The 41,778-nt window shown below is 59.5% G+C and carries 44 protein-coding genes and 2 pseudogenes; 43 read left to right on the plus strand and 3 right to left on the minus strand.

All coding sequences use genetic code 11. The annotated features are described in order from the left end of the window. The 4 genes from BN1189_RS11810 to spoIVA form a co-directional block, all read left to right on the plus strand. Positions 1 to 861 (plus strand): NAD(P)H-dependent glycerol-3-phosphate dehydrogenase (locus tag BN1189_RS11810; protein ID WP_040228339.1); only part of this gene is annotated, 861 nt, incomplete at its 5' end. 30 nt (positions 862 to 891) lie between these two features. Then, positions 892 to 1,095 carry a DUF2768 domain-containing protein gene (locus BN1189_RS11815; RefSeq protein WP_040228340.1) on the plus strand — a complete coding sequence of 68 codons (204 nt, stop codon included), beginning with the start codon at positions 892 to 894 and terminating at the stop codon, positions 1,093 to 1,095. A 5-nt stretch (positions 1,096 to 1,100) separates the two neighbouring features. Then, positions 1,101 to 1,805, plus strand: coding sequence for a hypothetical protein (locus BN1189_RS11820; RefSeq protein WP_040228400.1), 705 nt, complete (start codon positions 1,101 to 1,103; stop codon positions 1,803 to 1,805). An 83-nt stretch (positions 1,806 to 1,888) separates the two neighbouring features. Next, entirely contained in the window at positions 1,889 to 3,367 is a 1,479-nt protein-coding gene (gene spoIVA, locus BN1189_RS11825; RefSeq protein ID WP_040228342.1) for a stage IV sporulation protein A, read from the plus strand. On the opposite strand, the gene BN1189_RS15885 is transcribed toward spoIVA, so the two are convergent. Beyond that, the gene (locus BN1189_RS15885; protein WP_143242304.1) at positions 3,368 to 3,721 is read right to left on the minus strand and encodes a hypothetical protein; all 354 of its coding nucleotides are present in this window, start codon (positions 3,719 to 3,721) and stop codon (positions 3,368 to 3,370) included. A gap of 132 nt (positions 3,722 to 3,853) precedes the next feature. On the opposite strand from BN1189_RS15885, the gene BN1189_RS11830 reads away from it, so the two are divergent. The 23 genes and pseudogenes from BN1189_RS11830 to BN1189_RS11940 all read left to right on the plus strand — a co-directional run bounded on the left by BN1189_RS11830 (position 3,854) and on the right by BN1189_RS11940 (position 24,134). Continuing rightward, positions 3,854 to 4,126, plus strand: a complete 273-nt coding sequence (locus BN1189_RS11830; RefSeq protein ID WP_040228344.1) for an HU family DNA-binding protein — start codon at positions 3,854 to 3,856, stop codon at positions 4,124 to 4,126. A gap of 186 nt (positions 4,127 to 4,312) precedes the next feature. Further along, the gene (gene folE / locus BN1189_RS11835; protein WP_040228346.1) at positions 4,313 to 4,882 is read left to right on the plus strand and encodes a GTP cyclohydrolase I FolE; all 570 of its coding nucleotides are present in this window, start codon (positions 4,313 to 4,315) and stop codon (positions 4,880 to 4,882) included. Between the two features lie 72 nt (positions 4,883 to 4,954). Continuing rightward, positions 4,955 to 5,176 (plus strand): trp RNA-binding attenuation protein MtrB, encoded by a 222-nt coding sequence (mtrB, locus tag BN1189_RS11840; RefSeq protein ID WP_040228348.1) that lies wholly within the window; start codon positions 4,955 to 4,957, stop codon positions 5,174 to 5,176. Between the two features lie 65 nt (positions 5,177 to 5,241). Beyond that, positions 5,242 to 6,033 (plus strand): heptaprenyl diphosphate synthase component 1, encoded by a 792-nt coding sequence (locus tag BN1189_RS11845; protein ID WP_052455835.1) that lies wholly within the window; start codon positions 5,242 to 5,244, stop codon positions 6,031 to 6,033. Positions 6,034 to 6,038: 5 nt separating this feature from the next. Beyond that, the gene (locus BN1189_RS11850) at positions 6,039 to 6,743 is read left to right on the plus strand and encodes a demethylmenaquinone methyltransferase (protein WP_040228349.1); all 705 of its coding nucleotides are present in this window, start codon (positions 6,039 to 6,041) and stop codon (positions 6,741 to 6,743) included. An 18-nt stretch (positions 6,744 to 6,761) separates the two neighbouring features. Continuing rightward, a complete protein-coding gene (locus BN1189_RS11855) occupies positions 6,762 to 7,736 on the plus strand; it encodes a polyprenyl synthetase family protein (protein ID WP_040228351.1) in 975 nt (324 codons plus the stop codon). A gap of 100 nt (positions 7,737 to 7,836) precedes the next feature. Beyond that, positions 7,837 to 8,283, plus strand: a complete 447-nt coding sequence (gene ndk, locus BN1189_RS11860; RefSeq protein WP_040228353.1) for a nucleoside-diphosphate kinase — start codon at positions 7,837 to 7,839, stop codon at positions 8,281 to 8,283. Between the two features lie 1,041 nt (positions 8,284 to 9,324). Beyond that, complete coding sequence (gene aroC / locus BN1189_RS11865; RefSeq protein WP_040228355.1) at positions 9,325 to 10,506, plus strand: chorismate synthase; 1,182 nt, start codon at positions 9,325 to 9,327, stop codon at positions 10,504 to 10,506. A gap of 2 nt (positions 10,507 to 10,508) precedes the next feature. After that, positions 10,509 to 11,600, plus strand: a complete 1,092-nt coding sequence (gene aroB / locus BN1189_RS11870) for a 3-dehydroquinate synthase (protein ID WP_040228358.1) — start codon at positions 10,509 to 10,511, stop codon at positions 11,598 to 11,600. After that, positions 11,600 to 11,989, plus strand: coding sequence for a chorismate mutase (gene aroH, locus BN1189_RS11875; RefSeq protein ID WP_040228404.1), 390 nt, complete (start codon positions 11,600 to 11,602; stop codon positions 11,987 to 11,989). Before aroB ends, aroH begins: the two co-directional genes overlap by 1 nt. After that, positions 11,986 to 13,086: a histidinol-phosphate transaminase gene (hisC, locus tag BN1189_RS11880; protein WP_040228359.1), complete on the plus strand. Its 1,101-nt coding sequence runs from the start codon at positions 11,986 to 11,988 to the stop codon at positions 13,084 to 13,086. The genes aroH and hisC overlap by 4 nt, the downstream gene beginning before the upstream one ends. Before the next feature lie 16 nt (positions 13,087 to 13,102). Beyond that, positions 13,103 to 14,224, plus strand: a complete 1,122-nt coding sequence (locus BN1189_RS11885) for a prephenate dehydrogenase (RefSeq protein WP_257125418.1) — start codon at positions 13,103 to 13,105, stop codon at positions 14,222 to 14,224. Positions 14,225 to 14,245: 21 nt separating this feature from the next. Further along, complete coding sequence (aroA, locus tag BN1189_RS11890) at positions 14,246 to 15,535, plus strand: 3-phosphoshikimate 1-carboxyvinyltransferase (protein WP_040228362.1); 1,290 nt, start codon at positions 14,246 to 14,248, stop codon at positions 15,533 to 15,535. 32 nt (positions 15,536 to 15,567) lie between these two features. After that, positions 15,568 to 16,737, plus strand: a pseudogene (gene aroA / locus BN1189_RS11895) (3-phosphoshikimate 1-carboxyvinyltransferase); the annotation flags it as partial. A 483-nt stretch (positions 16,738 to 17,220) separates the two neighbouring features. Then, on the plus strand, positions 17,221 to 18,234 hold the full coding sequence (locus tag BN1189_RS11900) for a tetratricopeptide repeat protein (protein WP_441296273.1): 1,014 nt from the start codon (positions 17,221 to 17,223) through the stop codon (positions 18,232 to 18,234). A gap of 32 nt (positions 18,235 to 18,266) precedes the next feature. Then, positions 18,267 to 19,520 (plus strand): tetratricopeptide repeat protein, encoded by a 1,254-nt coding sequence (locus BN1189_RS11905; protein WP_040228363.1) that lies wholly within the window; start codon positions 18,267 to 18,269, stop codon positions 19,518 to 19,520. Positions 19,521 to 19,534: 14 nt separating this feature from the next. Continuing rightward, positions 19,535 to 20,089: a ReoY family proteolytic degradation factor gene (locus BN1189_RS11910; RefSeq protein WP_040228365.1), complete on the plus strand. Its 555-nt coding sequence runs from the start codon at positions 19,535 to 19,537 to the stop codon at positions 20,087 to 20,089. Between the two features lie 48 nt (positions 20,090 to 20,137). Continuing rightward, positions 20,138 to 20,587 carry a YpiF family protein gene (locus BN1189_RS11915; protein ID WP_040228366.1) on the plus strand — a complete coding sequence of 150 codons (450 nt, stop codon included), beginning with the start codon at positions 20,138 to 20,140 and terminating at the stop codon, positions 20,585 to 20,587. Positions 20,588 to 20,736: 149 nt separating this feature from the next. Continuing rightward, complete coding sequence (locus BN1189_RS11920) at positions 20,737 to 21,240, plus strand: ubiquinol-cytochrome c reductase iron-sulfur subunit (protein ID WP_040228409.1); 504 nt, start codon at positions 20,737 to 20,739, stop codon at positions 21,238 to 21,240. A gap of 22 nt (positions 21,241 to 21,262) precedes the next feature. After that, positions 21,263 to 21,937 carry a menaquinol-cytochrome c reductase cytochrome b subunit gene (gene qcrB, locus BN1189_RS11925; RefSeq protein ID WP_040228367.1) on the plus strand — a complete coding sequence of 225 codons (675 nt, stop codon included), beginning with the start codon at positions 21,263 to 21,265 and terminating at the stop codon, positions 21,935 to 21,937. A gap of 41 nt (positions 21,938 to 21,978) precedes the next feature. Then, positions 21,979 to 22,764, plus strand: a complete 786-nt coding sequence (locus tag BN1189_RS11930) for a menaquinol-cytochrome c reductase cytochrome b/c subunit (RefSeq protein WP_040228369.1) — start codon at positions 21,979 to 21,981, stop codon at positions 22,762 to 22,764. A 53-nt stretch (positions 22,765 to 22,817) separates the two neighbouring features. Beyond that, a complete protein-coding gene (locus tag BN1189_RS11935) occupies positions 22,818 to 23,432 on the plus strand; it encodes a DUF1405 domain-containing protein (RefSeq protein ID WP_040228370.1) in 615 nt (204 codons plus the stop codon). 33 nt (positions 23,433 to 23,465) lie between these two features. Next, complete coding sequence (locus BN1189_RS11940; protein ID WP_040228371.1) at positions 23,466 to 24,134, plus strand: zinc metallopeptidase; 669 nt, start codon at positions 23,466 to 23,468, stop codon at positions 24,132 to 24,134. A gap of 603 nt (positions 24,135 to 24,737) precedes the next feature. Here the strand turns inward: BN1189_RS11940 and BN1189_RS11945 are convergent. Next, positions 24,738 to 25,607: a YitT family protein gene (locus BN1189_RS11945; protein ID WP_040228373.1), complete on the minus strand. Its 870-nt coding sequence runs from the start codon at positions 25,605 to 25,607 to the stop codon at positions 24,738 to 24,740. Between the two features lie 321 nt (positions 25,608 to 25,928). Between BN1189_RS11945 and BN1189_RS11950 the strand changes: the two genes are divergently transcribed. The 16 genes from BN1189_RS11950 (at position 25,929) to nth (ending at position 41,092) form a co-directional block, all read left to right on the plus strand. Next, positions 25,929 to 26,264 (plus strand): nucleotide pyrophosphohydrolase, encoded by a 336-nt coding sequence (locus BN1189_RS11950; protein ID WP_040228374.1) that lies wholly within the window; start codon positions 25,929 to 25,931, stop codon positions 26,262 to 26,264. A gap of 2 nt (positions 26,265 to 26,266) precedes the next feature. Beyond that, positions 26,267 to 27,043, plus strand: coding sequence for a 4-hydroxy-tetrahydrodipicolinate reductase (gene dapB, locus BN1189_RS11955; RefSeq protein WP_040228377.1), 777 nt, complete (start codon positions 26,267 to 26,269; stop codon positions 27,041 to 27,043). A 15-nt stretch (positions 27,044 to 27,058) separates the two neighbouring features. Beyond that, a complete protein-coding gene (gene mgsA / locus BN1189_RS11960) occupies positions 27,059 to 27,475 on the plus strand; it encodes a methylglyoxal synthase (RefSeq protein WP_040228380.1) in 417 nt (138 codons plus the stop codon). Next, complete coding sequence (gene bshA, locus BN1189_RS11965; protein ID WP_040228381.1) at positions 27,472 to 28,611, plus strand: N-acetyl-alpha-D-glucosaminyl L-malate synthase BshA; 1,140 nt, start codon at positions 27,472 to 27,474, stop codon at positions 28,609 to 28,611. Before mgsA ends, bshA begins: the two co-directional genes overlap by 4 nt. Then, positions 28,608 to 29,798 (plus strand): CCA tRNA nucleotidyltransferase, encoded by a 1,191-nt coding sequence (locus tag BN1189_RS11970; RefSeq protein ID WP_040228384.1) that lies wholly within the window; start codon positions 28,608 to 28,610, stop codon positions 29,796 to 29,798. Before bshA ends, BN1189_RS11970 begins: the two co-directional genes overlap by 4 nt. After that, positions 29,776 to 30,765, plus strand: coding sequence for a biotin--[acetyl-CoA-carboxylase] ligase (locus BN1189_RS11975; protein WP_040228385.1), 990 nt, complete (start codon positions 29,776 to 29,778; stop codon positions 30,763 to 30,765). The genes BN1189_RS11970 and BN1189_RS11975 overlap by 23 nt, the downstream gene beginning before the upstream one ends. A gap of 223 nt (positions 30,766 to 30,988) precedes the next feature. Next, positions 30,989 to 31,837, plus strand: a complete 849-nt coding sequence (gene panB, locus BN1189_RS11980) for a 3-methyl-2-oxobutanoate hydroxymethyltransferase (protein ID WP_040228410.1) — start codon at positions 30,989 to 30,991, stop codon at positions 31,835 to 31,837. Next, entirely contained in the window at positions 31,824 to 32,690 is an 867-nt protein-coding gene (gene panC / locus BN1189_RS11985; RefSeq protein ID WP_040228388.1) for a pantoate--beta-alanine ligase, read from the plus strand. Before panB ends, panC begins: the two co-directional genes overlap by 14 nt. Next, on the plus strand, positions 32,678 to 33,061 hold the full coding sequence (gene panD / locus BN1189_RS11990; RefSeq protein WP_040228390.1) for an aspartate 1-decarboxylase: 384 nt from the start codon (positions 32,678 to 32,680) through the stop codon (positions 33,059 to 33,061). Before panC ends, panD begins: the two co-directional genes overlap by 13 nt. Positions 33,062 to 33,513: 452 nt before the next feature. Beyond that, complete coding sequence (dinG, locus tag BN1189_RS11995) at positions 33,514 to 36,291, plus strand: ATP-dependent DNA helicase DinG (RefSeq protein ID WP_040228411.1); 2,778 nt, start codon at positions 33,514 to 33,516, stop codon at positions 36,289 to 36,291. Between the two features lie 22 nt (positions 36,292 to 36,313). Continuing rightward, entirely contained in the window at positions 36,314 to 36,484 is a 171-nt protein-coding gene (locus BN1189_RS12000; RefSeq protein WP_069201973.1) for a YpmA family protein, read from the plus strand. Positions 36,485 to 36,488: 4 nt separating this feature from the next. Further along, positions 36,489 to 36,968, plus strand: coding sequence for a cell wall elongation regulator TseB-like domain-containing protein (locus BN1189_RS12005; RefSeq protein WP_040228394.1), 480 nt, complete (start codon positions 36,489 to 36,491; stop codon positions 36,966 to 36,968). A 12-nt stretch (positions 36,969 to 36,980) separates the two neighbouring features. Continuing rightward, the gene (locus BN1189_RS12010; protein WP_040228396.1) at positions 36,981 to 38,174 is read left to right on the plus strand and encodes a pyridoxal phosphate-dependent aminotransferase; all 1,194 of its coding nucleotides are present in this window, start codon (positions 36,981 to 36,983) and stop codon (positions 38,172 to 38,174) included. 26 nt (positions 38,175 to 38,200) lie between these two features. Next, entirely contained in the window at positions 38,201 to 39,496 is a 1,296-nt protein-coding gene (asnS, locus tag BN1189_RS12015) for an asparagine--tRNA ligase (RefSeq protein WP_040228397.1), read from the plus strand. A gap of 23 nt (positions 39,497 to 39,519) precedes the next feature. Next, a complete protein-coding gene (locus BN1189_RS12020; protein ID WP_082194257.1) occupies positions 39,520 to 40,239 on the plus strand; it encodes a DnaD domain-containing protein in 720 nt (239 codons plus the stop codon). 166 nt (positions 40,240 to 40,405) lie between these two features. Continuing rightward, a complete protein-coding gene (gene nth / locus BN1189_RS12025; protein WP_040228399.1) occupies positions 40,406 to 41,092 on the plus strand; it encodes an endonuclease III in 687 nt (228 codons plus the stop codon). Between the two features lie 198 nt (positions 41,093 to 41,290). Here nth and BN1189_RS15890 read toward each other — a convergent pair. Continuing rightward, positions 41,291 to 41,778, minus strand: a pseudogene (locus tag BN1189_RS15890) (hypothetical protein); the annotation flags it as partial.

Genomic DNA, 41,778 nt, shown 5'->3' on the forward strand with positions numbered 1-41,778 from the left:
CTCCCGCCGGCGCTCAAGGCGGAGAGCGGCCTGCCGGAGGCGGTGGCCGGATCGGAAATCATCGTCGTGGCGGTTCCGACCGCCGGCATCCGGGAAGTTTGCCGCGAACTGAACGGCATCCTTGATCGGCCGGTCCTGTTCGTCCATGTGTCGAAGGGGATCGAGCCGGATTCGCTGAAGCGGATCAGCGAGATGATGGAAGAGGAGCTCGATGAAAGCGTCCGGGAAGGAATCGTCGTCTTGTCCGGACCGAGCCATGCCGAGGAAGTCATCCTGCGCCACCCGACGACGGTGACGGCGGCGGCCCGCAATCCGGACCAGGCCGCGCGCATCCAGGACCTGTTCATGAACTCCGTGTTCCGCGTCTATACGAATGATGACATCATCGGCGTGGAAATCGGCGGTGCGCTCAAGAATATCATCGCCCTCGCCGCCGGTGTCTCGGACGGCCTCGGCTACGGAGACAATGCAAAAGCGGCGCTCATCACGCGAGGGCTGGCAGAAATCACCCGGCTCGGCGTCGCGATGGGGGCCAATCCGATGACCTTCTCCGGTCTGTCGGGGCTCGGTGATCTCATCGTCACGTGCACGAGCGTCCATTCCAGGAACTGGCGCGCGGGGAACATGCTCGGCCAGGGACTGGATCTTGAAGAAGTCCTCGGCCGGATGGGCATGGTCGTCGAAGGCGTCCGCACGACGAAAGCGGCACATCAGCTTGCCGATAGGTGCGCGGTGCCGATGCCGATCACGCAGGCGCTTTATTCCGTCCTGTTCGAAGGCGCCGAACCGCGCGCTGCGGTCGACAGCCTCATGAGCCGGCTGAAAAAACATGAAATCGAAGATCTGTTCGGAATGTCTTGACGGCATCCGTTCTTGAAAGGTGGACCCGCATTGTCATCGCTGGATAAAATGTGGCTGTCATTCTACGCGATTGGGGCCATGTTCCTATGCATGTTCCTCATCAATTTCAGCCGAAATAAACTGCAGAACAAATTGCTTAAATTCGTCTTTTCGCTTGTGGCATGGCTGCTGCTCATCTTCTCCTTCCTCTCGATCATTTACCTGGTCTTCAACGGACCGACGGGAGGGGCTTGAACATCATGAAAAAGTTCCTGTTCATCCTGCTCGCTTCCGTCGTTCTCCTGTCCGGCTGCATGATGCCCGACAAAGAGAAAGCCTCGGGGACGATCCCTTATGAAGACCAGCTGCAGGCGGTCCAGAGCGCCGTTGGCCAGTTCCAGGAGAAGAGCGGGGGCCTGCTGCCGATCAAAACACGCGACCAGGACGTGGACCCGTTCATCAAGTACCCGATCGACTTTTCGAAGATCGTTCCGGCTTATATGGAAAAAGTGCCGTCCAACGCCTATGAAAACGGCGGCATCTATCAATACGTACTGATCGACGTGGAAGACAATCCGACCGTCAAGCTCGTGGACCTGAACGGGCCGGAGCGCATCCGCGAGCTGAATCTCCGGAAAGGCGTCAGAGGCCATCTTCCGATTGAGGAAATGATCACGAAAGACGTGTTCAAACCGAACTTTTCGGCAATCGGGCTGAAGGAAGCCCCGACTGTGAAAAGCCCTTATTCGTCGAATGAACTGCCGCTCGTCCTGTCGTCGGACGGCGAATTCTACATCGATTACACGGCCGATCTCCATAAAAAGCTGCTTGAAGGGGAAGTGGACGTAAAGCCGGGCGAGGATATCCGGCATATCCTCTATGACGATCAGCCGATCCTGCCCGCCTACAGTCTCCCTTACACGGTGGATGAAGACGGCAATCCCGTATTCCTTGAACAGAAATGAAGAAACGAAGCGCTTCGTGCCTCCCGCATGAAGCGCTTCTGTCGTGCATACAATGAATTGCGCAGAAAAGGAGGGCGAAATGGTTGAGCGAAGCATTGTATGAAGAATTGGCAAAACGCACCGACGGGGATATCTATATCGGCGTCGTCGGACCCGTGCGCGTCGGTAAATCGACTTTCGTCAAACGGGTTATGGAAGAAGTCGTCATTCCGAATATGGTCGAAGAAGCGGACAGGACGAGAGCACAGGATGAACTGCCGCAAAGCTCGCCGGGTCCCGTCATCATGACGGCGGAGCCGAAATTCGTTCCGGCAAGGGGGACAGGCATTTCGGTCGGCGACGGGGACCTGACTTTCCAGATCCGGCTCGCCGACTGTGTCGGCTACGTCATCGATGGAGTGAAGGGCCATATGGACGACGACGGCCCGAAGTATGTCCACACGCCATGGCACAATGAACCGGTCCCGTTCGAGGAGGCCGCCCGGATCGGCACCGACAAAGTCATCCGCGACCATTCGACGATCGGCATCGTCATGACGACGGACGGGTCGGTGAACAACATCCCGCGCGCGGCAGCTTTGAATGCCGAAGAGGAGATCGTCGGGAAGCTGAAGGAGATCGGGAAGCCGTTCGTCATCGTCCTGAACAGCCGGATGCCCGCCCATGCGGATACGGTTGCGCTCAAGGAAGAGCTGTGCGGCAAGTACGGCGTTCCGGTGATCGCGATCAGCGCAGACCAGCTGAATGCCGCGGAGATCCAGCTGATCCTGAAAGAAGCGCTGTTCGAATTCCCGATTTCCGAGATCGAGCTGCTGAAGCCGGAATGGATGGACGTGCTGGACGACGACCATGCCCTCAATACGGCCATCCGGGAACGTCTGGATGAGGGATTGTCCTCCATCTCCAAAATCCGGGATGTCCAGGCACTCGCCGCCTCCCTCCAGGAAGAAGACTTTGTCAGGCGGGCGGAAGTCACGGACGTCGATGCCGGTCAGGGGAAGGCCAGCATCAAAGTGGAGACCGGGGATGGTGTGTATCACTCGGTATGCGATGAAATGATGGGCGAGCCGATCCGGACGAAAAAAGACTGGCTGCTCTTCATCAAGGATTCGGTCAAGTCCAAAGAGGCTTACAGCCGCTACGAGGAAGCGATCGAATCCGCCAAGCGGACCGGCTACGGCGTCACGCTTCCGGGAATCCACGACTTTGAGCCGACCCCGCCGGAACTCATCAAGCAGAACAACTTTTTCGGCGTCCGCATGAAGGCGAAGGCCCCGTCGCTCCATATCATGAGGATCGACATGGAGGCCGAGTTCTCGCCGCTCATCGGATCGGAGTTCCACAGCCTGCAGCTTCTGAAAGACTTGAAGGAGGCATATCTGAACGACCGGGAGGCGCTCTGGTCGACCCAGCTCTTCGGCACGCCGCTTCACGAAGTGATGAAAGAAAGCATCCGCTTCAAGACGACCGCGGTGCCGGAACGCGCCAGAAACCGCATCCGGGAAACGATGGAGCAGATGGTGAACGACGGAAACAAAGGCATGGTGACCTTCATCCTGTAATCATAAACGGGCATCCGCAACCGGCGGCATGTCCTTTTTTGTTTGGAGCGGAAAAGAGATCGTGATGTCCGGACGCAGCCGGAAAGTGCGCCTGCCGGATGGAATATGGAACTCTTCCATCTCACGGGGCAACTCTTCCATCTCGAGGCGAAACTCTTCCATCTCGCGGGGCAACTCTTCCATCTCGCGAAAAAGCCGGGAGCAGGCGGGGAACCAACGACTGATGTTGAACGTCCGCACCCCGTGCCAGGCCGGAAAACACCGGAACAGACTGGGAGAACCACTTGAAACTTGAACACAATCCGGTTGCAGGCGGCAAAAAGAGTTTTCGGGCCGAATTTGTTTAATTCGCAATCCGGGAGGGAAGTCTTGAAAACAGCGCCACAATGCGCCTGGAGCCCATGAAACAAGTTGCGATGCGGTTTTGGATGTGATACTCTTTGTACATGCTTAAGCAAACTTTCTCTTCGGGAGGAGGTGAATGGTATGAACAAGACAGATTTGGTGAATTCCGTTGCAGAAGCGACGGGCCTTTCCCGCAAAGATGCGACAAATGCAGTCGAGTCCGTTTTCAACTCGATCAGCGACGCTCTCGCAAACGGCGATAAGGTTCAACTGATCGGTTTCGGCAACTTTGAAGTCCGCGAACGTGCAGCCCGCAAAGGCCGCAACCCGCAGTCCGGTGAAGAAATCGAAATCGCGGCGAGCAAAGTTCCTGCGTTCAAACCAGGAAAGGCTCTGAAAGACGCGGTCAAGTAAAAGCTGCATACATAGGACGGTCCCGTTCGCCCGGTGAAGGGCAGGGACCGTCCTTTTGACATGCCCGGCATCCGGAATCCCGCATTGTACCCGGGGCGCCGTTTGTGCTACCATTTAGGGGTGTGGCGGCAGACGGCCGGTCCCTTTGCGGACAGGTGACCATCGCCGCCGATGGAGGGAACAGATATGGCAGACGTGGACCACGCGAAAATCCGTGAGGCAGTCACGATGATTTTGGAGGCCATCGGGGAGGATCCTTCCCGCGAAGGGCTGATCGACACTCCGAAACGGGTTGCGAAAATGTACGAAGAAGTATTCTCGGGCATCCGGCAAGATCCCAAAGAGTACTTCAAGACGGTATTCCATGAAGAACACGATGAACTGGTCATCGTTAAAGATATTCATTTTCAATCGATGTGCGAACATCACCTGCTTCCATTCTACGGCAAGGCGCATGTCGCCTACATTCCGAAAAATGGAGCCATCGCAGGACTCAGCAAGCTGGCGCGTGCTGTGGAGTCGGTGTCCCGCCGGCCTCAGCTCCAGGAGCGCATCACGGCAACCGTCGCGGACACGCTCGTCAAGATGCTGGATCCCGTCGGTGTCTATGTGATGGTCGAAGCCGAGCATATGTGCATGACGATGCGCGGCATCCGGAAGCCCGGATCCAAAACGGTCACCTCGGTCGCACGCGGGATCTTCCATGACGATGCAGCGAAGCGTTCAGAGATCATTTCACTCATTAAAATGTCTTGAACCGGGCTCTTTTGCCGGGCCTGAAAGAACTATGCTATGATAACGGAGACTAAAGGACAGGAGCCATGCCATATGGGACAGACCGACTATATCGCCATCAAGGCGTTTGAAAACGGGGTCCAGGTGATCGGACTCACGCGGGGCGCCGACACGAAGTTCGGCCACGCCGAAAAGCTCGACGAGGGAGAAGTGCTCGTGGCGCAGTTCACCGAACACATTGCAGCCGTGAAGGTACGGGGAAAGGCAGAAATCCATACCGCCCACGGAGTCCTGAAAAGCGGGCCGGCCGAGTAAGGGCCGCCCGTTCAATTATCCGCTGCCCGGCGGCGGAGTCGACGTGCAGGATGGGAGCGCGGAACATGAAGGCATCACCGATACATACTGAAATTGAACAACTGAACATCCGGATCCGCAACCGGCTCGCCAACCGGATGCTCCTTGAACATACCGGAAATCCGGTTATCGGCGGCCCTGCGATGTTTGCGCTGGTGCTGCCGGAACTCAACGGCGAGCCATGGGGCCGGGACGACCGGCATGCGGCGGAAGCGGTCGGCGCCCTGCATGCCGCCTTCCACGCCCATGATTCGATAGAAGACCGGGGACACCCGTCGAGAAGACAGCAGCTGACCGTGCTGGCCGGAGATTACTACAGCGGTGTCCATTACAGGATCCTGACCGGCATACCGGATATCCGTCTCCTGCACGGCCTGTCACTCGCCGTCATCGCGATGAGCGAGCGCAAGGCAGGGCTCTACGAGGCCAGGCCCGAATCGTCGGCAGGGGAACTGCTCGACGGGCTTGGCACGATCGAAGCGGCGGCACTGACCGTCTTCTTTGATAGCCGCGGGCTTGAACTGTACGAGTTGACAGTCCGGCATGCCCTCATCGCCGGCAGGCTTGCCGGAGAGCTTGCAAACTTGGATTCCGGCAATGAGACGCCATTCGTCTCGGCCATCCTCCGCTCTGCGGATATTCTAGGAGACCGGGAGAAGGCGGCGGATGTCATGGATGCGGCACGCCGGGAATCCGTCGCGTCGGCACTTGCTGGAGCAAGGGAGCTCGGCGCGGCCGGGCATCTGACGGAAGAGGAGATCTGTCTCCATCTCGGAATCGGGGAGCCCGCTTCCACACAAACGGGAAAGAAGGTCTGAACAGCATGGATACTCAAAAGGAACAGCGCGTCCATGAGGTGTTCGAGAACATTTCGGATAACTATGACAAGATGAACTCGGTCATCAGCTTCCAGCAGCACAAGGCTTGGCGGCGCGAGATGATGCACAAGATGGCCGTCCGCCCCGGTGCACATGCACTGGACGTGTGCTGCGGAACGGGGGACTGGACACTTGCCCTGTCCGATGCGGTTGGACCGGACGGCCAGGTCACGGGCCTCGATTTTTCTGCGAACATGCTCTCGGTCGCTGAAGACAAGACGTCCGGACGGAAGAATATCCGGCTGGTCGAAGGGAATGCGGTCGATCTCCCGTTTGACGACAATACATTCGATTACGCAACGGTCGGCTTCGGACTGCGCAACGTGCCGGATCTCGGGAAGACGCTGTCGGAGATGAACCGTGTGCTGAAGCCGGGCGGCATGATCGCCTGCCTGGAAACTTCGCAGCCGAAGCTGCCGGTCTACCGGCAGGTCTTCAAGTTTTACTTCCGGTACATCATGCCGGTGTTCGGAAGACTGTTCGCGAAGAAATTCAAGGAGTACCAGTGGCTTCAGGAATCCGCCGACACATTCCCGGATATGGAGCAGCTGGCCGGGATCTTTACGGAAGCTGGCTTCACCCGCGTGACATACAAGCCGTTCAGCGGCGGAGCTGCCGCAGGGCATATCGGGTTCAAACGAGAACAATAGCGGGGGAAGGTTTTTCCTTTGGAGAAGATGAAGCTTAAATCGATCTATTCGGAGTTCCGGACGGATCTGGACTATATAGAAAGAGAGCTTGAGCGGGCGGTCCGTTCGTCATCCCCGCTTGTCGAGGAGGCCTCCCTGGATCTGCTGAAATCCGGAGGGAAGCGGATCCGGCCTGTGTTCACGCTCCTTGCCTCGAAATTCGGGGATTATGACCCGGCCGTTACGGCCAGGGCGGCTGTGCCGCTCGAGCTCATTCACATGGCTTCTCTCGTCCACGATGATGTGATCGACGATGCGGATCTCCGGAGGGGCACCCCGACGGCCAAGTCGCAGTGGGGCAACCGGGTGGCCATGTACGTCGGCGATTTCTTGTTCGGACGGGCGCTTGCCATGATTTCCGAGCTCGATGATCCGGCGGTTCACCAGGTGCTGTCGGACACGATGATCGAGATCTGCGTCGGCGAGATCATCCAGATCGAGGACAAGTTTGCGGAAGACCAGAGCATCCGGGATTATTTGAGGAGAATCAAACGGAAAACCGCGCTCCTCATCGCTTCGAGCTGTGAACTCGGCGGTCTCGTGTCGGGCGCGGATCCGTCGATCGTCCGGCGTCTGGAACGCTTCGGCTATTACATCGGCATGGCCTTCCAGATCACCGATGATCTTCTTGATTTCACCGCGACGGAAAAAGAGCTCGGAAAACCGGCGGGCAGCGATTTGATTGATGGAAACATCACCCTACCCGTCATCCTCGCCCTCCGCGACCCGGAACTCCGGCCGGTCGCCGTGGAGGCCTTGGAAACGGGCGCGGACCGGACGGCCATCGACCGGCTGATCCGGCAAATGCGCGGATCGTTCGCCATCACGGAAAGCCGGCGGATCAGCAACCTTTACCTCGACAAGGCGCTCCGGGAAGCCGAGTCGCTGCCCGCCACGCCGGACCGGGATTCCCTCATCCGGATCGCCAAGTTTATCGGAAAGCGCAAATTTTGACCCAAGCCCGCATCTTTTGTTGAAAGAGCGGGTATTTCAGTGGTACGATTCTGAAGGCGGCGGGCTTCCGCCAACACAGTGACAAGGAGTGTTCAATGACATGGAAAAAACATTTTTGATGGTCAAGCCGGACGGCGTCCAGCGCAACCTCATCGGTGAAATCGTAAGCCGCTTCGAAAAGAAAGGCTTCCAGCTCGTCGGTGCAAAACTGATGCAAATCCCTCAGGAACTTGCAGAAGAGCATTACGGAGAACACAAAGAGCGCCCATTCTTCGGCGAGCTCACAGAGTTCATCACATCCGGCCCTGTGTTCGCAATGGTCTGGGAAGGCGAAAACGTCATCGCGACGGCACGCCTCATGATGGGCGCAACAAACCCGAAAGAATCCGCACCGGGTACAGTCCGCGGCGACTATGCAGTCACTGTCGGCAAGAACATCATCCACGGTTCCGACTCCCCTGAAAGCGCAGAGCGCGAAATCGGCCTGTTCTTCAAGGAAGAAGAGCTCGTCTCCTACGACAAGCAAATCAACAACTGGGTCAACTGATCCGAAACGCCCGGCAGCCGCCGGGCTTTTTTAATTCCGAAGAAGATGATCAAAATATTTCAGTCGAAGAAATGAGGTGAGTGTGAGCGGAGTGGGGCTGAGTGTAATCGGAGGGCGGTCGAGTGTCATCGGAGGAAGGTCGAGTGTAATCGGAAGGTGGTCGAGTGTAATCGGATAGTGTCCATAATCTTGTGTAAGCTCATCAGTCGAGGAATAAGGTTACGCAGAGAACTGGACACCACCGGGCAAGGAAGATCCAGGGTAGCGTTCGATGTATTCGGAGGCGCGTTCCGGTGTGCGGAAAATTCGTGGTAGCGAGTGCCGTTCCCGCGGTAGCGTTTGCCATGTTCGGAGGCGCGTCTCGTCGCGTGAGAAATTCGCGGTAGCGTTCACTGCATTCGAAGGCGCGATCCTGCGCACGGAAATTCCGTGGTAGCGAGTGCCGTTTCCGCGGTAGCGTCCGCCGCATTCGGAGGCGCGTTTCGCCGTGCGAGAAATTCGCGGTAGCGTTTGCTGTATTCAAAGGCGCGATCCTGCGCACGGAAATTCCGTGGTAGCGAGTGCCGTTTTCGCGGTAGCGTCCGCCGCATTTGGAGGCGCGTTTCGTCGCGCGAGAAATTCACGGTAGCGTTTGCTGCATTCGAAGGCGTGATTCTGTGCACGGAAATTCCGTGGTAGCGAGTGCCGTTTCCGCGGTAGCGTCCGCCGCATTCGGAGGCGTGTCTCGTCGCGCGAGAAATTCGCGGTAGCGTCCGCTGCTTTCGAAGGCGCGCCCCCGCCACGTGGAATTTCCGTGGCCGCGTGCGCCGTTTCCGCGGTAGCGACCGCCGCTTTCGAAGGCACGATCCGCGGCTCGGGATTTCCGCGACCGCCCCTCAAAAATTTAATAACCGCCGCCTCTCCAAGCCGCGTTCCGCATGCCCTCGCGAAGGTAAGCGCTGTCATTTTCGGCGGCTGCGCTGCGACCCGAAAATCAGAATGAATACTATGAATAGTTATGTTATAGTGTAAAGAAAATGTTTGAGCCTGGGGGAGAAGATGATGAGATATTTGACGGCGGGAGAGTCTCACGGTCCGCAGCTGACCGCGATCATAGAAGGGCTTCCATCCAATATGGAGCTGACCGAGCAGTCGGTCAACCGCGACCTGGCGAGGAGGCAGGGCGGTTACGGACGGGGCCGCCGGATGCAGATCGAGAAGGATACGGTGTCGATCACGGCCGGCGTCCGGCACGGGAAGACAATCGGGGCGCCGGTCGCCTTGACGGTCACGAACGATGACTGGAAGCACTGGACGAAGATCATGGGCATCGATCCGCTGCCGGACGATGTGGATCCCGAAGAGATCAAGCGGCGCGTGACGCGTCCGCGTCCGGGGCATGCCGATCTCGTCGGCGGGATGAAATACGGCCATCGTGATCTCCGCAATGTCCTTGAGCGTTCATCCGCCCGGGAGACGACGGTGCGCGTTGCGGCGGGCTCGGTTGCGAAAAGCCTGCTCCGCGCGCTCGGCATCGACGTGACTGCTCATGTGACGGAGATCGGCGGCGTCAAGGCAGACACGACGCTCAGAAACGGGAAGTCGGTGACGGAGATCCGCGACATCGCTTCAAATGACGAAGTGTACTGCATCGATCCGGAGGCTTCCGAAAAGATGAAGCAGGCGATCGATGATGCGAAGGCGGCGGGCAACTCGATCGGCGGCACGGTTGAGGTAATTGTTGAAGGATGCCCGCCGGGAGTGGGGAGCTACGTGCAGTATGACCGGAAGCTCGATGCCAGGATCGCCGCGGCCATCGTGTCGATCAATGCCTTCAAGGGCGTGGAGTTCGGACTCGGATTCGAGATGGCGCGGATGCCGGGCAGTGAAGTGCATGATGAGATCGAATGGGATCCGCAGGCCGGGTACCGCCGCCGGACGAATAATCTCGGCGGCTTTGAAGGCGGGATGACGACCGGCATGCCGATTGTTGTCCGCGGCGTGATGAAGCCGATTCCGACCTTGTACAAGCCGCTGGAGAGCGTGGACATCGACACGAAGGAGCCGTTCAAGGCGAGTATCGAGCGATCGGACAGCTGTGCGGTGCCGGCAGCGTCTGTCGTGGCGGAGCATGTCGTCGCCTGGGAAGTGGCGGCCGCCGTCGTCGAGACGTTCCACAGCGACACGGTAGAGGGCCTGAAGCGAAACATCGCGGAATTCATGTCGCATGCCCGGGAGTTCTGATCATGGAGACGATCCGAGTCGCCACGAAAGAAAGGGATTACGACGTGAATGTCGGGCCGGGGGCGCTCGGCCTGATCGGCCGGTATGCCGGCGGCGCCGACCGGATCGCCGTCATTGCGGATGAGAGGGTGTCCCGGCTGCACGGGGACCGGCTGAAACAAGCGCTGCGCGAAGCGGGGCGGACGGATGTTGCCTGGCTGGATGTGCCGGCGGGCGAACCGTGCAAGACAGTCGAATGGTTCGGCCGCACCCAGCAGTTCCTCCTGGAAGCGGGCTGCACGAGAAAATCGCTCGTGATCGCGTTTGGAGGGGGAGCGTGCGGGGACCTGGCGGGATTTGCCGCCGCGGCGTTCATGCGGGGCATCGATTTCATCCAGTGCCCGACGACGATCCTCGCCCACGACTCCTCGGTCGGGGGCAAGACGGGGATCAATCTGCCGGACGGCAAGAACATGACCGGCGCGTTTCACCAGCCGGCGGCCGTTCTTTATGACACGGCCCTGCTGGAGACGCTTCCCGCGGAAGAGATCCGGTCGGGCATGGCGGAAGCCGTCAAGCACCAGCTCATCTCCTCTCCGGAACGGACTGAAGACATGCTCGCCGGCCTGGACTATGGGTCGATGGACGAGCAGGCACTTCTGCGATATATCGTACTCGGCATACAAGTGAAGGCGGACATCGTCGGCCGGGACGAGCGGGAAGGCTCCGTCCGGAAATTCCTCAATTTCGGCCATACCTACGGCCACGCGGTCGAAGCCGCGGCGGGCTACGGCGGCCTGACACACGGCGAGTCGGTCATGACCGGGATGCTGTACGCACTCATCCTGAGCGAGCGGCTCGCCGGTGCGGACCGGGCGCTCACGGATCGGCTCCAGCAGTTTGCGGAGAGGAACGGATACCCGCTCAGGGCCGTCGCCGATTATTCATTCGATGAACTGTACCGATACATGAAGAAAGATAAAAAGGCATCATTCGGCGAGCTGCATTTCGTTCTTCTTCCCGAAGCGGGCCGCCCGGAAATGAGAAAAGCGGAAGAAGCGGACTGCCGGAAAGCGGACGAAGAACTGAGAAAACGACTGGGGGTGGCGTCATGATGGTACGCGGAGTGCGCGGTGCGACGAGCATCTGCGAAGACGGGCAGCAGCATGTACTGGAAGAGACGGCCGGGCTCGTAAAGGAAATGGCGGAACAAAACGGGCTTCGGCCGGAAGAGATCGTGAGCGTCCTGATTTCAACCACGACGGACATCACCTCCGCATTCCCGGCGAAAGCGGTCAGATCGATGCCCGGCTGGGAATATGTCCCTGTCATGTGCACGCATGAGATGGACGTGCCGGGTGCCATGCCGCTGTGCATCCGGGTGCTCATGCATGCGAACACCGAAAAGGCGCAGAAAGAGATCTGCCATGTTTACCGGAATGAAGCGGTCCGGCTGCGTCCGGACCTTGCCGGCAGAAGCCTGGAAGGAGATGGAGTGAAATGAGATGGAATGCGAGACTGGAAGGGATGCGGGCGTATGAACCCGGCAAGACGATCGCGGAAGTCCAGCGTGAATTCGGGCTGGACCGGATCGTGAAGCTGGCCTCCAATGAAAATCCGTTCGGCTGCCCGCCGGCCGCCGAACGCTTTCTCCGGGAGACGCCGATCGAGACGGAACTTTATCCGGACGGCTATGCGACGGAACTGCGGACAGGCCTCGCAGAAAAGCTCGGGGTCAGCCCCCGCCAGCTTCTGTTCGGCGCGGGTTCGGACGAGATCATCGTCATCATCGCGCGTGCGCTCCTTTCTCCGGACGACAACACGGTGGCTCCTTGGCCGTCGTTCCCGCAGTACCGGCATAATGCCAGGATCGAAGGGGCGGAGCTGAGGGAGATTCCGCTCAAGGACTACCGGCACGATCTGGACTCGATGCTACGCGCGATCGACGGCAACACGTCGGTCGTCTGGCTGTGCACGCCGAACAATCCGACCGGCGGGATCATCCCCGACGCTGAGCTCCGTGAGTTTATCTCCAAAGTGCCGGAAGATGTGCTCGTCGTCGTCGACAACGCCTACCATGAGTATGTGACGTCTCCCGATTACCGGGATCCGGTCGGCCTGATCGACGACCATCCGAACGTCATCGTTTTGCGGACCTTTTCGAAGGCCTACGGGCTTGCGGCTTGCCGGGTCGGCTACGCAGTCGGCTCCGAAGCGGTCATTTCAAAGCTGGAGCCGGTCCGTTCGCCGTTCAACACGAGCGTCTCCGGACAGGGAGCGGCACTCGCAGCGGTCGGAGACCAGGAGTTCATCGAGAAATGCCGGGCCGGCAATGAAAAAGGAAAAGAGCAATACGCCCGGTTTGCCGGGGAACACGGGCTGGAATGTCCCCGGTCCGAGGCCAACTTCGTCCTTATGCAGGTGAGGGGCGGGGCGGATGAAGCGGCGAACGAACTGCTGAAAAGAGGATTCATCGTCCGCAGCGGCGACAAGCTCGGCACGCCGGGGTTCATCCGGATCACGGTCGGCACCGAGGAAGACAACGAGGCACTGCTCGGCGCGCTCGCCGAAGTGCTGGCATCGCGCGTACCGGGCGCCTGAACCCGGCAGTCGGCAAATGGGAGTTGTTGGATGCATGGAAACGAAAGTGGCCGTCATCGGCCTCGGCCTGATCGGCGGATCGATGGCGCTCGCTCTCCAGCGTCATGAGAGAGTGAGGATCACCGGATTTGACGCGGATGAACGCCCCGTTCAGGAGGCGCTTCATCTCGGCGTAATCCACAGCAAGGCGGAAACGGCTCGGCAGGCTGCGGAATCCGCAGATTTCATTATATTTGCAACGCCTGTGAATGAGACCGTCAGAATGATGAAAGAAGCGGCGGAAAGCTGGAATCTGAAGCCGGGAGCCATCCTGACGGACACCGGAAGCACGAAATCCTGGATCATGGAGCATGCGGATGCGTTTTCCGGAAAAGACGCCGTGTTCATCGGGGGCCACCCGATGGCCGGCTCCCACAAAAGCGGCGTGCGTGCGGCAAAGGAACATCTGTTTGAGAATGCCTATTATCTTCTGACCCCCGCTTCCAGGAAAGACACGGCGGCGGTGCGGCGCCTGGAGGAGTTCCTCGGCGTGACGAAAGCGAAACTCGCCGTCGTCTCGGCGGCGGAGCACGATGCGATGACTGCGGTCGTCAGCCATTTTCCGCATCTCGTCGCCGCATCGCTCGTCAGGCGTCTGGAGGACGAGACGGAAGACCATCCGTTCGCAAGGGAACTGGCGGCCGGCGGCTTCCGCGACCTGACGCGGATCGCTTCATCCAATCCGGACATGTGGCGGGATATCACGCTCCAGAACCGGGATGAGCTGCTCGACCAGCTCGACCTCTGGCAACAGGAAATGGAAGCGGTGCGGGCGATTGTCGAGTCGGGCGACGCCGATGAAATCCGCAGTTTCTACGACGGGGCGCGCGCCTACCGCGATGCGCTGCCTCTCCGGTCCCAGGGAGCGCTTTTCAGCTCATTCGACCTCAATGTCGACATCCCGGACAACCCGGGAGCCATTTCGGAGATCACCGGAATTCTGGCAGACGCGGGAATTTCCATCACGAACGTGCGGATCGTCGAATCCCGTGCGGATGTGTTCGGGATCCTCGTCGTCTCGTTCCAGACAGCGGAGGACCGGGAAAAGGGCAAACGCTGCCTTGCGGAGAAGACAGGCTATGAAGTTTCGATCACTTGACGCGACAGGGGGAATGGGAAGATGGAACGGATGACATTGGATTACGGGGAAGCGGCGCTAAAAGGCAGCCTTGCCGTTCCTGGGGACAAGTCGATCTCGCACCGCTCGGTGATGTTCGGCAGCATGGCGGAAGGCCGCACGACCGTATCCGGGTTCCTGCCGGGCGAGGACTGCCTGCGGACAATCGACTGTTTCCGGTCGCTCGGCGTCCGCATTGATCGGGAAGGGACGGACCTCATCATCGACAGCCCGGGAATCGACGGGTGGAAGGAGCCGTCGGAAATCCTTTACACGGGAAATTCCGGCACGACGACCCGGCTCATCCTCGGCGTGCTCGCCGGTTCGCGCGTCCATTCCGTCGTCACCGGGGACAGCTCGATCGCGAAGCGGCCGATGAAGCGGGTCACCGGACCGCTGGCGCTCATGGGAGCGGACATCCGGGGCCGTGACGATGCGCGGTTCACGCCGCTGTCGGTGCAGGGCGGGCCGCTGCGGGCGATCGACTATGAAATGCCGGTCGCCAGCGCGCAGGTGAAGTCGGCGGTTCTGTTTGCCGCGCTCCGGGCGGAAGGGGAATCGGTCGTCCGGGAGAAGGAAGTGTCCCGCGACCATACCGAGCGGATGATGCAAAACTTCGGCATCCGGATTGAAAGCGAAGACGGGATCATCCGGCTCGCCGGCGGACAGAAGCCGTCGGCGGTCCACGTCGATGTGCCGGGAGACATTTCATCGGCGGCCTTCTTCCTCGCTGCCGCGGCCCTCGTTCCGGGAAGCCGGGTGGAGCTCGGCAACGTCGGCCTGAACCCGACCCGGACGGGGATGCTGGATGCACTGGAGGCGATGGGTGCCGACATGGAAGTGGACGAAAGCGGATCGGCGGATTCCGAACCGCGCGGCACGGTCACAGTGCGTCATTCATCGCTTCGGGGAACCGAGATTTCCGGTGCGCTCATCCCGCGCCTCATCGATGAGATCCCGGTCATCGCGCTCCTCGCCACGCAGGCCGAGGGGACGACGGTGATCCGGGATGCGGAAGAACTGCGCGTGAAGGAGACGGACCGGATCGCCGCGGTGGCGGAGGAGCTGGGCAAGCTCGGCGCCGACATCGAACCGGCGCCGGACGGCATGATCATCCGGGGGCCGGTGAAGCTCCGCGGCGGCAGCGTCGACTCCCGCGGCGACCATCGGATCGGCATGATGGCGGCGGTCGCCGCGCTCATCACGGACGGTCCGGTCACTCTGGAAGACCCGGATTGCATCGGAATTTCCTACCCCGGATTTTTTGAAGATCTGGACTCCCTCCGGGGATGAAAAACCGGACAACCGCCGGAACTCCGGCGNCGACCGTATCCGGGTTCCTGCCGGGCGAGGACTGCCTGCGGACAATCGACTGTTTCCGGTCGCTCGGCGTCCGCATTGATCGGGAAGGGACGGACCTCATCATCGACAGCCCGGGAATCGACGGGTGGAAGGAGCCGTCGGAAATCCTTTACACGGGAAATTCCGGCACGACGACCCGGCTCATCCTCGGCGTGCTCGCCGGTTCGCGCGTCCATTCCGTCGTCACCGGGGACAGCTCGATCGCGAAGCGGCCGATGAAGCGGGTCACCGGACCGCTGGCGCTCATGGGAGCGGACATCCGGGGCCGTGACGATGCGCGGTTCACGCCGCTGTCGGTGCAGGGCGGGCCGCTGCGGGCGATCGACTATGAAATGCCGGTCGCCAGCGCGCAGGTGAAGTCGGCGGTTCTGTTTGCCGCGCTCCGGGCGGAAGGGGAATCGGTCGTCCGGGAGAAGGAAGTGTCCCGCGACCATACCGAGCGGATGATGCAAAACTTCGGCATCCGGATTGAAAGCGAAGACGGGATCATCCGGCTCGCCGGCGGACAGAAGCCGTCGGCGGTCCACGTCGATGTGCCGGGAGACATTTCATCGGCGGCCTTCTTCCTCGCTGCCGCGGCCCTCGTTCCGGGAAGCCGGGTGGAGCTCGGCAACGTCGGCCTGAACCCGACCCGGACGGGGATGCTGGATGCACTGGAGGCGATGGGTGCCGACATGGAAGTGGACGAAAGCGGATCGGCGGATTCCGAACCGCGCGGCACGGTCACAGTGCGTCATTCATCGCTTCGGGGAACCGAGATTTCCGGTGCGCTCATCCCGCGCCTCATCGATGAGATCCCGGTCATCGCGCTCCTCGCCACGCAGGCCGAGGGGACGACGGTGATCCGGGATGCGGAAGAACTGCGCGTGAAGGAGACGGACCGGATCGCCGCGGTGGCGGAGGAGCTGGGCAAGCTCGGCGCCGACATCGAACCGGCGCCGGACGGCATGATCATCCGGGGGCCGGTGAAGCTCCGCGGCGGCAGCGTCGACTCCCGCGGCGACCATCGGATCGGCATGATGGCGGCGGTCGCCGCGCTCATCACGGACGGTCCGGTCACTCTGGAAGACCCGGATTGCATCGGAATTTCCTACCCCGGATTTTTTGAAGATCTGGACTCCCTCCGGGGATGAAAAACCGGACAACCGCCGGAACTCCGGCGGCGTCCGTGCGCAACCGTGTGAAAGCCTCTTGCCAAGGGGCTTTTTTTCTTGTGAAGGGCCGACTCATCTTGTAGCATGAAGTATGAAAAACGACGGGACGGGTGAATACTGATGGAGAAAATCGAACAACTGCAACAAAGCATCCTGGACGGGGACCTGGCGGGTGCCGAGTCCCTGATCCTGGACATCCAGGCGTCGCCGGATGCGGAGACCCGGTACATGGCGGCCGAGCTTTTGGGCGAATACGGTTTTCTGCAGGAGGCCGACCTGCTTTACGACGGACTGCTCAAGCTGATGCCGGATGAGGCCCAGCTGAAGATCGACCGGGCGCAGGTCCTCATGGAGCTCGGGGAAGAGGACGAGGCCCTTCTCCTGCTCTCTTCCGTCCGGCCGGATGAAGAGGAATACACGCAGGCGCTTCTCGTTCTTGCGGACTATTACCAGATGGCCGGCATGGCCGAATCGGCGCTCCGCAAAGTCGAGGAAGCGGCCGCCATCATGCCGGACGAGCCGGCCATCCTGTTCGCGAAGGCCGAACTGCTGCTTGATTCGGGCAGGTATTCGCAGGCGGCGAGGCTGTACGGGGAAATCCGGAAGTCGGCCGAGGAAATCGCTGGCGTCCGGCTGACCTCCCGGATCGCCGAAGCCTACGCAGCCGGCGCGGCTTACGAAGAAGCGCTTCCGTATTACCGGGAGTCCCTCGAGCATGCCCGGACGCCGGACCTGCTGTTCGGCTATGCCTACGCAGCGTATCAGAGCGGCCTGTACAAAGAAGCGGTCGAGGTTCTCGGAGAGCTGAAGGAGATCGACCCTGACTACTTCTCCGCCTATGCCCTCCTTGCCCAGGCGCAGACGATGACCGGGGAGGACGAGGCCGCCTACCGGACGCTCGGCGAGGGCCTGACGCGCGACAAGTACGACAAGGAGCTGTACCTCGCCGCGGGCAAGCTCGCCCTGAAGACCGGCCGGCCGGGTGAAGCGGAAGAGCACCTCAGGGAAGCGATCGCCCTTGACCCCGAATACATGGAGGCCATCCATGCGCTGCTCTCGCTCTATGATCAGAACGAACGGGACGCCGAGACAATTGCGATGATCGGGGAGCTCCGCAAAGAAGGGACGGACTGGTCCGGCCTTTATCCGTTCGCCGCCTACGCCTACGAGCGCGAAGAAGATTATCCGAACGCATATGAATTTTACCGACTTGCATATCATGAGTTTAAGGAAGACCCGCAGTTCCTGGAAAAGTTCGCCCTTTTCCTCCTCGATGAAGGAAAACGGGAGGAAGCCATCGAAGTGATACAAAGACTTGCCNTTCCTACCCCGGATTTTTTGAAGATCTGGACTCCCTCCGGGGATGAAAAACCGGACAACCGCCGGAACTCCGGCGGCGTCCGTGCGCAACCGTGTGAAAGCCTCTTGCCAAGGGGCTTTTTTTCTTGTGAAGGGCCGACTCATCTTGTAGCATGAAGTATGAAAAACGACGGGACGGGTGAATACTGATGGAGAAAATCGAACAACTGCAACAAAGCATCCTGGACGGGGACCTGGCGGGTGCCGAGTCCCTGATCCTGGACATCCAGGCGTCGCCGGATGCGGAGACCCGGTACATGGCGGCCGAGCTTTTGGGCGAATACGGTTTTCTGCAGGAGGCCGACCTGCTTTACGACGGACTGCTCAAGCTGATGCCGGATGAGGCCCAGCTGAAGATCGACCGGGCGCAGGTCCTCATGGAGCTCGGGGAAGAGGACGAGGCCCTTCTCCTGCTCTCTTCCGTCCGGCCGGATGAAGAGGAATACACGCAGGCGCTTCTCGTTCTTGCGGACTATTACCAGATGGCCGGCATGGCCGAATCGGCGCTCCGCAAAGTCGAGGAAGCGGCCGCCATCATGCCGGACGAGCCGGCCATCCTGTTCGCGAAGGCCGAACTGCTGCTTGATTCGGGCAGGTATTCGCAGGCGGCGAGGCTGTACGGGGAAATCCGGAAGTCGGCCGAGGAAATCGCTGGCGTCCGGCTGACCTCCCGGATCGCCGAAGCCTACGCAGCCGGCGCGGCTTACGAAGAAGCGCTTCCGTATTACCGGGAGTCCCTCGAGCATGCCCGGACGCCGGACCTGCTGTTCGGCTATGCCTACGCAGCGTATCAGAGCGGCCTGTACAAAGAAGCGGTCGAGGTTCTCGGAGAGCTGAAGGAGATCGACCCTGACTACTTCTCCGCCTATGCCCTCCTTGCCCAGGCGCAGACGATGACCGGGGAGGACGAGGCCGCCTACCGGACGCTCGGCGAGGGCCTGACGCGCGACAAGTACGACAAGGAGCTGTACCTCGCCGCGGGCAAGCTCGCCCTGAAGACCGGCCGGCCGGGTGAAGCGGAAGAGCACCTCAGGGAAGCGATCGCCCTTGACCCCGAATACATGGAGGCCATCCATGCGCTGCTCTCGCTCTATGATCAGAACGAACGGGACGCCGAGACAATTGCGATGATCGGGGAGCTCCGCAAAGAAGGGACGGACTGGTCCGGCCTTTATCCGTTCGCCGCCTACGCCTACGAGCGCGAAGAAGATTATCCGAACGCATATGAATTTTACCGACTTGCATATCATGAGTTTAAGGAAGACCCGCAGTTCCTGGAAAAGTTCGCCCTTTTCCTCCTCGATGAAGGAAAACGGGAGGAAGCCATCGAAGTGATACAAAGACTTGCCGTTCTGGTTCCCGATGATCCGAGATGGACATCATTTCTCGAGAACGACATGTGAAAGGAGGGGATTTTGTGGCAGCGTCAGTCCCGGTCGCCGAAAAGAAAGAGTTTGTCAGGTGGTTCTTGAAAAACCATCAGCTGAAACGTCGGGAATGCGTTTGGATCCTGAACTATCTCCTGAGCCACGACAAACTGCTGAAGAACGTCCGCTTTGTTGATGAGGCCCACTATTGCCCGAGGGCCATGGTGATGTCGACGACTGATTCGGACGGCATCCCGTTCCGCTTCTACAAGGGGAACTTGATGACCGCGGATGCGGAAAAGTCCTTCCACGATCTTCGTCTCCATCCCGAGGAAAACATGTTTCTTCAGCTGAACTTCCCGGGGCGGCATTCCTGTCCGGAATATGCCGCAGTCCTCGAAGACAATCCGTTTGTTCCGGAGTATATCAGAATCAGCGAGAAGGACAGAAAAGAAGCTGAACGGCTTCTTGAGGACAGCGTGCTCGCTTTCCGGGAGGATCAGCTGCTCCGGGAGATCGACGAAGCGCTGGACCGCAATGACAAAGAGAAATTTTTCTCTCTGTCCAAGACACTCCAGTCGATCAAGGAAGTGGGTAATCCATGACTTCATCCGGGAGATGAGGTCTTTTTTCTATAGAAGGGGGAATTTATTATGAACTGGACCGCAAAAGACATGGATCTGTATTTGCAGCAGACCGACTATATCGATACCGCACTCGTCCCGCTCGTCGCAATCGGAAGTACGGAGCAGGACATGAAGCAGAGCGCTTCTTCGGCGGAGTTCCTCATGAACCTGACCGTCTTCCTGGAACATCAATTCAAGGGCAGGATCATGCTCCTGCCCCCGTTCAGCTACGTGGAGAAGGGCGACAAGTCCCGACTGGCCGCTGAGTGGCGGGAATCTCTCGGGGACATGCCCTTCAAGCATGTGTTCTTTCTCACGACGGACCCCGCGTGGACGCGGGATGCAATCATCGAAGAGGCCATCTGGATTCCATCGATTCCAATCGAGCATATGGACAAGAAATTGAAGCAGTCCGTCCTCGAAGACCAGGTGCGCCAGATCATCCCGTTGCTGACCGCAAAGTGGACAGGCCAATGATGCGACATAAAAAGTTCACAAAGTGGCGTCCGCGGTAAATGCTTTGTTGAATTCCGGGTATGATTGAGCTATCATAGATATGTCCTAGCTATGCTATTCAGTAAAAGATTGTCCGTTGGACTGACCTTTTAGTAAGAGGGGGGAACATGATGAGCAAATCACGAGTTTCACGACGTCAATTTCTTAACTATACGTTATTGGGCGTCGGCGGATTCATGGCTTCCGGCATGCTCATGCCGATGATCCGCTTTGCAGTGGACCCTGTTCTCGAAGCCGGCGCTGCCGGGGATTTCATCCCGACCAGCCAAAAGGTGAGCGAGCTGACAGAAGAGCCGATCCGCGTGGACTTCACTTATGACCAAGTGGACGGCTGGTACGAGTCCGAAGTGACAGGTACCGCATGGGTTTACAAGGAAGGCGACAAAGTCGTCGCGCTTTCTCCGGTGTGCAAACACCTCGGCTGCACGGTTAACTGGGCATCCGACAAGGATCACCCGCACCAGTTCTACTGCCCGTGCCATGGTGGGCGCTACGAAAAGAACGGGAAAAACGTGCCGGGGACACCTCCGACAGGCCCGCTCGACGAGTTCGAATCCATGGAAAAAGACGGCCTGCTTTATCTCGGAGCCGCGAAACCGAACACACTAGTCTAATTAGTTAGGGGGTCAGACAACCGTGCTGAACAGAATCTACGATTGGGTGGACGAGCGGCTCGACATCACGCCGATCTGGCGCGACATCGCCGACCATGAAGTACCTGAGCACGTAAACCCTGCGCATCATTTTTCCGCATTCATCTACTGCTTCGGCGGACTGACGTTCTTCGTCACCGTCATCCAGATCCTGTCCGGGATGTTCCTCACGATGTACTACACACCGGACATTGAAAATGCTTGGAGATCCGTCTACTACCTCCAAAACGAGGTGGCATTCGGCGAGATCGTGCGCGGCATGCACCACTGGGGGGCATCTCTCGTCATCGTCATGATGTTCCTACATACTCTTCGGGTATTCTTCACGGGCTCCTACAAGAAACCGCGTGAACTGAACTGGATCGTCGGCGTGCTGATTTTCGTCACGATGCTCGGCCTCGGCTTCACGGGCTACCTTCTCCCTTGGGATATGAAAGCCCTCTTCGCCACGAAGGTCGGTATCGAGATCGCAGCTTCCGTGCCGTTTATCGGGGATTGGATCAAGGTCCTCCTTGCCGGAGACTCAACCATCCTCGGTGCCCAGACACTTACACGTTTCTTCGCGATCCATGTGTTCTTCCTGCCTGCCGCATTGCTTGCATTGCTCGCGGCGCACTTCATCATGATCCGGAGACAAGGTATTTCCGGTCCGTTGTAAGAATAACGGACAACTAACGTCCAAAAAGAGGAGGGGACACTATGCATCGCGGAAAAGGGATGAAATTCGTTGGTGACTCCCGTATTCGTACGTACGAGAAGAACCGGATCCCGAAAGACTATTCGGAGTACCCAGGCAAAACGGAGGCATTCTGGCCGAACTTCCTTCTGAAGGAATGGATGATCGGTGCCATCTTCCTCGTCGGTTACCTGATCCTGACGGTCGCCCATCCATCGCCGCTTGAGCGGCAGGCCGATCCGACCGATACAGGATATATTCCGCTGCCTGACTGGTACTTCCTGTTCATGTACCAGCTTCTGAAATACGAGTTTGCTTCCGGCCCGTTCAACGTTGTCGGTGCAATCGTCATTCCGGGCCTTGCCATCGGTGCACTCATGCTCGTTCCGTTCATGGACACGACCAAGGAACGCCGTCCGATCAAGCGCCCGCTCCCGACAGCTTTCATGCTGCTTGCCGTGCTTTCGATGATTTACCTTACTTGGGAATCCGTCGTCAACCACGACTGGGATGCAGCAAAAGCTCAAGGTGAGATTGTGGAGGAAGCGGAATTTGATACGTCCGATCCGGGTTACGAAATTTATATGAACCAGTCTTGTGTCACTTGTCACGGTGAAAACTTCGAGGGAACTCCTGCAGGGGCTCCGCTCGTCGGAACCGGACATACAGCCGAAGAAGTTGCAGACATCGCAGTGAACGGGATTGCCAAAGACGGCGAGCAGCTCATGCCGCCGAACGCTTTCCAGGGAACGGATGAAGAACTTGAGCAGCTGGCTGAGTTCATCTCAGGCGTCACGAGTCAGGAATAATGAAAAAAAGAGCCAGGGAATCTGGCTCTTTTTTCATACCCGGAGGATGTTGTATGAATCAGACCATCAGTTTTGTTCGGGCGGCCCTGAATGACCGGAAGTTCCTCATTCTGCTGTTTCTCATCAACCTGGCCGGCACGATCTACGGTTACATATGGTACGAAGGGCAGCTGAGGCAGACCGAGCCGATCTTCCTTCCGTTCGTGCCCGACAGCCCGACCGCCAGTCTCTTTTTCACGATTGCCGTGCTCGGCTGGATCCTCGGCCGCCACTGGAAGCTGGCGGAGGCGCTTGCCCTCATCACGCTCGTCAAATACGGCCTCTGGGCAGTCGTCATGAATATCTGGACACTCATCGAGACTGGCCCCATCGGCCCGCTCGGATGGATGCTCGTCGTCTCCCATTTTGCGATGGCCGTCCAGGCGGTTCTGTACATGGGGAACTACCGGTTCGGGCTCTGGCACATCGCCGCGGCCTCAATCTGGACGATGCACGACGTGGTCATCGACTATGTGTTCGGCCAGATGCCCGTCTACGGGGACCTGATGCAGCATATGAACGTCATCGGCTACTTTACATTCTGGCTGACGGTCGCCTGCATCGGGCTCGCCGTTTTCTCATGGCGCCGCCGGACCGTTTTATTGGCGGAAGAGCAGGCAAGCCGGTAAAATAGAAGTAGATAGAATAAGGGAGGATGCAGAATGTTCCTGATCTACCTGCTGATCATCATTGCGCTTCCGATTTACGCGCAATCCAAAGTTAAAAGTGCCTACAGCAAATATTCACGGGTCCGTTCCACCTCAGGAATGACCGGTGCCGAAGTGGCCCGGCTCATCCTCGACAAGAACGGCCTCCAGGACGTCAAAGTCGTCGAGACACCCGGCGTCCTGTCCGATCACTACAATCCGATCACGAAAACCGTTGCCCTGTCCACGGACAACTACCGGAAGCCGTCGGTCGCCGGAACGGCAGTCGCGGCCCACGAAGTCGGCCATGCCATCCAGGATGCCCATGACTACGCATTCCTCCGTTTCCGCCACCGCCTTGCACCGGTCGCGAACATCACATCGAATGCCTCGTGGATCTTCATCATGGGCGGCCTGTTCTTCTCCAGCTTGAACTCGCTCCTCGGCATCGGCATCGCCCTCATGGCCGTCGGCGTCCTGTTCCAGGTCGTCACACTGCCTGTCGAATTCAATGCCTCCAGCCGGGCGATGAACCAGATTGTCGAGCTCGGCATCATCCGCAACGAAGAAGAGCCGGCCGCGAAGAAAGTCCTCAGCGCCGCAGCCCTCACATACGTCGCTGCAGCCGCTGTCGCCGTCCTCGAACTGGTCCGCCTCCTGCTCATCTTCACGAACAGGGAATAGAATGACGAACAGGGAAGGAAACCCGATTTGGTTTCCTTCCCTGTTTTTTTGTTGTGTGGGTGAAGCCAACGGGGACCGAGCGGCTTGAGAAAGCGGCCGCGAGAATGAGCGAAGCGGTCGCGGAAAGTTTCCGGTCTGCTTAATCGACGGTCCATATTTCAAATCGGCGGCCCATATTGTAAATCGGGACTCTATATTTCAAATCGCCGTTCCATATTGTAAATTGGGACTCCATATTTCAAATCGCCGTTCCATATTGTAAATCAGGGCTCCATATTTCAAATCGGCGGTCCATATTGTAAATCAGGGCTCCATATTTTAAATCGCCGGTCCATATTGTAAATCGGGACTCCATATTTTAAATCGCCGGTCCATATTGTAAATCGGGGCTCCATATTTCAAATCGGCGATCCATATTGTAAATTGGGACTCTATATTTCAAATCGGCAGTCCATATTGTAAATTGGGACTCTATATTTCAAATCGGCGTTCCATATTGTAAATCGGGGCTCCATATTTCATATCAGTCCCATATAGAAACAATAAAAAAGGGCCCGCCTCCAAGCATCGGGGACCGATGCCTGTGGCAGCCCTTGGCCAGATTTATTCAATCGGGCGTTTTTCTTCATCGAGTGTGAAGCCTTCGCCCATGACATCTTTCACGTCGGTGACGGAAACGAATGCATGGGGGTCGATCGAATTAATGATGTTTTTCAGCTTGACGATCTCATTTTTCCCGACGACGCAGTAAATGACTTCGCGCGGCGACTTTGTATAATGTCCGTAGCCTTTCAGGACAGTGACGCCGCGGTCCATTTCCTCTGTGATCCGCTCGGCAATCTCATCCTGCCATTCCGAGATGATCCAGGCCCCGCGACCGGAATAAGCCCCTTCCTGGACAAAATCGATGACCCGAGCGCCGAGGAAGACGGCAACAAGCGTGTACATCATGCGCGGTGTCGTAAGGTACGTCGCCCAGGAAAGGAGGATGACGCCGGCATCAAACATGAACATCGTCCGGCCCATGCTCCAGCCGGCGTATTTATTCGCAAGCCGTGCAATGATGTCGACGCCGCCCGTCGTTCCGCCATACCGGAAGATGATCCCGAGACCGATCCCGATGAAAATCCCGGCAAACAGGGCGACGAGGAACATGTCATTCTGCAGGCCCACTTCGAATTGATAGATCGTGAACACTTTCAGGAAAATCGAAACCGCCACCGTCCCGATGACCGTGTAGACAAACGGCTTCCGGCCAAGCAGCTTCCAGCCGATGAAGAACATCGGGATGTTGAGGACCAGGTTCATGACCGCCGGGTCCAGATTAAAGACGAACAGAAGGATGAGGGTCAGTCCGGTGAACCCGCCTTCGGCCAGCTCATTCTGGATATTGAAATGCACGAGGCCGAAGCTGAAGATCGCCGCTCCGACCAGGATCATCATGATGTTTTTTAGCTTGATCCCCTGGAACATCGGCATCATCCTTTCTGGGTTGATAGATAACGGGCTGCGTGAGTGAGCCGCAATTGGGCGCGAGTAAGCCGCATTTGCGCTTGAGTGAGCCGCTTTGGCAGGCGAGTGAGCCGCATTTGAGTTTGAGTAAGCCGCATTTGAACCCGAGTGCGTACCTTGTCATAGGTCATTCAGCTCCGCGATGCAGGCCTCGCTGCGCTGACTGTCTTGCGCCTGTCGGGTCTGAACGGCCCGCTCCGCCTTACCTTAGTATCCTTTATCCGATTAGTTTTGACAATAGGATGAAGATTTATATACCATGAAGAGAGGAGTTGAGGAAAGTTGGAAAATGAGCGGACGATGAAGGACATGCAACAAGAGGTGGATCGATACATATCCCAGTTTAAAGAGGGGTATTTTCCGCCGATGGAGCTGCTGGCCCGGCTGACGGAGGAACTCGGTGAGCTGGCGAGGGAAGTGCAGCATGTCCATGGAATGAAAAAGAAGAAATCGGACGAGGCGGAGAAGTCGCTTGAGGAGGAATTGGGCGATCTGTTTTTCGTCCTGATCTGCTTTGCGAATTCGAACGGGATTGAGATGGACCGGGCGCTCGGGACGGTTCTGGAGAAGTTCAGGACCCGCGACCGGGACAGATGGACTAAAATCGGGGAGGAATAAAGATGATCCGAGTGGCGGTGGCCGGCCCGCGCGGCCGGATGGGCGCAATGGCGGTGGAGACGCTTGTCACAGAACGCGATATGCTGTTGGTCGGGGTGCTTGACCGGAAGATGGCCGAGCATTCGGCGACGCTCGGCGGGAAGGTGCCGATCTTTACGGACATGGCGACGCTTGCCGAAGAATCCAAGCCGGACGTCCTTGTCGAGCTGACGACCCATGAATCGGTTTTCCGGAACACGCGGGATGCCATCCAGGAGGGGATCCGTCCGGTCGTCGGGACGAGCGGGCTGACCGCCCAGCAGATCAGCCTTCTCACGGAGCTTTGCCGGGAAAAGCAGATCGGCTGCATCCTGGCGCCGAATTTTTCGGTCGGCGCGGCGCTCATGATGAAGTTTTCCGCGATGGCCGCCAAGCTCATGCCGGAGGCGGAGATCATCGAGCTGCACCATGACGGCAAGAAAGACGCGCCTTCTGGGACGGCCGAACTCACCGCCCGGATGATGGCGGAGTCCACCGGAGCCGCCGGAAAGCCGGCAGCCGGCGAAGAAGACGAAAATTCCGGTCACGGAAACCGGGTTGCCGGCATTCCGGTCCACAGCATCCGGCTGCCCGGCCTCCTGTCTCATCAGGAAGTCCTGTTCGGAGGGGACGGCCAGCTGCTCACGATCCGGCATGATTCGTTCAGCAGGCAATCATACATGACCGGGATCAAGCTGGCGGTCCGCGAAGTCATGAACAGAACAGGGCTCATCAGCGGACTTGACAAGATCATCGGGTGAAACGGAGGGATCCCATTGAACATCGCATTGATCGCACATGATAAAAAGAAAGATGATCTGATCGAATTTGTCATCGCCTATCTTCCCATATTCAAGGAACACACCCTGTTCGCGACCGGGACGACGGGACTGCGGGTGGCGGAGGCGACCGGGCTGGACGTCCACCGGTTCCAGTCCGGGCCGCTCGGCGGCGACCAACAGATCGGCGCCATGATCGCCCAGAACAAGCTGGACCTCGTCATTTTCTTCCGGGATCCGCTCACCGCCCAGCCGCATGAACCGGACGTGTCGGCGCTTCTCCGCCTGTCGGACGTGTACATGGTCCCGCTGGCGACGAACATGGGCACCGCGGAAGTGCTTCTGCGCGGACTGTCGGAAGACTATCTTGATTGGCGCGAGCTGAAACGGGCCACCGGAGGGGAGGCCGAGTGAGGAAGCTGAAGATCGGCATCACTTGCTATCCGTCCCTCGGCGGCTCCGGCGTCGTTGCGACGGAGCTCGGCATTTTGCTGGCCGAGCGCGGCCACGAAGTTCATTTCATCACGTCGGGCCGGCCGTTCCGGCTTTACATGGATCAGCCGAACATCACGGTGCATGAAGTGGAAGTCGGACATTACGCGGTGTTCAAGTTCACGCCGTATGACATCGCGCTTGCGAACAAGATCTCGGAAGTGATCATCGATGAGCAGCTGGACGTCCTCCATGCCCATTACGCCGTGCCGCACGCGGTGTGCGCCGCGCTCGCGAAGGACATGGCGGAGTCCGACATCGCGGTCGTCACGACGCTGCACGGGACGGACGTCACCGTTCTCGGTCACGACCCGACACTCCGCGGCACCGTGAAGTACGGGATCAATAAATCCGACCTGACGACGGCGGTATCGGATTCGCTCAAGCAGGACACATATGACTTGATCAAGCCGGCGAAGGAAATCCGGACGGTCTACAACTTCGTCGATGATCGGCAATACCGGCCGGTCGATGCCCATCATATGAAAGCGGCGCTCGGCATCCCGGAAGAAGACAAAATCCTGATCCACGTCTCGAATTTCCGCAAGGTGAAGCGGATCGAGGACGTGATCCGGAGCTTCGCCATCGTGAACCGGGAAATCCCGTCCAAGCTGCTGCTTGTCGGAGAAGGTCCGGAGATGGCGGACGTGCATGCACTGGCGACCGAAATCGGCGTCGGAACGGAAGTGCTGTTCCTTGGAAAACGCGACGACCTGCCCGACCTGTTCTCGATCTGCGACCTGAACTTGCTGCTGTCGGAGAAGGAAGCGTTCGGACTCGTCCTCATCGAGGCGATGGCCTGCGGCGTGCCGTGCGTCGGTTCGGACATCGGGGGCATCCCGGAAGTGATCACCGACGGGGAGAACGGATTCATCCGCCCGCTCGGAGATATTGAAGGATTCGCAGAAGCGGCGCTCGCCGTACTGAAAAATCCGGAGCTTGCGTCAAGGTTCTCCAAAGACGCCATCCGGTCGGTCCGGGAGCGGTTCAGCGCGGAAGAAATCGTCAAGCAGTACGAGTCCCTTTATTTCGAGGCGCTCGGGGAGAAGCCGGTTTGACGGCCAAGATCTGGGAAGCGGCATTCAGCATCGTGGGAACGCTCCGGGAGGCCGGATTCGAAGCGGTCATCGTCGGCGGCGCCGTCCGTGACCGCTTCATGGGACTGCCGGCGGACGATGTCGACGTCGCCACGTCCGCGCTGCCCGAACAGGTGAAGTCGGTGTTCCCGAAAACCGCGGACGTCGGGATCACCCACGGGACGGTCCTCGTCATCCATCCGGATGCGCCGGTCGAGGTGACAACGTTCCGGACGGAAGGGACCTATACCGACCACCGCCGGCCGGACAGCGTCGAATATGTCCAGTCGCTGAAGGAAGACCTGAGGCGGCGGGACTTCACGATGAATGCGATCGCGCTCCGGGACGACGGCTCATATGACGATCCGTTCGGCGGCCGGCAGGATATCCGGGACGGGATCATCCGGGCGGTCGGAGACCCGGACGAGCGGTTCGGCGAAGATGCGCTCCGCATGCTCCGGGCGGTCCGCTTCGCCGCAAGGACGGGCTTCCGGATCGAAGAAGGGACATATGCCGCGATCGGCCGCCATGCAAAAAGCATCCGGGCCGTTTCGGTGGAGCGCGTGAAGATGGAGCTCGACAAAGTGTGGGTGAGCGGCCGGGCGGCACTCGCGGTCCGGCTGCTCGCCCAAACGGGGCTCGCGCACTGGCTTCCGCTCATGGAGCCGGAACGCCTCATGCAGAACCTCCCTGTCTGGGAGCGGTTCGGGAAGCCGGAGCGTCCCGTTGACGGCTGGGCGCTTCTGTCGCTCCTTGCCGGAAGCCCGGAAGGCAATCCGTACAAGCTGTCAAACGCAGAAAAATTGTCCCTACGGCTCATCCGGCAGGCCTATGAAATCAGGTCCGCCCGCCCGTACCGGCAAATGGACATTTACCGGCTGCCGGCGGAGGCGCTGAAGGCCGGGTGGCATTTTGCCTGGCTGACGGGACAGGCTCCGCCTGCAAATCCGGATGAGATCGACCGGCTGAAAGCCCGCCTGCCGATCGGCTCGATGCGGGAACTGGAAGTGACCGGCAATGAGCTGATCGGCTGGACCGGCCGAAAAGGCGGCCCTTGGATCAAAGAATGGCTCGGAAAAATAGAGGAAGCGGTCGTCACGGAAAAGATTCCGAATCACCGTGACGACATCAAAGGATGGTTCATGAATGGAATCGAAAGTGAAGGATAAGGAAAGCCTGCTTGCCCGGCTGCTCGGTGCGGGCGGGGAGCCGTTGTCCGGCCAGGCCCTCGCCGACGAAGCGGGCGTCTCAAGGACGGCGGTATGGAAATGGATCAAGGAGCTGGAGGAAGAAGGCTACACAATCCGCCCGGTGCGAAAGAAAGGCTACGTCCTGGAGGGCGTGCCGGACATCGTCTCTCCGGAACTCCTGAGGAGCCATCTCGGGGATGACCGGTTCGTGAGCCGCATCCTCCATTTCCCGACCGTGGAATCGACGATGCCGATCGCCCACAAGGAAGCGCAGGAAGAGGCCCCGCACGGCACGGTCGTCATCGCGGATGAACAGACGTCCGGCAAAGGCCGCCTCGCCCGCCCGTGGGATTCGGCCGCCGGCAAGGGAATCTGGATGAGCGTCATCCTGAAGCCCGACATCCCGCCGCACCGGGCACCCCAGTTCACGCTCATCGCGGCGGTCGCCGTCTCGAATGCAATCCGTGAAGAGGCGGGCGTGGAAGCTCTGATCAAATGGCCGAATGACCTGCTCATCGGCAACCGGAAAGTGACCGGCATCCTGACGGAACTGCAGGCGGACCCTGATCGCGTCCAGGCGATCATCATCGGGATCGGCATCAACGTCAACCAGGAGCCCGGGGACTTCCCGGAAGAACTGAAGGACATTGCGACTTCCGTCCGGATCCATGCCGGCAGGGAGATCAGCCGGGCCCGCCTCGCAGCCTCGGTGCTCCGCCATCTCGGCCGGCTGTCCGATCTTTACCTGACTGAAGGCTTTTCCGAAATCCGCCGGATGTGGGAAGAGCGCGCCGTGACGATCGGCCGGCGTGTGAAGGCGGTCATGGTCCGGGAAACGGTCTACGGGACGGCCATCGGCATTACGGACGACGGCGTGCTCGAGGTCCGGCTCGATGACGGGCAAATCCGCGGAATTTATTCAGCCGACATCGAACTTCAGAATTGAAGATTGCAAACGTTCGTCCGACTCTGCTATATTGAAGGCGGAGAAGGGCGGTATCATAACTGAACTGCACCTGAAACAGCTGATCACCGGAAACCGGAAATTTTTTTGCCCGCCTTGATCCGAAAATGACAGGGACGGAGAAGACCGGAATGGATGACACAGCCCTTCTGCCTTTTTTTTGGCAGGAGGGCTTTTGGTTTTCTCCCGAAAGGAGAAGAAGAAGATGAAAACAACCGCAGACTTCCTGAAGATGAAGAAAAACGGCGAGAAGATCGTCATGATGACCGCCTATGATTACCCGACCGCCCGGATGGCCGAGGAGGCCGGCCTGGACATCCTGCTCGTCGGGGACTCGCTCGGCATGGTCGTGCTCGGCTACGATTCGACGGTGCCCGTCACGGCCGAAGACATGATCCATCACGGAAAGGCCGTCCGGCGGGGAGCGGGCGACACGTTCGTGACGGTCGACATGCCGTTCGGCACTTATCACGGAAGCACCGACCGCACGCTTGAGACGGCTGTGGGCATTTTCCGGGAAACCGGAGCCGATGCGCTGAAGCTCGAAGGGGCCGGACGGGTGAACGACGCAATCCGGACGCTCGTCTCGGCCGGGATTCCGGTCGTCGCGCATCTTGGCCTGCTTCCCCAGTCCGCCGGTGTGATCGGCGGATACAAAGTCCAGGGGAAATCGGCCGAAGCCGCAAACCGGCTGCTTGAAGAAGCGCTCGAAGTCGAAGCCGCCGGCGCCTGCATGCTCGTTCTCGAATGCATCCCTTACCAGCTTGCGGAGCGGGTGAGCGAAACGGTCCGCATCCCCGTCATCGGCATCGGTGCCGGCGCCGGGACGGACGGCCAGGTGCTTGTCTTCCATGATCTGGCCGGATACGGTTCCCATCACGTGCCGAAATTCGTCCGCCGGTTTGCGGATGCGGGCACGGAAGCGGCGGCCGGCATCTCTTCCTACGCAGCGGCGGTCCGCGAAGGAACCTTCCCCGCGGATGAGCACCAATTCACGATGAAAGAGGAAGAAGCGGGCAAACTCTACGGGGGTGGCAAAGTTGAGACATATTGAGACCGTTGATGAAATGACCCGTCTGGCAGCGCAGCTGCGGGGACAGGGCAAGTCGATCGGGTTGGTTCCGACGATGGGCTATCTGCATGAAGGCCACCTCGCGCTCGCCGAGGCGGCACGCGGTGAGAACGATGTCGTCATCATGAGCATCTTCGTCAATCCCGCCCAGTTTGGCCCGGGCGAGGACTTTGAGACGTACCCGCGGGACCTTGAGCGGGATGCGGCACTTGCAGAAGAAGCCGGCGTCGACATCCTGTTCCATCCCGAGCCCGCGGATATGTATCCGACCGACGGCGGCATCCGCATCCTGCCGGGACCGCAGGCCGATGTGCTCTGCGGCGCAAGCAGGCCGGGCCACTTTGACGGCGTGCTGAAAGTGATCACGAAGCTCTTCCATATCGCTTCTCCCGACCGTGCCTACTTCGGCGAAAAAGACGCCCAGCAGCTCGCGCTGATCGAGACTTTCGTCAGGGACTTCAATTTTCCGGTTGAAATCAGGCGGATTCCGACCGTCCGGGAAGAAGACGGACTCGCCAAAAGCTCCCGGAATGTCTGTCTGGATGCGGAAGAACGAAAAGCGGCACCGGCCATCCGGCAGGCCCTCGCGGAAGGGGAACAGATCTTCCGCAAAAACGGCGAACGGGAGCGGGCACTGCAGGAAGTACGCCGTCGCCTCGGCGAGATTCCGGGTGCCGCGCTCGACTACGCCGAGCTTCTCGAATATCCGTCTCTCCAGCCTGCAACGAAAGAATCCCGGGAAGTGATCATCGCCGCGGCCGTCCGGTTCGGCAGCGTTCGGCTCATCGACAATGTGCTCATCCCGGTCAAGGAGGCCGCAGCATGTTCAAAGTGATGCTGAACGGAAAAATCCACCGCGCCACCGTCACCGAGGCGAACCTGAACTACGTTGGCAGCATCACGATCGACCGTGATCTGCTCGACGCCGTCGGCATGACCGCCAACGAAAAAGTCCAGATCGTCAACAACAACAACGGCGCCCGGTTCGAGACCTACATCATTGAGGGCGAGCGGGGAAGCGGCGTCATCTGCGTGAACGGCGCCGCCGCCCGGCTCGTCCAGCCCGGAGACATCGTCATCATCCTCAGCTACGTGTACGTCGACGCCCGGGAAGCGGAAACCCACCAGCCGACCGTCGCCATCATGGAAGAAGGCAACCGGATTGCCGCAGTTCTGAGGCAGGAACCGGAAGCGACAGTGATGTAAATGCAAAGGGAAACCGGACAGCTGAATGCGGCTGTCCGGTTTTTGGGGATGCGTTGGTTAACATAATATAAATATGAATTTGTGACGCAGTCCGCTTTCGAAACGGGTCATTGCGCCTTCGAAAATTTCATGAATAGAAACGCGCCTTCGAAAGGGGACATCGCGCCTCTGAATTCTCCTCACGCGCCTTCGAAAATTCCAGGAAGAGAAACGCGCCTTCGAAAGGGGACATCGCGCTTCTGAATTCTCCTCACGCGCCTCCGAAAACCCCACAAAGAGAAACGCGCCTTCAAAAGGTGACTTCCCGCCCCTAAATCCCCCCACACAATTTCAAAAGATCCAGACATGCATTCTCTCCACTTTCCTCCCGTCGCCAAGCCGGCGGTCCGAGCCGGGCGGCACCGGGTTGTGGTACAATTTCGGTATATCCGACGGACAGTGAGTTGATGGACATGGAAGGGAAAAAATATGCAGTCGTCGATCTCGAGTCGACCGGGAATTCCCCGAAGAACGGGGACCGGATCATCGAGATCGGCATCGTCATCGTGGAAGGGAACGAATTGTCGAAGACCTATTCGACATTTCTCAAGCCGGAGAAAAAGATTCCGGCGTTCATCAGCAGCCTGACGGGCATCACCGACCGCGACGTTGCGGATGCGCCCCGGTTCGAAGACCGGGCGCCGGAGATCCGCGGGTTGCTGGAAGGGTGTATCTTCGTAGCGCACAACGTCTCGTTCGATCTTCCGTTCCTCCAGAAGGAATTCCGCAGGGCGGGCCTTCCGGAGTGGACCGGCCAGACGATCGACACGGTGGAGCTGTCGAAGATCATCCGTCCGTCCGCGGCCAGCTATAAACTGCAGGATATCGCGGCCGATCTGGGCATTCACCTCGACCAGGCTCACCGGGCGGTGGCGGATGCGACGGCGACCGCCCATCTTCTGCTGGCGCTGTTCGATCAGCTGGATGCCCTTCCGGAAGAGACGATCTCCGCGCTGCACAAGCGGTCGTTCCGGCTCAAGTCCGACCTGAGTCCGGTCTTCTTTGATGCGCTTAAAAAACGGCGTTCCGCCACTACACAATCCGGCCATGCGGTCTGGCGGGGGATCGCCCTGCAGCCCGCGGCTTCCCTTCCCGCACGCACAGCATCGGAGGTTGAATTCCCCGCCGGCGAAGAAGACCGGCGTCAACTGCTGCGGCGGGCCTTTTCCGAATACGAGGAGCGCCCTGCGCAGATCGGGATGATGGATGCTGTCCACAATGCCCTGCAGGAGCACCGGGAAATCGCGATCGAAGCCGCGACCGGAATCGGGAAGACATTCGCCTACCTGCTTCCGGCCGTGATCCGCGCCGTCGAGGATGGCCGGCCGGCGGTCGTCAGCACGTATACGAACCACCTCACCGAACAGATTCTGGAGCGCGAGGCGGAAAAAGTTTCCCGCGCACTCGGCATGCCGGTCGGCGCCGTGCTGCTGAAAGGGATGCAGCATTACATCGACCTTGAGCGGTTTGCCGGGATTCTCGAGACGGAAGATGAATCCTATGACGAAACGCTTGCGGTGCTGCAGGTGCTCGTCTGGCTTGCCGGGACCGAGACGGGCGATCTCGAGGAACTGAACGTGTCCGGCGGCGGTAGCCTGTTCGTCGACAAGATCCGGAAGTTCCGGCCGTCGGTGATTGACCCGTCCGCTGAGGCGCATGACTTTTTCCTCCGGTCGGTCCGCGCCGCAAAAGAAGCCCGGCTCATCATCACCAACCATGCGATGCTGCTCTCGGACGCAGACCGCCCGCAGCCGCTGCTCGGCGATCTGTCCGGGCTGATCATCGACGAGGCACATCAGTTCATCCCGGCGGCCCGGGCGCGAGCGGAAATCGTCTTTTCTTATACGGAGTGGAAGTACACGGTCGGCCAGGTCGGCCGGCCGGGGGATGGATTGTTGCACGACCGGTTCGAGGCGCTCGCCCGCCGGTGCGGATCGCCGGGCGACCGGGAAGTGGCCAGGATGGGTCAGGCCTACGAGGAAATGATGGACGCATTCGACCGGGCTTTTCTGAGGATCCAGGCATTCATCCAGTCGGTGGATGACCGGCCGCATGAGCAGAAAAAGGTGTTCACGCTGAACGACATGACTCCACTGCTGCCGGTGTGCACGGAAGCCGGGGAAAGCCTGTACCGGTGGCTGGATCTTGCAGGCGACTGTACGCGTCTTCTTGAGAGGGCGCCGGGTTCCTCGGGGGACGGCGGACAGCGGTTCCTGTCGGAGTGGCAGCACTGGCTGAGGGAGATCACGGTCCATGCGGCAGGCTGGATGGAGCTGTTCGGCGTCTGGGACAGCCGGGGGGCGGCGTGGGCGGAGGCGGACATGAGGAGCCTTCCGGGCAGCCTCAAAATCGTCCGGCAGCCGGCAGACGTTTCCCGCATCATCCGCCAGACCGCCGAAAGGTACAAGGAGACCGGGATCGTCTGGACGTCCGGAACGATGACGCTGCCGGGGAAAGAGCGGTTCATCGCGGACTCGCTCGGTCTGCCGGCGGGCGTGCCCGTCCTGAAGTTCGAGGCATCCGACGATTTTTATGCGGGCGCCAAGCTGTACATCGTCAACGACATGCCCGATATTCTGAACGTGCCGCAGCGGGAATACATCGAAGCGGTGGCCGAAGCGGTCGTCCAGACCGTCCTGGCGACGGGCGGGCGGTGCTTCGTCCTGTTCACGTCGCACGACATGCTGCGCAAGACGTTCGAACTCATCTCCGACAGCGAACTGCTGGCGGAGTACATGCTGATCGCCCAGGGGATCACGCCGGGCAGCCGGATGCGCCTGCTGAAGTCGTTCCAGCGCTTCAGCAACGCGGTCCTGTTCGGGACGGACAGCTTCTGGGAAGGAGTCGACGCGCCCGGGGATGCCCTGGCGGCCGTCGTCGTCGTCCGGCTCCCGTTCAGCTCGCCGGACAATCCGGTGTTCAAGGCGAGGGCGGCGGTCATTGCGGCCGAGGGGAAAAATCCGTTTTCGGAGTTGTCGCTGCCTTCCGCGATGCTGAAATTCCGGCAGGGCTTCGGACGGCTCATCCGCTCCACCTCCGACCGGGGCGCCTATATCGTGCTGGACAGGCGGATCGAGCGGAAGTCCTACGGAAAGGAATTCATTCAGGCCCTCCCGCATGTGCCCGTCGAAAAAGTCGCCCTGGCCGATATGGTACTGGAGTTGGAAAGTTGGTATAATGGCGGAGTATGAGGAGCAGAAAGCGGGTCGAACCATGGAAAGCAAAATCGAAATCTTGACCACCGTGAAACTGGCTTACCAGCCCGATCTGTATAAGGTCGTCGATGCGCTGAACCGCACGCTGAAGCATGATGATCTCATGTTCGGGCTGGCACTTGATCCGGAAGATCCGGACACGGCCGTCTTCACGATCTACAGGACGTGAATGAATGAAAAACTGGATCCGGTTCATCGTCATCTTCCTGCTGTCGTTCGCGACGCTCATCGGGATCATCGTCTTTTATCAGGCGGGGAAGCCGATTGCGAAAGCCGAGGAAACCGCAGAGGCGAAGGCGCTGTCCGACGGCCATCTGGCGGAAGTGTCCAAATCGTATCTCATGAATTCGGACACCCCGTCGATCACGGTGCTCGGCAAAGACAAGGACGGCCGGGCGGCGGCCGCATTCGTCCCGGACGGGGAAAAGGGCGAGGTCACCAAGGTCCTCCTGAAGGACGGGATTTCGGCGAAGGAAGCGCTGAACGTGGTAAAAGAGGACATGAAGGTGAAGAAAGTCCTCCACGTCCACCTCGGACAGGCGGAGCCCGGCCCGGTCTGGGAAGTGGCTTTCACCGGCCCGGATGACGAACTGAACTATGCATACATCCTGTTCAAGGATGGCACCTTGTGGAAGAAAATCATGAACTTATAGGAGGCCTCCGGCATGAACCGCAAACTGGCAACACGCACCGAAAGTCTGACACCTTCCTCGACGCTGGCGATCACCGCAAAGGCGAAGGCGATGAAGCAGGAAGGCATCGATGTCATCGGCCTCGGGGCGGGCGAGCCGGATTTCAACACTCCGGACAACATTATCGAAGCCGCGTATAAGTCGATGAAGGAAGGGAAGACAAAATATACCCCTTCCGGCGGCCTGCCGGAACTCAAGCAGGCCATCGTCGACAAGATGAAGCGCGACAATGGACTTACATACAGGCCGTCCGAGGTGATTGTCGGCGTCGGGGCGAAGCATGTCCTGTACACGCTGTTCCAGGTGATCCTCGATCCGGGCGATGAAGTGATCATCCCGATCCCGTATTGGGTAAGCTATCCGGAGCAGGTGAAGCTCGCGGGCGGCCAGCCGGTCTACATCGAGGGAACTGTGGAAACCGACTTCAAAGTGACGGCCGCGCAGCTGAAGCAGGCCATCACGGACCGGACGAAGGCGGTCATCTTGAACTCGCCGAGCAATCCGTCCGGCATGATCTACAAGGAAGAGGAGCTCCGCGAAATCGCGGACGTCTGCCGCGAAGCGGATATCTGGATCATTTCCGATGAAATCTATGAAAAGCTCGTGTACGGAGATGCCCGGCATGTGTCGGTCGCGCAGCTGTCGGACGACGCGAAGGAACGCACGATCGTCATCAACGGCGTTTCCAAATCACACTCGATGACGGGCTGGCGGATCGGCTTCGCCTGCGGAAGCGAGCGCGTCATCAAGGCGATGACCGACCTGGCGAGCCACTCCACATCGAACCCGGCGACGCCATCCCAGTACGCCGCCATCGAGGCCTACAACGGCCCGCAGGACGCGGTCGAGATGATGCGGAAGGACTTCGGGGAGCGCCTCGATGCCGTTTATCCGCTTCTCTCGGACATCCCGGGGTTTCGGGTGTTGCAGCCGCAGGGCGCATTTTACTTGCTGCCGGACGTATCGGAAGCCGTCCGGAAAACCGGCTTCCCGGATACCGACGCATTCGCCAAGGCTCTCTTGGAAGAAGCGAACGTCGCCGTCATTCCCGGATCCGGATTCGGCGCGCCGGACACGATCCGGCTGAGCTACGCCACCGAACTCGGCCTGTTCAAGGAAGCGGTCAGCCGCATCCGGACATTTGTCGAGTCCCGCTGGCACGATTGATTCACGAAACACGGAGGGTTTATTGAATGGATAAAATTATGATCAGTGAAATGCCGAAACATGTCGGCGAAACGGTGCGCATCGGCGCCTGGCTTGCAAACAAGCGATCGAGCGGCAAAATCGCCTTCCTGCAGCTGCGGGACGGGACGGGCTTTGTCCAGGGCGTCGTCGTCAAGGCGGATGTGCCCGAAGACGTCTTCGCGACGGCGAAGGCGATCCACCAGGAAACATCGATGTACGTGACCGGCACGGTCGTGGAAGACGAGCGTTCGGCGTTCGGCTACGAGCTTCAGGTGTCCGGCATCCAGGTGATCGGCGAAGCGCATGACTACCCGATCACGCCGAAGGAGCACGGGACGGAATTCCTCATGGACAACCGCCACTTCTGGCTCCGTTCGAAAAAACAGCACGCCATCATGAAGATCCGGAACGAGATCATCCGGGCGACGTATGAGTTCTACAACGGCCGCGGGTTCACGAAAGTCGACCCGCCGATCCTGACGGGCTCCGCGCCGGAAGGGACGTCCGAGCTGTTCCATACGAAATACTTCGACGAAGACGCCTATCTGTCCCAGTCCGGCCAGCTCTACATGGAAGCGGCCGCGATGGCGCTCGGCAAGGTCTTCTCGTTCGGCCCGACATTCCGCGCCGAGAAATCCAAGACCCGCCGCCACTTGATCGAGTTCTGGATGATCGAGCCGGAGATGGCCTTCACGAACCACGAAGAATCCCTGGAGATCCAGGAACAGTACGTCGAGCACCTCGTCCGGTCCATTATTGAAAACTGCCAGATTGAACTCGGCGTGCTCGGACGGGACCAGTCCAAGCTTGAGAAAGTGAAGGCGCCGTTCCCGCGCATCACCTACGACGAAGCGATCGAATTCCTCCATAAGGAAGGCTTCGACGATATCCAGTGGGGAGACGACTTCGGCGCCCCTCACGAAACGGCGATCGCCGAGCATTACGACAAGCCGGTGTTCATCGTCAACTATCCGACGGCGATCAAGCCGTTCTACATGCAGCCGCATCCGGACCGCGATGACGTCGTGCTCTGCGCAGACCTGATCGCACCGGAAGGCTACGGCGAAATCGTCGGGGGTTCCGAGCGGATCCACGATTATGACTTGATGAAACAGCGCATCGAAGAGCATCACCTCGACCCTGAAGCCTACGCCTGGTACCTGGAACTCAGCAGGCAGGGCGCCGTCGAGCACTCCGGCTTCGGCCTCGGGCTCGAGCGGACGGTCGCCTGGATCAGCGGGGCAGACCACGTCCGCGAAACGATTCCATTCCCGCGTCTCCTGAACAGGCTGTACCCATGATGAAGGCGAAGGAGGTTGATTCGGTGAAAAGTCAGGATCGGCTCCGGATTTGGATTGAGCGGGGAAATGTCCACATTTCCCAGCTCTTTTTTCACTCATACAAGAAGCTCGGCATCCGGGACGCAGATGCCATGCTCGTCCTCCAGCTCATGTCATTCGCCGAAGACGGGAACGGGCTTCCCGGCCCGTCCGACATCGCCGCCCGCATGTCCCTCCCGGAAGAAGAAATCGGATCGGGACTCCAGCGGCTCATGCAGACCGGATTCCTCGAAATCGAGCGGACGATGGACGACGACGGCCGGCTGAGTGAAGCGTACTCCCTCCATCCGCTCTGGAACCGCCTCGTCGATGACCAGATCCTGCTCTGCGACGGACAGGCCCAGGCGGACCGGCAGGCGGAGGAAGGGGAAGTGTTCGCCATCTTCGAGCAGGAATTCGGCCGCCTTCTGTCCCCGATGGAATGCGAGACGATCTCCATGTGGTTCGACGAAGACGGGCACTCCACCGAGCTCATCAAAGCCGCGCTCCGCGAAGCGGTCATCGCCCGCAAAGTGAGCCTCCGCTACATCGACCGGATCCTCTTCGAATGGAAAAAGAAAAACATCCGCAGCGTCTCCGATGCCGAACAGGAAGCCCGCCAGTTCCGCGGCGGCAGCAGCCCGCAACCGCCGCGCCAGAACCACCGGGAAGAAGACCCCCAGCGGAAAGTCCCGTTCTACAACTGGCTCGAAGAACGCGAATAAAGGCGTGGGTGCGGCAGAGAGAGTCGTCGGAAAACGATAGCGGCTCACTCGGCGGGGAAAGCGGCTTACTCGCGGCAGAAAGCGGCTCACTCGCCCGAATCAGCATACATTTAACGGCCGGACCGCGGAGAACAGGCGGTCCGGCCGTTTTGGAAAGGAGTCCATCATGCTCACGAAAACCCAATGGCAAATCTGCCGGAAGGAGATCGGGGAAATGTTTCCCGAGGCCCACTGCGAGCTCGTCCACGACAATCCGTTCGAGCTGCTCGTCGCCACGCTCCTGTCCGCCCAGTGCACCGACGTCCTCGTGAACAAAGTGACGAAGGACCTGTTCCAGAAATACAAGCGGCCGGAAGATTATCTCGCCGTGGAACTTGAAGAGCTCCAGAACGATATCCGGTCGATCGGCCTGTTCCGGAACAAGGCGAAGAACATCCAGGCGATGAGCCGGATCATCATCGAGCAGTTCGGCGGGGAAGTCCCGGCAGACCGTGACCTGCTCACGACATTGCCGGGCGTCGGCCGCAAGACGGCGAACGTCGTCGTCTCTGTGGCGTTCGGCGTCCCGGCGCTCGCCGTCGACACCCACGTGGAGCGGGTTGCCAAGCGGCTCGGCATGAACCGGTGGAAAGACACGCCGCTCCAGGTTGAAGAGAAAATCATGCGATGGACGCCGATGGAGGACTGGTCGCAGACCCACCATCAGCTCATCTTCTTCGGCAGGTACCACTGCAAAGCCCAAAATCCCCGTTGCGAGATCTGTCCGCTCCTCTCCCTCTGCAGGGAAGGACGGAAGCGGATGGGAATCAGGAAAGACGAACTGCTGCCGGCAGACCCGTCGCTCCGTGAATGAAAAATGCCGTCCAGCCGGCGAATCGAACGATTACGCCGTTGAATCGAATGATTAAGTCGGCGAATCGAACGATTAGACGTCTGAATCGAACGATTCCACGCCCGGATCGAACGATTCCCTCCCCAACAGAATGAACGACGAAAAAGCCTGCCCGCCGGGATGACCGGTGGGCAGGCTTTTGGTTTGGATCAACTTGGGTTATTCTCCGTCTCCGCCGCCGGGTGGCTGGCCGGGGCTTCCGCTGTTTCCGGATCCTCCGGTGTTGCCTCCGCCGCCTTGGCCGCCTCCGGAGCCGCCGCTGCCGCCCTGGTTTCCGCCACCCTGGCCGCCGCCTTGGTTGCTTCCGCCCTGACCGCCTTGGCCGCCCTGGTTTCCGCCGGAGTTGTTTCCTCCGCCGGGATTCTGCTGGCCGTTGCCGGGGGTGCCCTGGTTGTCTCCGTTATTATTTCCGTTGTTGTTGCCGCTGTTGTTGCCGTTTCCGTTGTTTCCGCCCTGCTCGCCGCCGGAGTTTTGGTCACCCGGATTGTCCTGTCCCGGGTTTTCTTGCTCATCCGGCTCTTCTTCATCTTCCGGCGGTTCCTGCTCGTCCGGTTCTTCTTCATCCGGTTCGGCCTTTTCGCCGACCTGGAGGGAGACGGAGGCAGGGGCGCTCGTCTGGTCGCCGAGCACTGCGACGACCGTGAACG

Source organism: Bhargavaea cecembensis (genome assembly GCF_000826125.2).
Taxonomy (GTDB): Bacteria; Bacillota; Bacilli; order Bacillales_A; family Planococcaceae; genus Bhargavaea; species Bhargavaea cecembensis_B.

Coding starts and splice junctions, on each gene's coding strand:
- BN1189_RS11975 (WP_040228385.1), top strand. CDS start 29,776: ATGGAATCGAAAGTGAAGGATAAGGAAAGCCTGCTTGCCCGGCTGCTC.
- BN1189_RS11830 (WP_040228344.1), top strand. CDS start 3,854: ATGAACAAGACAGATTTGGTGAATTCCGTTGCAGAAGCGACGGGCCTT.
- BN1189_RS11850 (WP_040228349.1), top strand. CDS start 6,039: ATGGATACTCAAAAGGAACAGCGCGTCCATGAGGTGTTCGAGAACATT.
- BN1189_RS11940 (WP_040228371.1), top strand. CDS start 23,466: ATGTTCCTGATCTACCTGCTGATCATCATTGCGCTTCCGATTTACGCG.
- ndk (WP_040228353.1), top strand. CDS start 7,837: ATGGAAAAAACATTTTTGATGGTCAAGCCGGACGGCGTCCAGCGCAAC.
- BN1189_RS11945 (WP_040228373.1), bottom strand. CDS start 25,607: ATGTTCCAGGGGATCAAGCTAAAAAACATCATGATGATCCTGGTCGGA.
- panB (WP_040228410.1), top strand. CDS start 30,989: ATGAAAACAACCGCAGACTTCCTGAAGATGAAGAAAAACGGCGAGAAG.
- BN1189_RS11905 (WP_040228363.1), top strand. CDS start 18,267: ATGGAGAAAATCGAACAACTGCAACAAAGCATCCTGGACGGGGACCTG.
- dinG (WP_040228411.1), top strand. CDS start 33,514: ATGGAAGGGAAAAAATATGCAGTCGTCGATCTCGAGTCGACCGGGAAT.
- folE (WP_040228346.1), top strand. CDS start 4,313: ATGGCAGACGTGGACCACGCGAAAATCCGTGAGGCAGTCACGATGATT.
- BN1189_RS12005 (WP_040228394.1), top strand. CDS start 36,489: ATGAAAAACTGGATCCGGTTCATCGTCATCTTCCTGCTGTCGTTCGCG.
- BN1189_RS11920 (WP_040228409.1), top strand. CDS start 20,737: ATGAGCAAATCACGAGTTTCACGACGTCAATTTCTTAACTATACGTTA.
- aroA (WP_040228362.1), top strand. CDS start 14,246: ATGGAACGGATGACATTGGATTACGGGGAAGCGGCGCTAAAAGGCAGC.
- aroB (WP_040228358.1), top strand. CDS start 10,509: ATGGAGACGATCCGAGTCGCCACGAAAGAAAGGGATTACGACGTGAAT.
- BN1189_RS11915 (WP_040228366.1), top strand. CDS start 20,138: ATGAACTGGACCGCAAAAGACATGGATCTGTATTTGCAGCAGACCGAC.
- aroH (WP_040228404.1), top strand. CDS start 11,600: ATGGTACGCGGAGTGCGCGGTGCGACGAGCATCTGCGAAGACGGGCAG.
- dapB (WP_040228377.1), top strand. CDS start 26,267: ATGATCCGAGTGGCGGTGGCCGGCCCGCGCGGCCGGATGGGCGCAATG.
- BN1189_RS11845 (WP_052455835.1), top strand. CDS start 5,242: ATGAAGGCATCACCGATACATACTGAAATTGAACAACTGAACATCCGG.
- BN1189_RS11935 (WP_040228370.1), top strand. CDS start 22,818: ATGAATCAGACCATCAGTTTTGTTCGGGCGGCCCTGAATGACCGGAAG.
- BN1189_RS11820 (WP_040228400.1), top strand. CDS start 1,101: ATGAAAAAGTTCCTGTTCATCCTGCTCGCTTCCGTCGTTCTCCTGTCC.
- nth (WP_040228399.1), top strand. CDS start 40,406: ATGCTCACGAAAACCCAATGGCAAATCTGCCGGAAGGAGATCGGGGAA.
- asnS (WP_040228397.1), top strand. CDS start 38,201: ATGGATAAAATTATGATCAGTGAAATGCCGAAACATGTCGGCGAAACG.
- BN1189_RS11930 (WP_040228369.1), top strand. CDS start 21,979: ATGCATCGCGGAAAAGGGATGAAATTCGTTGGTGACTCCCGTATTCGT.
- BN1189_RS12000 (WP_069201973.1), top strand. CDS start 36,314: ATGGAAAGCAAAATCGAAATCTTGACCACCGTGAAACTGGCTTACCAG.
- mtrB (WP_040228348.1), top strand. CDS start 4,955: ATGGGACAGACCGACTATATCGCCATCAAGGCGTTTGAAAACGGGGTC.
- BN1189_RS12010 (WP_040228396.1), top strand. CDS start 36,981: ATGAACCGCAAACTGGCAACACGCACCGAAAGTCTGACACCTTCCTCG.
- BN1189_RS11885 (WP_257125418.1), top strand. CDS start 13,103: ATGGGAGTTGTTGGATGCATGGAAACGAAAGTGGCCGTCATCGGCCTC.
- panD (WP_040228390.1), top strand. CDS start 32,678: ATGTTCAAAGTGATGCTGAACGGAAAAATCCACCGCGCCACCGTCACC.
- aroC (WP_040228355.1), top strand. CDS start 9,325: ATGAGATATTTGACGGCGGGAGAGTCTCACGGTCCGCAGCTGACCGCG.
- hisC (WP_040228359.1), top strand. CDS start 11,986: ATGAGATGGAATGCGAGACTGGAAGGGATGCGGGCGTATGAACCCGGC.